This window comes from Rhodovarius crocodyli, from assembly GCF_004005855.1.
GTDB classification, from domain to species: domain Bacteria; phylum Pseudomonadota; class Alphaproteobacteria; order Acetobacterales; family Acetobacteraceae; genus Rhodovarius; species Rhodovarius crocodyli.
This window is the reverse complement of record NZ_SACL01000014.1, coordinates 1-56013: the sequence shown is the minus strand read 5'-3', so window position 1 is coordinate 56013 and position 56013 is coordinate 1. Positions and strand designations below refer to the sequence as shown.

Genomic DNA, 56013 nt, shown 5'->3' with positions numbered 1-56013 from the left:
GACGGGCCATGCTGGTTCACCAGCGAGGAGACGGGGTCGTTGAAGGGCGCGCTGTTGGACCAGTCGCGCACGCCGCGCACGGTCGAGTTGTCGAAGATCTGCGACCAGTTCTCCTTCATCTCGATCTGCACGTTGAGGCCGGCGGCACGCCACATCTCGACCAGCACCTGCGCGGTGGGGGTCTGGTTGGTGTAGTAGTTGTTCAGCAGGCGGTACGGGATCGGCTCACCGCGGTAATTCGCCTCGCGCAGCAGGCGGCGGGCTTCGGCCAGGTCGAAGGCGGGCACCGACCAGTCGCTGATGAACATGGTCTCGTAGTATTCCCACTGCAGGCCCTTCGGCACCACGGTGCGGCCGGCCCACAGCGCCTCCACGATCGCGTTGCGGTCGATGGAGTGCGTCATGGCGCGGCGGATGCGCGCGTCCTGCAGGATGGGGCTGTTCTTGTAGAAGCAGGTGATGCGGTGGTTCAGGATGGTGCCGCCCTGCACCTCGAAGGCGCGGTTGCGCTCTATGGCCGCGATCTGGTCGGGCGGCATGTCGCAGGCGAACTGGTACTGGCCGGAGAGCAGGCCGTTGATGCGGGACGACACCTCCGGCACCTCGACGAAGCGGATCTGCTTCAGCGGCGGGCGGCCGCCCCAGTATTCATCATGGGCCACCAGCGTCAGGGACACGTCGGGGCGGTATTCGGCCACCTTGTAGGCGCCGGTGGTGACGGGCGCGCGCGCCCAGTCCAGCCAGGTGGCGGCCTGCTCATAGCCGCGGCGGCTGATGATCTCGCTGCCCAGGCGGCTGATGTTGCCTTCCAGCGTCACGTCCGGGGTGCGGTTGTGGAAGCGCACCTTGTACTTGCTCACGGCCTCCACCCGCTCCAGCCCCGGCCAGATGCGCCGCGCGATGGCGGGGATGTCGGAGGGCATTTCCTTGTTGGAGCGCGTGCCCGGCATGGTGTCGCCGAACATGCGGTCCGGACCGAAGGTGAAGACCACATCCTCGGCGGTCATCTCGTCGCCGTTGTGGAACTTCACGCCCTCGCGCAGGTCGAGCTCGAGCACGCGGTCGCTGATGCGGCGCCAGGCGGTGGCTAGGCCCGGCACGGCCTGCAGCTGGCCGCGCCAGTCGCGGTCGATCAGCCCTTCCCACATGGAGGTCTTGAACACCCGCTCACCCACATTGGACTGCTCGCGCAGCACTTCGAGGGTGTTGGTGTTGGACACCTTCTGCACCGCGATGGTGATGGAAGGGCGGTTGTCGGCCTGGGCCAGCGCCGGGGCGGCGAGGACGAGCGACGGCGTGGCCAGCATGGTGCGGCGGGAGAGCATGGGGCGGCTCCTGTCTCAGTTGGCGGCGAGGGGAGAGATGGCATCGGCCGGCCGGGGCGCTTCGCGCTCCTGCAGGCCCTGGGGCGTGGCGCGGAAATGCGTCAGCGTCTTTTCGGCGTGGCGCATCCGGTGGGTCAGCGCCTTCTGCGCATAGTCGCGCACGAGGGCCGCGTATTCGGGCTTCTCGGCCAGGTTCTCGAACTGGTGCGGGTCGGTGGCGAGGTCGAAGAACAGCGGCGGCAGGGCCGCGAAATGCACGTATTTGTAGTGCTCGTCCTGCACCACGCACAGCGAGCACTCGTCCATCGAGAGCTTCAGCTTGCTCTCGGGGCGCGAGTAGAACACGTCGCGGAAGTCGTATTCGTAATACAGGTGCGGGCGGGCGTCGGGGCCGCCGCCGGGCTGCGTGAGGTAGGGCATCAGCGACGCGCCGTCGGCCGCGCGCGGCGCCTCGCCGCCCAGCGCCGCCAGAATGGTCGGCATGATGTCCACGCTTTCCGTGAACCCGTCCTCCATCTGGCCCGCGCGGGTGTTGGCGCCGGCGTCCTTGATGATGAGGGGGATGCGGAAGCTCTCGTCGAAGAAGCCCACCTTGCCCAGCAGCCAATGGTCACCCAGCTGCTCGCCATGGTCGGAGGTGAAGACGATCATCGTGTCGTCCCACGCCTTGTTCTCATCGAGCCAGCCGAACACCTCGCCCAGGCACTGGTCGATCTCGGTCATCAGCCCGGCATAGGTCGCGCGCATCTGGCGGATCGAGGCTTCGTCCAGGTTGGCGGCGGCACCGCCCGCACCCCGGAAGAAGGAGCCCTGGCCGATCTCCTCCAGGTAATGCTGCAGCAGCGGGTGGGCGGCTGCCTCCTGCTGCCAGGTCTCGCGCCGGATGGGGGCGGGCATCTGCTCGGCGCTGTACAGCGTGTTGTAGGGCGCGGGCGCGATGAAGGGCGGGTGCGGGCGGTAGTAGCCGAGGTGCAGGAACCAGGGCTTGTCGCCCTTGCCCTTCAGATAGGTCAGCGCGCGCTCGGTGAAGAAGGCGCTGTCGGACAGGCTGGCCGGGATGCGGCAGGGGCGGTCGGTGGCACCGGGCACCGCGTCCTCGCCTTCCGGCAGCCAGATGTCCTCGCGCCGGGGCGGCAGCGGATAGCCCTTCTGGGCCAGCCAGCCGAAATAGCCGTCCATGCTGGGCTCGAAGCTGCCGACCGGGCGGAAGCCGTCCATGATGTCGCCCAGCGTGGTGAAGCGCGGGTCGCGCTCACCGGTCGTGCGCGGGTCCGGCGTGGTGGTGGTATAGCCGATCAGCGCCGGGTCATAGCCGATGTTGCGCAGCGCCTTGCCCAGGTTGAAGTGGCGCGCATCCAGCGGCACGGTGTTCTGCACCGCCCGGTGGTTCATCTCGTATAGCCCGGTCAGCAGGCTGGCGCGGGCAGGGCCGCAGGGCACGGCGTTGGTGACGTGGTTGCTGAAGGTCAGCCCCTCGCGGCACAGGCGCTCGATATTGGGCAGCTTCAGGAAGTGCGCGCCCATGGCCGGCAGGAAATCCCACCGCCACTGGTCGACGACGATCAACAGAACATTCTTGCGGGCGGGCATCGAATCATTCCCAGGGCATCAGGTGCCGCGGGGCATACGCCCGCCATCGGACAGCGGCGTGACGGAACGGCTGCACTTCCGTGACAGATCGCACTGCCCTGGAATGACACCGGTTTCGCCCTGATGCTGCCCAGATGCGGGGAAAGGTTGCGAAGGGTTAAGGAAGCCCCGATGCAGCCGAACGCCCTCAGGGGCGTTGCGGCTGCGGGGGAACCCGATACCGCTCACCAAGGCCTGCCTTGACGGTTACGACCGCGGGGCAGACATTCCGAGGCAATACAACACAGTGGGGATGCCATGAACCGCCATCGCCTGACAGCTTTCGCCTTGCCGCTTCTGCTCGTCGCCGGATGCGCCACACCCCCGCCACCCGTCACGCGCGCCGACATGCCCGCCGGACAGCGTTTCGCCGGACGGCTGGAAACGGCCGAGGTCAATGCCTCGGAAGCTGTGCGCCGCGTGGCTGATTTCGAGCAGGTGGTGGCGCGCGAGGAAGCGGCCGTTACCTACGCGCTGGGCACCCGCCGCCCGGCCGCGACCAGCACGACCAGCGCCGCCGAGGCCGCCGCCCTGGTGCTGGCGCCCGCCTTCACCGCCATCGGCGACTACGGCCATGTGCTGGACCACGCCGCCACCGGCCAGCCGCTGAGCACGCGCCCGGGCCAGCCCGGCGCCGATCTGGCGAAGGCCGCGGAGCAGGGTCTGGCGGCCGTGCAGGCCGCGGCCGGCGTGACCGTCGCGCCCGAGATCCGCACCGCGGGCCTGGCCGGCATCGCGGCGTTGAGCGACATCGCGGAGACCCTGGCGATGCGTGGCTCCGAGCCGGGCCTGCAGGCGCTGACCCAGGAAGCCGCACCCCATCTGAACGCCGTGGTCGAGCTGCTGCGCCAGGTGCTGGGTGCCGGCCAGGGCCAGGCGGTGCGCGGTGCCGTCCGCGCCAACCGCAGCCAGCTGAACGCCGCCCATGACCGCCTGCTGGTCGCTGCCCGCACCAGCAACCGCGACCCCGTGGTGCGCTATGGCCTGTACCGCAGCATCGCGGCCCTGCGTGACAACGACCCCGTGCAGGGCAGCATCGGTGCCGTGGTGACGGTGCTGGAGACCATGCGCGACGCCCACACCGCCCTGGCGGCCGACCCGAACAGCGCCGATGCCGCCAACAAGGTCGCGGCCTTCGATCACGCCGTGCAGACGCTGGGCGAGATCGCGGGCGTGCAGCAGCAGGCGCAGGAATAGGCGCCTGAAGGCCGTGCGGGCCTAGACCCGCACGTAGTCCAGACCGCGCGCCAGCCAGCAACCCAGGCTGGCGCCGGTGACCCGCCCCGCGGCATCGCGGCGGAACACGATGCTCCAATCCCCCGGCGGCGTGTGGTCGAGCGCGCGCGGGCAGGGCAGGGCCCAGGCATCGGGGCCGATCGGGTCCAGCAGCTCCATCCGCCCCTGGCCCAGAAAGCCCGAGAAGCCGCCATAGGGCACGCCGGCGAATTCCTCGATGGTCAGCTCCGCCTCCAGCTCCGAGCAGCGGTAGCGCCCGGCCAGCCCGCCGCCGGCCGAAGGCTCGAAGGGCCGCAGCAGGCTCGACTGGTTCTCCTGCGGCCGATCCAGCCACAGGCCCTGCGGCGTCGGGCGCAGGCGGGTGCGGCCGCCCGGCGCATTGTCCGCCGTTCCGTCCTCCCGCAGTTCCAGCCGCTCCGCCCCATGGCCGTAGCGCAGGCGCAGATGGCCGGTGGGCAGCGTGTCGATGCGCACCGAAAGCCCGGTCTCGGGCTCCTGATAGGCACCTAGCCAGGGCGGCGGCGGCAGGGGCGCGCGGGGTGCCGTGCGCTCATCCCCCAGCGCTGCCGCCAGCAGGTCGCCCGCCGCGATATGCGCATCCGACAGGTGATTGAACATCACCACCACCGAGACCCGCTCGGACGGCATGTACAGCCGGTGGCTGCGCCAGCCGCGCAGGGCGCCGCCATGGGCGGTATAGGGCCGCCCCCGGTCCTCTGCCCGGGCCAGGCCGAAGCCGTAGGGGGCGGGCGCGCCGTTGGAGAAGCCGACCGGTGCCGACAGGCGGTTGTAGAGCCCGTCCGGGTCGTCGCGGGTCGCGTCGATGAAGCGTTCCCAGGCGATCATGTCGTCCAGGCTGGCGCCGAGCCCCGCATCGCCCGTCCAGACGATGTTGTTGCGCGCGGCGCGGAAGCCCGCGGCCTGGTTGCCCTCATAGCCCTCCGTGCCGTCCGGCATGGCGCGGGTATCGGCGGCCAGCACCGCGCTTTCCATGCCCGCGCGGTCGAAGATGTGCCGGCGCAGCAGCTCCGCGAAGCCGCGCCCCGTGCGCTCCTGCACGATGTCGGACAGCAGGCGGAAGTTCTGGTTCACGTAGGAATAACGGGTGCCGGGCGCGAAATGCAGGCTGCGGGTGCCCGCGATCACCCGCGCGGCCTCATGGTCGCCGAAGGGCGCCTCGACCGGGGAGCCGTGCAGCATGGCCACCGCCCAGTAGTCCCGCAGGCCCGACTGGTTATGGGCCAGGTGCAGGGCGCCGGGCGCCGGCTGTTCCAGCAGCGGCAGGCGGGCGGCCACGTCGCGGTCGAGCACGGTGGGGTCCGCGAATTCCGACAGCATCACCCCGCAGGTGAACTGCTTGGTGATGGAGCACATGCGGAACAGCGTGCGCGGGGTGAAGGGGATGCGCAGCTCCGCATTGGCGAAGCCCCAGGCGTGGCGCGCGATGACTTCCCCGCGCCGCAGCACGGCCACGGCGCCGCCGGGCCCCGGATAGGCGCGCGGCAGGGTGGCGAGGAGGGAATCGAGGCGGTCGGTCATGGGCCCAGCATCGCCCCGCCCCCCGCGCGGGTGAAGGGGCTACTCGATCCCGATCATGACATCGGAGGCCTTCACCACGGCGCTGGCCTTCATGCCGGGCTTCAGCCCCAGCTCCTGCGCCGCCTCGTTCGTGATGGCCGAGGTGACGATGACACCATTGCCCAGGTCGAGCCTGACATGGGCCGTGGTGGCGCCGAGCTTCACGTCGACGACCGTGCCGGGCAGCACGTTGCGGGCGGAGAGTTTCATTGCGGGGTTCCTGTATCGTCCATGGACTGCACCGCGACGCCGATATCGGCGGGCGGTGCCGCATAGGGCGCCGAGGTGACGAGCAGCCGGGCGCCTGCCGCAGCATATTCGCCCGCATTGGCCTCCGTCACCCCGCCCGCCACCGCGACCAGCGGCGGGAAGGGCAGGGCGGAGACGGCGTCCACCACCTCCCGCACCGCGGCGGGGGGCAGCTTGTCGAGCTGGAGCGAATCCACCCCCGCCCAGGCCAGGGCCAGCGCGTCCTCGATGCTCTCGGCCTCGGCCGCGATCTTGCGCTCGGGCTGGGCCAGGCGCAGGGCGCCCACCCAGTCCTCGGCAGGCTGGCCGGCCAGGAAGGCGCGGTGCTGCGGAAACACCAGCACGCTGTCCGACAGGCCGAGGCGATGCGGAACGCAGCCCCCGGCCATGATGGCCTTCAGCATCACGTCCTTGGCGCCCGGCAGGTGCTTGCGCGTGCAGGCCACCGCGATGCCGGGGCGCGCGGCGCGGGCGGCGTCCAGCAGGCGGCGTGCGCGGGTGGCGATGCCGCTCGTGATCTCCATCAGCGTCTGCGCCACCTTCAGGCCGCGATGCAGGGCGGCGGCCTGGCCCTCGGCCACCAGCAGGTCCGCGCCTGCCTCCAGCCTGTCGCCGCTGTCGGCCAGGCGGCGGGCCGTGCAGCCCGCCAGGATCATCAGCCGCTCGGCGTCCTCCGTGCAGCAGGCCGTGACGGTGCCGCGCACCCGGAACACGGCGCGGCCGGGCATGCTGCCGATGCCCAGGCCCAGGGTGGTGGCGTCGCCATAGGGCACGTCGTCGCGCAGCATGGCCAGCAGCCGGTCATCGGGAATCGGGAAGGGCATCAGGCGGCCTGGCGGATCTTGTGCGAGACATTCTTGGCCACCGTGTAGCAGGCGAGCCCCTCGGTGCCGCCCTCACGGCCATAGCCGCTGTCCTTCACGCCGCCGAAGGGGGTTTCCGCGAAGGAGGCCGTGAGGTGGTTGATCGAGAGGTTGCCGCATTCCAGTTCCTCCGACAGGCGCTCCACATTCGGGGCGGAGTCGGTGAAGGCATAGGCGGCCAGGCCGAAGGGCAGGGAATTGGCGCGGGCGATGCCTTCCCCGATGCCGCGCGTGCGGCTGATGAGCGCGAGCGGCCCGAAGGGCTCCTCGGTCATGGCCAGCGCGTCGTCGGGCACGTCCGCCAGCACGGTCAGCGGGAACTGGCAGCCCTGGTTCCCCACGCGCTCGCCGCCTGCCAGCAGCCGGGCGCCGCGCGCGACGGCATCAGCCACCAGCCGCTGCATCGCTTCCAGCCGGCGATGGTTGGCGACCGGGCCCATCTGGGTCTCAGGGTCCATCCCGCTGCCCAGGCGGATGCCGCGCGCCTTCTCGCCGAAGGCCTCGGCGAAGCGGTCATGCACCGCGTCATCGACGAAGAAGCGCGTGGGTGAGACGCAGACCTGCCCCGAATTGCGCGACTTCACCTGCGCTGAGAGATGCGCCGCCGCCACCGGGTCCGCATCCCCGCACACGATGACCGGCCCATGGCCGCCGAGTTCCATGATGCAGGGCTTCATATGCGCCCCGGCCAGGGACGCCAGCCGCTTGCCCACGGGCACGGAGCCCGTGAAGGTCACGAGCCGCACGGCATCCTGCGGGATCAGGTATTCCGAGATCATGGCGGGGTTGCCGAAGACCAGGCTCAGCACCCCCTTGGGCAGCCCGGCATCGAGGAAGGCCTGCACCAGGTGGAAGGCGCCGGCGGGGGTTTCCTCGCTGGCCTTGAGGATCAGCGCGCAGCCCGCCGCCAGGGCCCCCGCGACCTTGCGGGTGGGGGAGCTGACGGGGAAGTTCCAGGGCGCGAAACCGGCCACCAGGCCGATCGGCTCCCGCAGCACGATGTTGCGCATGCCGGGCTCGGCGGGGATGACGCGGCCATAGGCGCGGCGGCCTTCCTCGGCATCCCATTCGATGATCTCGGCGGCGCGGATGACTTCCAGCTTCGCCTGGGCCAGCGGCTTGCCCTGTTCCAGCGTGACGGCGGTGGCGATGCCGGGCGCGCGTTCGCGCAGCAGGGCGGCGGCACGGCGCAGGATGTCGGCGCGGGCAGCGGGGCTGGTGGCGCGCCAGATGCGTTGGCCTTCCGTCGCCGCTGCCAGCGCGTCGTCCAGATCCTCGCGTGTGGCATGCGGCACCGTGCCCAGCACGCTGTCGTCGAAGGGGTTCAGGACGGGCTCGCCCGGGCGGTCGCGCCAGGCGCCCGCGATGTGCAGGGCGATGCGGGGATAGGCGGACATGGCGGCTCCGGTGGTTCGTTGTATATTATCGAATATAACGAACGCGGCCATGTCAAGCTGGGCCGAACAGCAGCTCCATCTGCGTCAGGAACAGGGCCTGGATGGAGACCGGGTCGGTGGGGTCCAGGATGGCGTTGTTCAGCATGCCGAACCACAGCGGCGCCACCAGCAACTGCGGGTGGCGCGCCAGGGTGGGGTCGCGCAGCTCTCCGGCGGCCTGCGCGGCCTTGGCCACCTGGCGGATCCGGGCCAGCAGCGGGCGGAACGCCGCGCGGCGATACACCTCGACCAATGAGGGAAAATGCGCGCCTTCCGTCACCACCAGCCGGGCCAGCACGGCTCGGCCCGATGTCTCGAAATCCTGCACGCCCGGCAGCACCGCCCGGTGCAGGAAGCCGCGCCAGCTTTCCCCCGGCGCGCGTTCCTCCACCTCCAGCAGGGACCAGGCGCCGGCGATCACCTCCTCGATCACGCCCTCGAACAGCGCTTCCTTGGTGGGGAAATAGCGATAGGGCGTGCCCTTGGCCACGCCGGCACGCTCGGCCACGCCCGCCATGGCGGTGCCGGCGAAGCCCTTCTCCAGGAACTCCGCCAGCGCCGCGGCCACGATGGCCCGGCGCGTTCGGCTGGTCTTGTCCGGGCTGGGGCCGCGGGTGCGGGGCGTAGCGGGCAGGGCGGCCTCTCGGGGCTTGATCTGAAATGACCAATGGGTCATTTTAAGCCCGAAGATCAAGTGGGAAACGTCCGGTCACCGCCGGAGCAAAGGATTACCCGCTTGTCCGCTGTCACGCCCGTTGCCGCCGGTTGGCGCCCCTTTCTGTGGGTGGCGGCGGCCCTTGTCTCGGGGGTGATGGGCACGGCGCTGGCCAGCCCGCTTTTCCCGCTCTACCAGCGCCTCTGGGGGCTGGCGCCCAGCACCATCACACTGGTCTTCGTGGCCTATATGATGGGCGTTCTGGCGGCCTTCCTGTTCCTGGGGCGGCTGCCGGTGCATCTGGGGCCGGTGCGGCAGCTGCGCCTGGCGCTGCTGCTGATGCTGACGGGGCTGCTGCTGTCCATGCTGGCCGGGCATGTGGGGGTGCTGATCCTGGGGCGGGTATGCATCGGCGTGGCCTCGGGGCTGGTGACCACCGCCGCGACGCTGGGGCTGATGGAGCTGGAACCCCCGCGCTCGCGCCGGTTCGCCCCGCTGGTGGCCACGGCCGGCAGCGTGTTCGGCTTCGGGTGCGGGCCGCTGCTGGGCGGCATGATCGCGCAATGGGGCCGGACCCCGTTGGTCACGCCCTATCTGGCCATGCTGGCGGCGCTGGCGGTGGTGCTGGCGGGGCTGCACAGCTTCCGCGCGCGCGGCGGGACGAAGCCCGGCTTTCCGTCCCTGCGGCCACGCTTCGTGCTGCCGCAGCGCGCGGCCCGGCCCGCCTTTCTGGTGGGCGGCTTCGCCACCTTCGCGGCGTTCTCCCTGTTCAGCCTCTACGCCGCGCTGGCACCGAGCTTCGTGAATGAGCTGCTGCCCTGGCGCGGCCCCGCGGTCAGCGGCACGGCGATCGCGGCGATCCTGTTCTGTTCGGCCGGGGCGCAGATGGCGCTGCGGGGGCTGGGCGCGCGCGGTTGCGCGCTGCTCGGGCTGGCGCTGCTCGCGGCCGCCGCCGCGCTGCTCGCCGGCACGGTCCTCTTCGCCTCCGTCATCCTGTTCGCGGCCAGCGTGCTGGTGGCCGGCGCCGGCCACGGCCTGTGCTTCCTCGCCGGCATGACCATTACCGAGGCCTCGGCCCCGGCCGAGGAGCGCGCGGGCGTCCTCTCCTGCTTCTTCAGCATCGGCTATACCGGCACGGTGCTGCCGGTGCTGGGCGTGGGCCTGCTGGCGGACCGGCTGGGCCTGGCCGCGGCGGTGCTGGCCTTTTGCGGGCTGCTGGGGGGCGGGGCGCTGCTGCTGCTGGCCTGCGCGCACCGGCTGGTGGGCAGGCCGCGGCCCGCTACAGCTTCTTCTCCACCGGCAGCCAGCGCGTCAGCCGCGCCATCGCGCGCCGCTTGATCGACGCCTCGGGCTCACAGCGCAGCACGGCGGGCTGGCCGTAGGGCGCGCCGTTCCAGCACAGGCGGCCAGCATCCAGGCTGACGCGCCAGCTGCGGGTGGGGTCGCGCAGCCGCTCATGCTCCTCGGCCAGCTGGGCCGCCAGGATGGGCTCGTCCACGAAGGCGCCCATCTCGGTGTTCAGGGCCGCGGAGCGCGGGTCCATGTTGAAGGAGCCGACGAAGCCCGTCCGGCCGTCGATCATCACCGCCTTGCTGTGCAGGCTTGCACCGCGTGAGCCGAACACGCTCACCCCTTCCTCGCCGGTCGGCATCAGCTCATGCAGCTCGATCCCCGCGCGCAGCAGCCTGTCCCGATACTTGGCGTAGCCGCCATGCACCGCCACCACATCGGTGGCGGCCAGGGAGTTGGTGACGACCGACACCCGCACCCCGCGCCGTGCCAGCCCCTCCAGCAGCCGCGTGCCCACGCGGCCCGGCACGAAATAGGGCGAGATGATCAGCGCCTCGCGCTCCGCCCCGCGCAGCGCGTGCAGGATGGTGGGGGCCAGGCAGGCGGCGCCGGGGGCCTCGCCCTGCGCCTTCTCGGGCGGGTCGGCCACCACGCGCACGCGCCGCGTCGCGATGAAGCGCGACGTCTCCTCATCCGACAGCACGCCGGCCATGGCGGTGTGTTCGCCCAGCCGGTCGAAGAAGGGGCGGGCCTGCGGCGCGGCGCAGGCATCGTCCAGCCAGGCCGCCATGCGCTTCAGCGCGCGCGGGCGCAGCGACAGGTTGCTGACCTTGGACAGCGGGCGTGAGAGCTTGTGCTTCCAGTACCGTTCGAACACGGACTGGGTCTGCACCGCGGCCCGCCCCACCACCGCCAGGTCCAGGTCGCGGAAATTCACGTGCTCCGAGGCGTCGAAATACTCGTCGCCGATGTTACGCCCGCCCAGGATCGCGGCCTCGCCATCCATGATCCAGGCCTTGTTGTGCATGCGGCGGTCCAGGTGCCAGCCGCCGAACAGCATCTCCAGCAGCATCCCCGGCGGGCCCAGTAGGCGCCAGCGCGTGGCGTTGAACAGGCGCACCTCGATGTTGGGGTGGGTGTCGAAGGCGGCGAGCATGCGCTCCCGGCCCATGGCGTACATGTCGTCCAGCAGCATGCGCACGCGCACGCCGCGTTCGGCCGCGCGCAGCGCCTCGCGCGCCAGCAGCCCGCCCGTCAGGTCGCCGTGCCAGGCGTAGTATTGCAGGTCCAGCGTGCGGGTGGCGGCACGCGCGAGCGCCACGCGGGCCGCGAAGGCCGTCAGCCCCTCACGCATCAACGCCACGCCGTCCCGCAGCACGGGCAGGGGCACGGCGCGTTCGGGCGGGATCTCCAGCGCCTCCATGGTCAGGGCGTCAGGCATCGGCGCATCTCAGCCCGCCTCGGCCAGGGGCAGAGGCGCGGTGGCGGCCACGGCCCCCAGGTCCAGCCGCGCCTTCAGCGGCAGATGGTCCGAGGCGATGCGCGCCAGCGGCGTGTCGTGGGCCGCCGTGCCCAGGATGATGCCGCGCGGATGGCCGAAGATGCGGTCCAGCGTCAGCAGCGGCAGGCGGCTGGGGAAGGTGGCGGGGCCCGGCCGGCCCAGCGTGAAGAACGGGTCGAGCCCGCGCAGCGAGGATCGCGCGCCGTGCCGCCATTCGTTGAGGTCGCCCATCAGCAGGGTGGGCGTGTCGTCCTGCCCGGCCTCGGCCACGGCCTCCAGTATGGCGTCCACCTGCTTCGCGCGGTGCCGGCCCAGCAGGCCCAGATGCGCGCCCACCACGCGGATGACGCCCGCGGGCAGCTGCAGGTCGACCATCACCGCGCCGCGCGGCTCCCCGCCCGGCAGCACGATGCGGCGGATGCGCAGCGGCTTGGCGCCGCGCGCCAGCAGGGCGTTGCCGTGCCAGCCATGCCCCTTGGGCGCGACCGACAGCGAGATCATGGAAAGCCCGGTCCGGCGTTCCAGCGCCGCCATGTCCAGCAGCCCGTCCCGCCGGCCGAAACGCCGGTCGGCCTCCTGCAGGGCCAGGATGTCGGCGTCCAGCTCCTCGATCACGCGGCAGATGCGATCGGGGTCGAAGCGCTTGTCCGTGCCGATGCATTTGTGGACGTTGTAGGTGGCCACCGTCAGCATGCCCTCGGCCGAGAGCATGCCCGCGGGGCCGCCGAGGCGCCGCCGCAGGGCGGAGATGAGGCGAGGTGCGGCCGGAATGCGAAGGATCGCCGGCGGTCGGCTGTTCGGGGGAGACGTCATCCCGGTTCCGGTCCTGGTCAGTGGTCGGTCGGCGGGTGCCGGCCGCTTCAATATAGGCCCCGGGCACGGGCGTTCCAATGAAAGGCTTGGCAGGCATCATGGGCTCAACGCCCGGGCGCGGCTCCGGTTGAGGCGTAGAAGTCCAGCAACGCCCGGCCCAGCGCCTCCACATCGGCGGGCGCGCGCGCCGGGTGGCGGCGGACGGCGCGCGCGGCCTCCAGCGCCGCCTGTTCCAGGGTCGGCAGGTCATGGCGCGGCAGGCGCCCGTCGCGATAGAGCACCTCGCCGCCCACCATCGTCATCCGCACGTCGCGGCCCGTGGCGCGGCCGGTCAACGCGTGTTCCAGCGGCAGGTCCGGGTCATGGGCGGCGGGCGGGGCCAGGGCCACGATATCGGCCGGCAGGCCGGGGGCGATGCGCCCGCCGGGCAGGCCTGCCACCGCCGCTGCCGTCTCGGTGGCGGCCCGCAGCAGCTCGGCCGGCGGCAGATGCCCCAGCGTGGCCACCAGGCGCAGCTCTCCCCAAGGGTCGCGGTCGTCGTTCAGCTCGCAGTCATCCCCGCCGAGCGCGAGCCGCACACCCGACCGCGCCAGGGCTGAGACGGGCGGCGGGCCGTTGTGCAGGCGCAGGTTGCTGCCGGGGTTCAGCACCAGGGCCGTGCCCGTTCCGGCCATCACCGCCATGTCGTCCGGCGTGAGGTACACGCCATGGGCGGCACTGTTGCGCGGGCCCAGCGCGCCCAGCGCCAGCAGCCGGCGCATCACGCCCTCAGGGTAGATGGCGCGGCACGCCTGCTGTTGGGCGGGGCTTTCCAGCAGGTGGAAATGCAGGCCGGTGGCGCGGTCGCGCGCGGCGGCGGCCAGCTCCGCGAACAGGCGGTCGGACACCCAATGCGGCCCGGCCGGGCCGAACATGAAGCGCAGCCGCGTACCGGCCCAGCGCGCCGACAGCCCATCATGCACCCGCGCCGCCTCGGCCGCGGTGGCGATGAAGGGATGGCGCCGCACCGACTGCGCGAGCGGCCGCAGGGCAGGGGGCAGCCCCGCGATGAAGCCGTCGGTCGCCTCCTCGGGCAGGACCAGCGCGCCGCGATCGGCCACGCCCACGCAGATGGCGGCGCGCATGCCGCTCTCGGCATAGGCGCGGCTCACCTCCGCCAGTTCCTCCTCCTGCGGGCCGCCGTAGGACCAGTTGGCGTGCAGGCAGCCGGTGATGCCGTTGGCCAGCATGCGGGCGGCGGCGAGCAGCACCAGCGGATGGGCGGCGGGCCCCCCGCGCAGGCGGCGGCGGTTGGCCCAGGCCTCCAGCCTGTCATCCGGATAGCCGAGCTGCAGTTGGGACAGCCCGCGCCCGTGCTGATGCGCGCAGGTGAAGCCCGGCACGAGCACCGCGTCGCCCATGTCCAGCACCGGAACGCCAGTGGCCTCCATGCCCAGCGCCGCCACCACGCCGTCGCGCAGCAGCACGCGCGCATCGGGCTGGGGTGGGGTATCGGCGCCGGCCCAGAGCCAGGCGGCGCGCAGCAGCAGATCGGCCATGGGCGCAGCATCGGGCCGAAGGGTGGCCGCGTGAAGGGGCAGCCTGCCTGCCCGATGGGCAAAGCCAGGGGCCTGGCCGCGGTTTTGCCCAGTGAATCGGCTTCTGGCCGGGCCGGGCGCATGCTTCGATCAACCTGTCCCAGGATAGCCGGAAAGTCGGGCCGGGGGCGTCACTCGAGGTCTCCACCCCGATTCCGCCCGCCACCCGAACTGCGTCCGAGCATGAGCCCAGACCCTTCATCCCTCGCCGTTCTGGCCCAGCTTGTCCGCTGGGAAATGGAGACGCTGGCCTATCCGGCCGGTGAATGGGTGCGCCCGGTGGCCGGCGGGCATCAGGTGGCGATCATCGGCGCCGGGCAGTCCGGCATCGCGCTGGCGCTGGCCCTCCGGCGCGCCCGCATCGATGACGTGGTGCTGCTGGATGCCCTGCCCGAGGGCGCCTCCCAGGTCTGGACCGGCTTCGCGCGGATGCACACGCTGCGCACGCCGCGCCATGTGCTGGGGCCGGAGATGGGCATCCCCTCGCTCTCGGTCCGCGCCTGGTATGAGGCGCGCCACGGCGCCGAGGCCTGGGCCGCGCTGCGGCGCATCCCGCGCGTGCATTGGCAGGATTACCTGGACTGGCTGCGCGCCACGCTGGGGCTCTCCGTCCGCTGGAACACCCGGGTGAACGCCATCACCCCCGGCGAGCCCTTCACCCTGGCGACGAGCGGCGGCGAGATCCGAGCCCGGCATGTGGTCCTGGCCACCGGCATCGAGGGGCTGGGCGCCTGGACCATCCCGCCCGCGCTGCTTGCCATCCCCGGCAGCCATCGTGCCCATACGGCGGACCCCATCGATTTCGCGGCACTGGCCGGGCGGCGGGTGCTGGTGCTGGGGGCCGGCGCCTCGGCCTTCGACAATGCGGCCACCGCGCTGGAGGCGGGTGCCGCGAGCGTGACCATGCTGGTGCGCCGCAGCGCCCTGCCGCGCGTGAACCCCTATCGCTGGATGGAGTTCCCGGGCTTCCTCAACCAGTTCGCCGAGCTGCCGGACAGGCTGAAATGGGCCTTCATGCGGCGCATCTTCGGCATGAACCAGCCGCCGCCGCAGGACACATTCAGCCGCTGCGCCGTGCATCCGAACTTCCACCTGCACCTGGGCGCCCCCGTCGATGCCGCGCGCTTCGAGGACGGCGAGATCGCGCTCGACACCCCGCGCGGGGTGTTCGTGGGGGATTTCCTCATCATCGGCACGGGCTTCGCGCAGGACCTCTCGGCACGGCCGGAGCTTTCGGCCATCGCCCCCCACGCCGCGCTGTGGCGCGACCGCTTCACCCCGCCCCCTGGCGAGGAGGACGCGGTGCTCGGCGGCTTTCCCTATCTGGACCCCAGCTTCGCCTTCACGGGGGATGCGCCGTGGCTCGCGCGGCTGCGCGCCTGCACCTTCGGGGCCATGCTGTCCAATGCGGGGGCGGGGGGCATCTCGCCGCTCGGCCCCACCATCCGGCGCATCGCCGCCGGTATCGAGCGGGAGATCTTCCTCTCCCAGGCCGAGGGGCACCTCGCCGACCTTCACGCCTATGCCGAGCCGGAGCTGACCGATCTCCGCCTCGCCTCCGATCCAGGGAATGCCGAATGACACGCGACCCCGACCAGTATCTCGCCGGCCTGCGCGACGGGCGCGCGCTGTTCCTCGACGGCCAGCGCGTGGCCGATGTGACGACCGACCCGGCCTTCGCGGGGGCCGTCGCCACCGCGCGCGGCTTCTATGCGCAGCAGCGCGCCAACCCCGCGCTGATGACCTTCCGCAGCCCGGATAGCGGCGGGGATGTGAACCTTTCCTGGTCGCTGCCGAAAACCCTTGCGGAGTTCCAGGCGCGGCGCCACGCGATGGAGGCCTGGGCGGAACTGACCTGCGGCATGATCGGCCGCAGCCCCGACCATGTGGCCAGCACCTTCGTGGGCTTCATGATGGGGCTCGACGTCTATCAGGCGAATGACCCGAAGCGCGCGGGCGCGCTGGCGGATTACTTCCGTCATATCCGCGACCGCGACCTGTACCTGTCCTATGTCATCGTGAACCCGCAGGCGGACAAGTCGAAGTCTGCCTCCGGGCAGCCGGGGCGGGACCTGGTGGCGCGGGTGGTGGATGAGGACAGCCACGGCATCACCATCCGCGGCGCCAAGATGCTGGCCACCAGCGGGGCCATGGCCGATGAGATGATGGTCTCGGGCTTCGCGGCCCTGCAGCCGGGCGACGAGGCGCATGCCTTCACCGCCGCCGTGCCGATGAACGCCAAGGGCCTCAAGATGCTGTCCCGCCGCAGCTATGCGGCGGCGGCCACCAGCGAGTTCGACTACCCCCTCTCCTCGCGCTTCGACGAGAGCGACAGCGTGGTCGTGTTCGAGGATGTGAAGATCCCCTGGGACCGGGTGTTCGTGCTCAAGGACCTGCGCATGGCCCAGGCCCAATGGCACGAGACGCGCGCGCATGTGATGCAGAACCACCAGTGCATCGTGCGCCTCGCGGTGAAGCTGCGCTTCCTGCTTGGCCTCGCGCACAAGGTGGCCGAGGTGAACGGCCTGCTGAACTTCCCGCAGACGCGCGAGACCCTGGGCCTGCTGGCGGCCAAGGCCAGCAACATCGAGGCGTTGGTGCTGGCGATGGAGGCCAAGGGCGAGAACTACAAGGGTTACTGGGTGCCGGACCGCGCGCTGCTGGTCACGGCCCAGGTCGTCGCCCAGACCACCTACCCGGAATTCATCGAGGCCATCCGCGGCCTGTCGGGCGGGGGCTTGATCATGGTGCCTTCCTCCGCGCGGGATTTCGACGGGGGCGAGGTCGAGAGCCTGATCCTGGCCAGCCAGCGCAGCCCCGCCACCGACAGCGAGGGCCGGGTGAAGACCATGAAGCTGGTGTGGGACGCGATCGGCAGCGAATTCGCCAGCCGCCACCTGCAATATGAGATGTTCTATTCCGGGGCGAGCTTCGTCACACGCGGCAATTCCTATCGCTTCCACGACTGGGCCGGGCCCAAGGCGATGGTGGACGGGCTGATGGGCAGCTACGGCCTGCCGCGCGAAAAGGCCGCCGCCGAATGACGCCCTATGTCAGCGACGTGGTGGTGCAGGGCGCCGCCGACGGGCCTCTGAGGGGCTTGAGCTTCGCGGTGAAGGACCTGTTCGAGGTCGAGGGCACGCGCTCCGGCTGGGGCAGCCCGGACCGGCTGGCCGAGGCGCCGGTGGCGGCGGCCACGGCCTCCGTGCTGCTGCCGGCGCTGGCGGCGGGTGCCACGCTGCGCGGCAAGACCAAGACCGACGAGCTGGCCTGCGGCATGTTCGGCGAGAACCCGCATGACGGCGCGCCGCTGAACCCCGCCGCACCCGGCCGGGTGCCGGGCGGCTCCTCCTCGGGCTCCGCCTCGGCGGTGGGGCTGGGCGATGTGGATTTCGCCTTCGGCACCGATACCGGGGGATCGGTGCGGGTGCCTGCCAGCTTCTGCGGTCTGTTCGGGCTGCGGACGACGCATGGGCGGCTCTCGACTGCCGGGCTGATGCCGATGGCGCCGAGCTTCGACACGGTGGGCTGGCTGGCGCGGGATGCGCGCACGCTGCGCCGGGTGGGCGAATGCTATTTCGGCCCGATCACCCCCGTGCTGCCGCCGCGCATCCTGTTCGCCGAGGACGCCATGGCGCAGTGCGTGCCCGCTGTTGCCAGCGTGGCCCGCGCGGCCATCGAGGCGCTGCCGCGCCTGCACCGCTTCACCCTGTTCGAGGAAGGGGCGGCGCATTGGCTCGCCACCTTCCGGCCGTTGCAGTTGAACGAGCTGTGGGCGACCCATGGCGAATGGGCGACGCGGCCCGGGCGGAACCTGTCGCCTGCGGTCGCCCAGCGCATCGGCATCGCGCGGGAGGTGACGGCGGCCGAGATGGCGCACGCCGTGCCCGCGCGCGCCGCACTTCAGGCCCGCATGGCGGCGCTGTTGGCCGGCGGCGACATCATCGCCCTGCCCACCGCCCATGACCTGCCGCCGCTGCGCGACAGCCCGGTGGAGGCGCAGATCGCCTTTCGCGAACGCACGCTGGCACTGACCTGCATCGCCAGCCTCTGCCGCCTGCCGCAGATCAGCCTGCCGCTGGCATCGCTGGACGGCGTGCCGGTCGGCATTTCCCTTATCGCGGGGTCCGGCCAGGACGCCGCCCTGCTCGCAGCCGCGGAGGCCCTGACCGCATGAAGCCCATCCTGTCCATTGGTCTTTCGGATGCCGACCGTACCCGTGCCATCGCCGATGGCCTGGTCACGATCGAGGGCGTCGAGGCGCGGCCCGAGATCCTGCCCCTGCAGCCGCTGTTCAACATCCAGCTGACCACGCACCGCTTCGATTTGTGCGAGTTCCCGATCGCCACCTGGCTGCGGCATTTCGACCGGCCGCAGCAGGACTACATCGGGATTCCGGTGTTCCCCTCGCGGCATTTCCGCTTCTCCTGCGTGTTCGTGCACAAGGGCCGGGGCCTCGATCATCCGTCGAAGCTGGTGGGCAAGCGCATCGGCACGCCGGTGTGGGACATGGCGGCCGCCGTCTGGCTGCGCGGCATCTTTGACGAGCATTACGGCCTGCCGCGCCGCTCGCCCATCTACGTGAATGCCGGGCTGAACGAGAAGCGCGGCGGCGAGGACCACCCGCAGGAATACCCGGCGGGCCACATCATCGACCACGCCGGCCCGGACAGGCATCTGTCGGAGATGCTGGAGAAGGGGGAGATCGACGCGCTCTACACCGCCCGCGCGCCGGACAGCTTCTTCAGCGCGCCCGACAGGGTGGCTCGGCTGTTTCCGAACTCCATGGAAGCCGAGCTCGACTATTTCCGCCGCACCGGCATCCACCCGCCCATGCACCTGATCTGCGTGAAGCGCCGCTTCGTGGAGGAACACCCCTGGCTGCCGCGCGCGCTGTATGACGCCTTCGCCGAGAGCCAGCGTGTGGCCCAGCGCCGCCTGCACGACAGCGCCACCCTCTCGACCATGCTGCCCTGGCTGCATGAGCACATCGAGATGACGGAGCGCGCCCTGGGCCCCGATTTCTGGTCCAGCGGCTTCCGCGCCAACCGCGACACCTTCGCTCTGCTGATCCGCTACATGCGGGAGGAAGGGCTGCTGCAACGCGAGCTGGCGCCGGAGGACCTGTTCCCCGCCAGCCTGCTGGAGACCTGAGCCATGGTCTCCGTCGAGGACCGCGCCCGCCGCATCGAGGAGAGCAAGGCCAAGATCCGCGCGCCCTTCGCGCTGGATGAGAGCCTGTGCCTGTATTCCCCGCAGGACAATCTGGACAGCCTGCGGCACCCGCGCATCCGGGATTGGTTCGCCTTCACCCATGAACGCTGGCGGCCGGAACTGCCGCCGGCCAGGCGGCGCATCCTGCTGATGCTCCCTTGTACCAAGACCAAGCCCTATGTGCTCTCGACCGAGCATCAGCGCATCAACGCGGCCCTGCTGGGTACGGGCTTCGCGCCCACCGGCGCACCCGATCCGCGCCTGCCGGAGGAGGCGGTGTTCAACCTCTCCACCCTGGCCCATCCGTCGGGCGTGGTGGTGCACCGGGCCGTGATCTCGGAACCGCTGGGCTTCGTGCCCTATGAGCACCTGCTCGACTACGATGTCGGGCCATCTCCCGCCCATGCCTATGACGACCCCGGCCTGTTCGAGGGGCGGGGCAATGCCGTCTCTCCCTGGCGGGCCGACAGCACGGCCGAACGGGTGGGTGCCACGAAATGGCGCTGGGGCGCGAATGAGAAGCGCGCCTATGTGGAAATGCACAACGCGATGGCGCAGGCGGTGGCGGACACCCTGCGCCGTTTCCCTGGCCTGTTCGATGCGCGCATCGCCTGGGTCGCGCCGGGCCTGACCCATCGCAGCTTCGTCGTCGGCCGGGCGGAGCGCGCGGCCCATGGCGTCGTCGCCTATCGCCGGGCCGGCGAGGAGCGCCTGGCGCTGACGGGCGTGAACGACCTGCTGCCGCCCGAACTGGCCATCGATTGCCTGCCCAGCCGTGAAGCCTGCGACGCCGCCCTGCCGCGCCTGGCCGAACGCCTCGGCCTCAGCGTGAAGCAGGCCGTCGGTCCCTTCGGGCGCGGCGGCGGCGACGCCACGCCGCTTGCCTTGCCTGAACTGCTCGAAGGCCTGTTGGCCGAGATCCTGCCCCTGACCCACGCTGCCTGACGGAGAAAGACCCATGCGCCTGACCCGCCGAAGCCTGACCCGCCGAAGCCTGCCGGCCCTTGCCCTGCTGCCCGCCCCCTTTGCCCCGGCCCTGGCGCAGCGCCGCACCATCCGGCTGATGCTGGACTGGACGCCGCAGGGCTATCATTCGGCCTGGTTCCTGGCGGCCGAGCGCGGCTTTTTCGCGCGGGAGGGGCTGGATGTGCAGATCCAGCGCGGCTTCGGCTCGGGTGACGTCATCACCAAGGTGGCGGGCGGTGCCGCCGATATCGGCTTCGGAGACCCGGGGGCGGCGGTGAAGTTCAATGCCGACAACCCGAGCAAGGCGCTGGTCAACGTCTTCCAGTATTTCGACCGGACGCTTGCGGGCTGCGTCACGCTCGCGCGCACAGGCATCGAGAAGCCGGCGGATCTGGTCGGCAAGCGCATCGCGGCACCCCCGGGGGATTCGGGGCGCGTGCTGTTCCCGGCCTTCGCGCGGGCGAACGGCTTCGCCCCCGATGCCGTCACCTGGGTGAATGTGGCCCCGCCCCTGCGTGAGCCGATGCTGTATCGCGGTGAGGCCGATGCCATCACGGCCTTCATATCGGGCGCCTATTTCGGGCTGCGCAGCCTGGGCGCGAACACCGCCGACATCCGCATGTTCCGCTACAACGACCACGGCGTGGACATCTACGGCAACGGCCTGGTGCTGACGCAGGAACTGGCCGCGCGTGAGCCCGAGATGGTGCGCGCCTTCGTCCGCGCCACCGTCGCGGGCGTGAAGGAGGTCCTGCGCGACCCGGCGGCAGCCGTCGCCGCCGTGCGCGCCCGCGAACAGCTGGCCGATGTGCCGCTGGAGGATGAGCGCATGCGCTTCATCTTCCGCGAGGTGGTGCTGACCCCCGCCGTCGCGCGGCATGGCGTGGGCCATGTCGACCCCGCGCGCAGCGAGGCCATGGTCCGGCTGATGGCCCAGGCCTTCGATGTCGCGTCCCCGGCGCCCTGGCAGGCGCTGATGCGCACGGAGTTCCTGCCGCCCGCCGCCGATCGCATGCTGCCCGCCATGGTCGGCTGACCCCCGCCGGGTCTAGGGTGGGCTGCCATGTATGTCCGCTCCACGCCCACCCTGCTCGACCTGCTGATCGCCTGGCGGGGTTCCATCCTGCCCTATATCGCCGGGCGCGCGATGGTGGTGGCCGCCGTCTCCGTCCTGGCGGTGCTGGTGGCGCACCGGCTACCGGGGGATATCGGCGGGGGCGCCGTACCCTTCACGCTGATCGGCCTGTCGCTGTCCATCTTCATGAGCTTCCGCAACAGCGCCTGCTATGACCGCTGGTGGGAGGCGCGGAAGCTGTGGGGCCAGCTGCTGATCGAGACGCGCTCCTTCGCGCGGCAGACCGCGCATCTGCCGCCCGCCCCGCGTGAGGCCATGCTGACCGCGCTGTGCGGTTTCGTGAACGGGCTGAAGGCGCGGCTGCGCGGGGATGACGAACAGGCGACCGTCGCGGCCTGGCTGCCGGCCCCCGCCGCGCTGAATCCCACCGATGCCGCGCTGCGCGAGGTCGGGCGGCACCTGTCCGCCCTTGCGGCCGATGGCGCGATCAGCGAGGTCCGCCATTCCCTGCTGGAAGGCCGCCTGACCGCCATGAGCGGCGTGCAGGCGGGCTGCGAGCGCATCAAATCCACCCCGCTGCCCTTCGCCTACTCGCTGCTGCTGCACCGCACCGCCTGGCTGTTCTGCCTGCTGCTGCCCTTCGGCCTGGCGGGCTCCATCGGATGGTGGACGCCGGCGCTGTCGCTGATCGTCTGCTACACCTTCTTCGGGCTGGACGCGCTGGGCGACCAGCTGGAGGACCCCTTCGGCCGCGAGGTGAACGACCTGCCGCTGGATGCCATGACCAGGCTGCTGGAGCGTGAGTTGCTGGCCGCGGCGGGGCGCACCGATCTGCCGCCGGCGATCGAGGCGCGGGACCATCTGCTGATGTAGGCGTCAATAGGAGGGCGGCGTCACCACCCACAGCACCTTGCAGACCACGCTGCCCGGATTGGCGCAGCGGTGCGGCGTGGTGCTGGGAAAGGCGAAGCTGTCGCCCTCATGCAGCTCGAAGCGCCGCTCCCCGATCCACAGCGCCAGCGTTCCGGCCAGCACATAGCCCGCCTCGGCGCCGTCATGGCTATAGGCGCCGCTGTCCGCCCCGGGCTCGATGGTGCTGACCAGCAGCTCCAGCGGGCCGGAGAGGTTGGGGGAGGCCAGTTCCTCCTGGATGCCGAGGCCCGTGAAGCTCATCCGCCGGCGGCCCTCGGCGCGGACGATGAACTCCACCTCCTCGGGCGGGCGGTCGGGTTGGGGCTGGAAGAACCAGTTGATGTGCACGCCCAGTATGTCGCTGATCGCCTTCAGCGTGCCGATCTGCAGCTTGGAGCGGTCGCGCTCGATCTGGCTCAGATGGCCGATCGAGACACCGAGGCGCGCGGCCATCTCGGCCAGGGTCAGGCCCTTGATCTTGCGCAGCTCACGGATCTGCCCGCCCAGACGCAATTCCTCAGGCATGGCGTTCCAGCCAGCTCAACAGATCCTCACGGAAGGGCAGCATGGACTTGTAGCGCTCCATCTCGGGCGGCAGGGCGCGCACCGCGGCCAGCAGCCGCGCGCCCTCGCCGGGGATGGCCACGATACGCGACAGCGGCGTGACGTGCAGCCTGATGCCGAAGGCGATGGCGCCGGTGCGGGGCAGGCGCCGGAAGGTCTGCCGTTCGACGCGGATGAACAACTCCTCGCCGGCATTGTCGGCCGTGACCCTGGTGTGGAAGTCGTTCACGCCATGGCCGGTGGGCTGGAACAGGGTGGGGTCGTCCATGATGGACCAGTTCAGCCGCTGGGCGATGCGCCCGTCCTTCAGGGTGGACAGGAAACGGTCCACCGGGCGTTCCAGCCTGTCCTTGTAGAAGGGGACGGGGCCATGGATCGCGCCCAGCGGCCGGCCCATCTTGCTGGCCAGCGACCAGCGGCTGGGGAAGCACAGCACGCCCGAGACGAGCGTGAGCGTGCCGTCTCCCTCATCGCGCAGCAGGCAATAGTCCTCGGCGACCAGCCGCCCCGCGAGGTCGAGCGGCGGGCCAGAGGTCAGGTCGTGCGCCTCGTCCAGCAGGTGGTTGCGCAGGGTGTGGCCCTCACGCGTGAACCAGGCGGGGTGATGGGTGGCCAGATGCCCGGCCAGCACCTCCAGCAGCTCCGCCTGCATGGCCTCAGATCCCTCGGCAGCGCCCATCACCTGGCCAGGGCGCTCGGCCAGCAGGCGGCGGCGCTCTGCCATCTGGGCGGGGTAGGTGGTGTCGAACTCGATCCATCCGGGCTCCGGCACCGAGGTGAGGCCGAGCAGCATGCGGAATTCGCCCGTCTCATAGGGCAGGTGGATGGTCGGTTCGGGCAGGGTCATGGCCAACACATAGCGCAGCGCCGAATAATTTCGCGCGAAAATTTCACGATCGGATATTTTTGGCTTCTGGCTTCACGGGTTTGGCCCTAGCGTTCCATCGCCACGCAGAGGTCCCCGCCTTGCCCAGCCAGCGCCTGCCCTTGTTGTTCGCCCCCTTCCGGCTCCGCGATGCCGAGATCCGCAACCGCATCCTCTCGACCGGCCACCAGACCTTCCTGGCCGAGGCGGGCGCCCCCGGCCAGGACATGATCGCCTATCACGAGGCCCGGGCACGGGGCGGCGCGGGGCTCATCATCGTGGAATCGGCACGCTTCCACGCTTCCTCCTTCACCGACAGCCCCGAGCTGATCGTGACCGACGACAGCGCCATCCCCGGCTATCGGGCGCTGGCGCGGGCGGTGCATGCGCAAGGGGCGATGATCTTCGGCCAGCTCTCGCATTCGGGCCGCGTCAGCAAGCGCGTGCGCGGCGGGCTGCGGGACATCGCCTATGCGCCCTCCGCCGTGCCGGACAACCGCTTCCACACCATGCCGCGTGAAATGCCGACGGAGATGGTGGAGGAGCTGGTCGCGGCCTGCGGCACGGCGGCCGGGCGCCTGGTGGAGGCCGGGCTGGACGGGGTGGAGCTGGTGGCCAGCCACGCCCTGCTGTTCGCGCAGTTCCTGAACCCGCGCACCAACCTGCGTACCGACCGCTACGGCGGGTCGCCCGCGAACCGGCTGCGCTTCCTGCAGGAATGCCTCGGCGCCGCGCGGGCGGCCATCGGCGGCGCGGTGCTCGGCATGCGCATCTCGGCCGAGGAGCTGGAGCCCGACGGGCTGGTTCCGGCCGAGGTGATCGAGGCCTGCCGCACCCTCGCGGGGCTCGGCGCGCTGGACTATGTGAACGTCACCGTGGGGTCCATGGCGGGGCAGGGCGGTTCCATCCATGTGGTGCCGCCCATGGGTATTCCGCCCGCCTATGTGGCGCCGCAGGCGGGCGCGCTGCGGGCGGCGACCGGGCTGCCGGTGTTCGTCGCGGGGCGCATCAACCAGCCGCAGATCGCCGAGCAGGTGCTGGCCGCCGGCCAGGCGGACATGGTGGGTATGACGCGCGCCATGATCTCGGACCCCGAGATGCCCAACAAGGCGCGCGAGGGCCGTTTCGACGACATCCGCGCCTGCATCGCCTGCAACCAGGCCTGCATCGGGCATTTCCACGCGGGCTACGGCATTTCCTGCATCCAGAACCCGGTGACGGGGCGGGAGGCGCGGCTGCCGGCAACCCCCGCCGCCGCCCGCAGCGTGCTGGTGGCGGGCGGCGGCCCGGCCGGGATGAAGGCGGCCGTGACCGCCGCGCAGCGCGGCGCCCGGGTGGTGCTGTGCGAGGCGGGGCCGCGCCTGGGCGGCCAGGCCCTGCTGGCGCAGCTGCTGCCGGAGCGCGCCGAATTCGGCGGCCTCATCACCAATCTGGAGCGCGAGCTGGCGCTGTCGGGTGTCGAGATCCGCCTGAACACCCCGGTCGACCGCCCGCTGGTCGAGGCGCTTCGCCCCGATGCCGTGATCGTGGCCACCGGCGCCACCCCCTATGAACCCGCGATCGAGGGCCGCGAGGACGGCCATGTGGTGGGCGCCTGGGAGGTGCTGCGCGGCACCGCCAACACGGGCGCCGGCGTGCTGGTCGCCGACTGGCGGGCGGATTGGGTGGGCATGGGCGTCGCCGAGAAGCTGGTGCTGGAAGGCCATCGCGTGACGCTGGCGGTCAATGCCGCCCATGCGGGCTTCAACCTGCAGCTCTATCTGCGCAGCCAATGGGCGGGGCGGCTGCACCGGCTGGGGGTGGAGGTGATCCCGGACGCGCGGCTGTTCGGCGTGGACGGCACCACCGCGTATCTCGCGCATATCGTCTCAGGCGAGCCGATTCTGCGCGAGGGGGTGGACACGGTGGTGCTGGCCACCGGCCACGCCGCCGAGGCCGGGCTGGAGCAGGCGCTGGAAGGGCTGGGGGTGCCGGTGCTGCTGGCGGGGGACTGCCTTTCCCCGCGCAGCGCGGAGGAAGCAGTCTATGAGGGCATGCTGGCCGGTCGTCGGATCTGATATGCGTAGGCTTCAATTGATTTGAATTCAAATTATATGGATACCAAGCGGCATGCCTCCCGCACGCCTCCGCTTCGGTTTCCGCTTCGTCGTCCTGGCCCGCCAATGGCGGCGCGCGCTGGATGAGCGCTTCACCCGAGCCGCGCTGTCCGACGCCACCTGGACCACGCTGATCCACCTGCAGGAACTGGGCGACGGTGCCACCCAGAAGCAGCTGGCGGCGCAGGTCGGCATCGATGCGTCCTCCCTGGTGCGGCTGCTGGACATTCTGGAAGGGCAGGGGCTGATCGAGCGCCGGGCCGGTGAGGCCGACCGCCGCGCCCGCCACCTGTTCCTCACTGATGCCGGGCACGCGCGCGTGGCGGCGCTCCGCGGCCCGCTGCTGGAGGCCGAGCGCGAGATGCTGGCCGAATTCTCCGACGAGGAACTGGACGGCCTGCTCGACGCCTTCGACCGGATCGAGGCGGGCATCGAGCGGCTGAGGGCCCGGCCGTGACCCGGCTCGGCTTCGATCCCGCCCGGCTGGGCTTCGCGCTGCGCACGGCGCCGCTGGCCTGCCTGGCGCTCTACATCGCCTGGGCGATGGGGCTGGAGCACCCGCAATGGGCGGCGATGACGGTCTGGGCCACGGCCCAGCCTTCCCGCGGGCAGTTGCTGGAAAAGGGGCTGTTCCGCTCGCTCGGCACCGTGGTGGGGGCGCTGGCGGGGGTGCTGCTGGTCTGGGCCAGCGGCGGTCAGCCGGCCTGGCTGGCACCGGGCCTCGCGGCCTGGATCGCGCTCTGTGCCTTCTGGGGCAATGTGTTGCGGGGCTTCGTGTCCTACGGCTTCATCCTGGCGGGGTATTCGGCGGCAATGGTCTCGCTGCTGGACAGCGGGCATCCGGACCATGTGCTGCTGTTGGGGCTGGACCGGATGGCCACCGTGCTGGTCGGCGCGCTGACGGCACTCGCCGCGGGTTGGCTGATCACCCCCGCGCTGCCGGCACAGGGCCTGCCGGGGCGCGTGAACGCGCTGACGGCCCGCCTGCTGCGCGCCATGGCCGAACCCGGCACGGCGGACACCACCCCCCTGCTGCGGGAAATGGCCGCCATCGAGGAGGCGCTGGAGGCCCATGGCGCGGGTTCCCTGCGGCAGCGCCGCGCCGTGCGCGCCATCCGCCTGCTGCTGACGGCCGAGGTCTCGGCCATCCTGTGGCTGAAATCCCGCCGCGTGCCGGCGCCCGGCATCGCCGCCATGCTGCTGGCGGCGGCGGAGGCCGTGGAGGCCGGCCGCACCCCGGCGCTGGACGCTGAACGCGACGGGGACGTGCCGCTGTGCGAGGTGCTGGCCCGGCTGTCCGCCTGCCTCGCCCAGGGCGCCGTGACCCTGCCCGGCCACCCCCTGGTGCTGCATCGGGATTGGGTGGGCGCGCGCCAGGCCGCGATGCGGGCCCTGGCCGCCATGCTGGGCGTGGGGCTGCTCTGGGTGCTGAGCGGGTGGGAGGGCGGCGCATTCATGCTGCTGGGCACGGCGGTCATGACCTCCCTGTTCTCGACCATGGACAATCCGGCGCTGGTGATGCGCTTCGTGGCCCAGGGGCAGGTGCTGGGCGTGGCGGGGGCGCTGGCATGCCGCTGGCTGGCCTGGCCATGGGCCACCGATGCGCAGCAGCTGGTCCTGCTGATGATGCCGTTCATCATGCTGGGCGTGCCCATCCTGGCGCACCGCCGCACGGCGCCCATGGGCTTCGACTACTGCATGGTGATGCTGCTGATGTCGCAGCCGCATTTTCCGCTGGCGGGCAGCTTCCAGCACTCGCTGGCCATGGGGGCGGCCGTCGTCGCGGGCCCGGCCGTGGCGCTGTGCTTCTACCGGCTGGTCTATCCCACCGATGCCCGCAGCCGCATGCGCGTGCTGGTGGCGATGATGGTGCGGGAACTGCGCGACATGGCCGCCCCCGGCGCCACCCCCAGCCCGACGCTGTGGCGCGCGCGGCTGTATCACCGGTTGCTGCGCCTGGTCGGCTGGGCGGAGAAGACCGGTGCCTCCGGTGCCGCCGACGGGGGGCTGGCGGTGCTGGCGTTGGGCGGCGCCGTGCTGCGGCTGCAGGCCCTGCGGCGAGAGGCGCTGCCCGACGGCTGCACCCGTGCCGTGGCGGCCGCGCTGAAGCGCCTGCACCAGGACCCGGGCGACGCCGGCACGGTGCTGGCCATCGCGGCCACGCGGCTGGAACGGGCGGGCAGGGCGGAAGCCGAGGCGATGCGCTTCGCCGTGCGCGCGCTGGCGGCGCAGCGGGGGTTTTTCGCCTAGCCGTCGCCCCGCTCCAGCGCCGCCTCGATCTCGGCCACCGTCTCGGCCAGTGCGCCGAGGCACCGCGCCACCCCTTCCTGCTGGCCGATCACCCGGGCCATCCAGATGACGGACAGGCTGCCCAGCAGCCGGCCCTGATGGCGCACCGGCAGCGCGACCGAGCCCGTATGCGGCCAGCGCGGCCCGCCCTGGCGCAGCCCGTGCCCGCGCCGGCGCGCGCCCGCCACCCCGCGCAGCGCGGCCCGCGCCTCCACCTCGTCGCGCGCCGCCAAACCTACCAGCTCCCGCGCCTCGGCCTCCGGCAGGGCCGCCAGATAGGCCTGGCCGGCCGAGCTTTCCAGCAGCGGGATCTCGCGGCCGGCCATGTTGCGGTCGATGGAATAGGGCGCGATGCGGTGGGTGGTCTCGCGGATCACCAGATGCGTGCCCTCCAGCGTCATCAGGTCGCAGGGCCATAGCAGGCGGCGGGTCAGCGCCTGCATGGCGGGTGCCGCGACCGCGCCGATCCAGTGCTCGTCCTCGAAGCCGTCCGACAGGGCGCGCACCTTCAGCCGCGGCCGGAACCGGTCGTCCGAGGGGCTGCGCGTGACGTAGCCTTCCTCCAGCAGCGTCTGCATCAGGCGGTAGATGGTGGGGCGCGGGATGGCGGTGTCGCGCGCCAGCTCCAGCGCGGTGGCGGAGCCGCGCCGGTTCAGCGCCTCCAGCGCCATCAGGCCGCGCGCCAGGCCGCGCACGGGCTTGGGTGTCCGCATTTCTCTCCCCGCTCGTGTCCATCTGGTGGACATCTCGCAGCGAAGCTTTGCACCGCGCCCCGCTTCCTGGGAAGCATCGCCGCAAGAAAGGGAGGACGCGGCATGCAGGAGCATGATCTGCCGCCGGTAGATGTCGCCATCATCGGCTATGGCCCGGTGGGGGCCACGCTGGCCAACATGCTGGGCCGGCGCGGCCTGTCGGTGCTGGTGCTGGAACGCGAGGCCGCCGCCTATCACCTGCCGCGCGCCGTGCATTTCGACGATGAGGTGATGCGCGTCTTCCAGTCCATCGGCCTGGCGGAGGCGATCGAGCCCACCACCCATGTCTCGCCCGGCATGCGCTTCGTGGACGCGGAGGGCGCGCTGCTGCTGGACTGGCCGCGCCCCACCACGCGCGGCCCGCAGCACTGGCACGCCAGCTACCGCTTCCATCAGCCCGAGCTGGAGGACGTGCTGCGCCGGGGTGTCGCGCGCTTCCCCACCGTGACGCTGCGCGCCCGCACCGAGGTCTTCGCGCTGGACCAGGCACCGGGCCAGGTGCTGATCCGCGCCGAGGAACTGGCGACCGGCCGGCTGCTGCGCATCCCCGCGCGCTATGTGGTGGGCTGCGACGGCGCGCGTTCCACCGTGCGGCGCTTCATGGGCGCCGCGATGGAGGATCTGGGCTTCCATGAGCCGTGGCTGGTGGTGGACCTGATCCTGTCGCGTCCGCGCCCGGATCTGGGCGATGCCAGCGTGCAGCATTGCGACCCCGCCCGCGCCGCCACCTATGTGCGCGGCACCGGCGACCGCAGGCGGTGGGAAATCGCGCTGCTGCCCGGCGAGGACCCTGCCGCGATGTGCGCGCCGGAGCAGGTCTGGCGCCTGCTGTCGCGTTGGATCACCCCCGACGACGCGCGGATCGAACGCGCCGCGGCCTATGTGTTCCATTCCGCCATCGCCACGCGCTGGCGGGAGGGGCGGCTGCTGCTGGCCGGGGATTCGGCGCATCTGACCCCGCCTTTCCTGGGCCAGGGAATGTGCGCCGGCATCCGGGACGCGGCCAATCTCGGCTGGAAGCTGGCCGCCGTGCTGGGCGGGGCGGATGACGCCTTGCTGGACAGCTATCAGGCCGAACGCTCCCCGCATGTGCGCGCCTATATCGAGCGCGCGGTGCAGCTGGGCGGGCTGATCAACACCCGCGCGATGGACCGGGCACTGGCGTTGGAGGAAGGCGGGGGGCGCATTTCCAGCATCCGGCCGCGCCTGGGGCCAGGGTTGTCGGCGGGCTGGACCGAGGCCACCGGCACCATCGCCCCGCAGCCGCGCCTTTCCTGCGGCCGGTTGCTGGATGAGGTGACGGGCGACGGCTTTGCCCTGCTGGCCCGCCCAGGCACGGAAGGTGCCATCACCGACCCTGCCGTACAGCCTTTCCTGGACCAGCTCGGCGCCATGGCCGTGATGCTCCGCCCCGACCGCTACATCCTGGGCGCCGCGCGGGACGCGCGCGAGATGACCCAGCTTCTCTCAGCCATACCAAGCCGCCACTACGGAGACGCCGCATGAAACTGCTGTCCTATATCGCCGCCGACGGAACCCCGCGCTTCGGTGCCGTGAAGGGGGAGGGCGTCGTGACCCTCAACACCCTGGCGCCCACGCTGCGCGCCCTGCTGGCCGTGCCGGACGGGCTGGCCCAGGCTGCCGCGCTCGTCGCCTCGAAGCAGCCGGATGTGGCGCTCTCGGGCCTCACCTACGCCCCCGTCATCCCGGACCCGGACAAGATCATCTGCGTGGGCCTGAACTACCACGACCACGTGCAGGAGACGGGGCGCACCGTCACCGCCAACCCGGCGCTCTTCGCCCGCTTCGCCGGCAGCCAGATCGGGCATGGCCAGCCGCTGGTACGGCCGAATGCCTCCGATGAATTCGACTATGAGGCGGAGCTCGTCGTCATCATCGGCAAGGGCGGGCGGCACATCCCGGCCGAGGCGGCGCTTGCCCATGTGGCCGGCTATTCCTGCTACAACGAGGGCTCCATCCGCGACTATCAGCGCCACACCAGCCAGTTCCTCGCGGGCAAGACCTTTGCCGGCACCGGCGCCTTCGGCCCCTGGATGGTCACGGCGGACGAGATCCCGGACCCCACCACCCTGACCCTGGAAGGGCGGCTGAACGGGCAGGTGGTGCAGCACACCTCGGTCGGGCAGATGATCACGCCCATCCCGCAGCTGATCGCCTATATCTCGACCGTGCTGCCGCTGCTGCCGGGCGATGTGATCGTCAGCGGCACGCCGGGCGGGGTGGGCGCGAAGCGCAACCCGCCGCTCTGGATGAAGCCCGGCGACGTGGCCGAGATCGAGGTCTCCGGCATCGGCATCCTGCGCAACCCCGTGGTGCAGGAGGGGGCGGCATGACACCCCAGGCCCTCGGCTATATCGGGATCCAGTCCGACAGGCTGGATGACTGGAGCGGCTTCGCCACGAAGCTGCTCGGCATGCAGGCGCTGGACGGCGCTGCCTCCTCCCGCGCCTTCCGCATGGATGACCGCGCGCAGCGCCTGCTGGTCAGCCGCGACCGCGCGGAGGGGCTGGCCTTCCTGGGCTGGGAAATGGCCGATGCGGCGGCGATGGAGGCGCTTGCCGCGAAGTTCTCGGACCACGGCATCGCCGTCGCGCGCGGCAGCCGGGCGCTCGCCGCCGAACGCCAGGTGGCGGACCTGATCGTGTTCCATGACCCCGCGGGCACGCGGCTGGAGGCCTTCCACGGCGCCGTCCGCGCCGACACGCCCTTCGAGCCGGGCCGGCCCATCTCGGGCTTCCGGACCGGGGCGCTGGGCATGGGCCACGCGGTGCTGCATGTGGCCGATGCCACGGCGCTGCTGCCCTTCTATCGCGACGTGCTGGGCTTTCATGTCAGCGACTACGGGCTCACGCCCTATCCGCTGTACTTCTTCCATGTGAACGGGCGCCACCACAGCTTCGCCATGGTGGGATCGGGCCGCACGGGCATGCACCATTTCATGGTCGAGCTCGGCATGCTGGACGATGTGGGCCAGGGCTATGACCTGGCGCAGCTGGAGGAAGGGCGTGTCGCCTATACGCTCGGGCGCCACACCAACGACCACATGACCTCCTTCTACGCCAACACGCCCTCCGGCTTCTTCGTCGAATATGGCTGGGGTGGGCGGCTGGTGGACCCTGCCACCTGGCAGCCGCACGAGACCTTCGACGGGCCGAGCTTCTGGGGGCATGAGCGCCTGAGCATGCCGGAGGCCCAGCGCAAGGCCCTGCGGGACATGCGCCTGGCCGCCGCCGCGAAGGGGCTTCGCGCGCCGGTGGAATTCGGACCCGGCTGCGTCTGGTTCGAGGAAGCGCGCCGCCGCGCCTGAACGACAAGAAACACAAGGAAGACGTCCATGTTCAACCGCCGCATGCTGCTGGCTCTCGCCGGCACCGGGATCGCTTTGCCCGCCGTTGCCCAGCCCATCACCGTCACTTTGGTCGTGCCGTTCTCACCCGGCAGCGTCGTGGACATCATGGCCCGCGGCTTCGCGGACCCGTTCCGCCTGGCACTCGGCGCCGGCGCCAATGTGCCGGTGCTGAACCGCGAGGGGGCGGGCGGCGGCGTGGGGGTCGCGGCCGTGGGCCAGGCGCGGCCGGACGGCACGACCATCGCCTTCGCGCCGTCGGGCATGATCACCACCCTGCCGCATCTGGTGAACGGGCTGCCCTATCGTTTCGAGGGCTTCGAGGCGATCTGCCAGAACTTCGAGAACATCTTCGTGCTGGCCGTGGGCGCGCAGTCACCCTATCGCGACCTGGCGGGGATGCTGGCGGCCGCCCGCGCGCGCCCGGAGACCGTGACCTGGGGCGATGCCGGCGTCGGCACGGTGGGCAACCTGATCGGTCGCCAGCTGGAGCAATTGGCCGGGGTGAAGATGTCCCCCGTGCCTTACCGCAACCAGGGCCAGATGATGCTGGACGCGCAGTCCGGCGCGCTGGATGCGGCCATCACCACCTGGGCCACGGTGCGTGAGAGCGGGTTGCGCGTGCTGGGTGTCGCCGCCGATGCGCGCCAGCCGGCCATTCCGAATGGCCCCACCTTCGGCGAGCAGGGGCTGAACGTGACGCTGCGGGGCTTCGGTGGGCTGTATGCCCCACGCGGCCTGCCGCGAGAGGTGGCGCGGCGGCTGGAAGTGGCCTGCCTGGAGGCGGCGGCGAGCCCCGCCTATCGGGAGGCGATGGAACGCATCGGGCAGGTGGTGGCGCCGCTGGGGGCGGAAGCCTTCGCTGTCAGGCTGCGGGATGAGGAGCGGGATGCGAAGGGGATGATTGAGAGGCTTGGATTAAGGGCGCCTTGATCTTCTTTTTCTGAAGAAAAAGAAGCAAAAAGACTTTTCGAGTTTGCCGGAGGTGAGGGTTTCGCTTCACCTCCGGCGGCATATACAACTAAAAAGAATATATACTTATAAAAACAACCTCTCTCCCCGCATCCCCTCATACATCGACGCCACCTGTTCGCCATAACCGTTCCAGATGCGGGTCGGCACGCGCTCTCCGCTGCCGATCAGGCGTTCGCTGGCCTGGCTCCAGCGCGGGTGCGGCACTTCGGGGTTCACATTGGCCCAGAAGCCGTATTCCTGCGGCTGGATGGTGCCCCAGAACGTGTCGGGGCGCTGTTCCTGGAAGTTGATCCGCACGATCGACTTGCCGGATTTGAACCCGTACTTCCAAGGAAACAACACGCGGATGGGGGCGCCGTTCTGTGCCGGCAGCGGGTTGCCGTACATGCCGACCGCCATGAAGGACAGCTCGTTCCCGGCCTCCTGGATCGTGCAGGCCTCGGTATGCGGCCAGGGGTACCAGCTCTGCCGCAGCCCGGGCATCACGCTGGGGATGGAGGCGGTCTGGAAGGCGAGATACTTCGCGCTGGCCATGGGCTTCACCACGTCCAGCAGCGCTTTCAGCGCGAAGCCGGACCAGGGCACGGTCATCGCCCAGGCCTCGACGCAGCGCAGGCGCAGAACCCGCTCCTCGATCGGCATCATGCGGATCAGGTCGTCGATCTCGAACTCGCGCGGGTTCTCGACCAGGCCCTCGACCTTCAGGCGCCAGGGGCGGCGGGGCATGCGCTGGGCGTCGCGCGCGATGCCCTTATAGGTGCCGAATTCATAGAAATTGTTGTAGTTGGTCGCCTCGCGCTCGGCCGTGATGGCCCGGCCGCCGTCGAAGGCCGCGTTGCGCGTATGCTCGGGCAGGGGCGGGATGGCGCCGGTCTGGGCCAGGGCGGGGCCCGCCGCCAGCAGCGCGGGCGCGCCCATCAGCGCGCGCCGGTTCAGGACGAACTCGCGCGGGGTGACGGCGCTTTCGGGCAATGCCCAGCCCTTGCGGCGGATGATGTTCATGCGGAAGGCCCCTTTCCTGTGGCGAGCATATGGGGAGCGGCGGCCGGGGCGCCAGCACCCAGGCGCCGCGCATCGAGAGAACGCGCCAGCGCCCAGAGGATGAACGCGCCAGCCGGCACGACGATCACTTCCAGCAGCGGATTTCGCGCCACCGCGACCGAGCCCAGCCAGGACAGGAACAGGCCCAGGCTGAACACCGGCAGGCTGTGCCGGCCGATCATGCCCAGCGCCGCCGACAGCCGCGTGCCGGTCCAGGCCGCGGCGCGCGGCACCAGCGCCGCCACCAGATAGGCCAGGCTGAGGGCGTGCAGGGCCCGCAGCGGCGCCAATTGCTCCTTGCCCACCAGCCAGCCGGGCAGGGTGCCCGTCACCTTCAGCACGGTGCCCAGCGCCACGATGGCCAGGGCGCCCGCCACCAGCCGCCGGTCGGCGGTGACCGCCCGCCCGGTGAACAGCACGCGTCGCCCGAACCAGGCGCCGAGCAGGAACAGCGGCACCCACCCCGGCGGGCTGAAGGCGAAGCTGGTGCCCCCGAGCGCGGGCAGGTCCGCCGGCAGCAGCTGCGCCGCCACGTACAGGGCGGCGGGCATCAGCAGCGCCCGCGCCTCGAACCGTGCGACCAGCCACAGGAAGGGCAGCAGGGCCGCCATGCCGATCAGGAACATGGGCAGGATGCCCATGAAGGGCGGCTGATAGACCAGCAGCGTGCCGCCCAGCGCCGCCAGCACCGGGTGGCGCATCGCGTAATCCCAGCCCGGCGTGCCGAGCCAGGCGGCACCCGCGGTGACCATGGCGCCGAAACCCAGGAACACCACCAGATGCATGCGCCACAGCCGGGCGAAGCGCACCGCCATGTCCCGGCAGGCGGCGGCGAAGCCCTGGCGCGCCTGCTTGTAGAGGAACACTGAGCCCAGCCCGAAGCCCGAGAGAAAGACGAATTGCTCAGAGCTGTCCGAGACGCCCCAGGCCGCATGGATCAGCCAGCCCCCCACGAAGCCGCCGGCGATGTGAGAGGCGAAGATGGACAGCTGCAGCCAGCCGCGGATGGCATCCAGCCGGGCATCGCGGCCCGGCGGCTTCAGCGGGGGCGGCATGGGCGGGGGCGGCATGAGGGGGGCCGCGCTCATGCCCGCACCAGCCGGGCGGGCAGCAGGGCCGGGATCTCTCGCCGGTGCAGCCACACCAGGAAGCCCGCGACGAGGAAGGTGAAGCAGGCTTCCTTGAACAGCACCGCGCCGTCGCCGTAGGGGTCGATGCCGATCGGGCCCAGCGTGTGCAGGAAGATCGCCCCGCCCATCAGCCCCATCGTCATGAAGGCGCCGAACAGACGGCTGGGCTGGTTCAGCACCAGGGTCGCGGCCGCGATTTCCAGCAGCGCCACCGTCCAGCGGATCGCGGCCTCATGCGCGGGCAGGAACAACCAGTCGGCCAGGGGCTGGAACACGCCCTGCACCGAGCCCTCGGCGCCGTTCAGCTTGAACTGCTCGTAGTAGAAGAATTCCCAGGCGATCCAGCCGGCGGCGAGCCAGGAGACGGCACGGGCGAGGCGTGGATGCCCGAAGGGCAAGGTGGGATGCATGGCGAAACCCCCGGTTGATGCCGGTTCTTCGCCCGCCATCGCATGGAGGTTACGCGATCACCGTGGCCCGATGCGAATCATGCCTGACGCGGCGCCTCGGTTCTTCCTCCGACAGCGGCGGTGCCGGCTCGGCCAGCACGACGCGGTCGCGCCCCGCCCGTTTCGCGGCATAGAGCGCCAGGTCCGCCTCCCGCAGCATCTGGTCGATGCCCGCCCCGGCACGGGGCAGGGCGAGGCCGATGCTGACCGTCACGCTCAACGCCAGGCCGGGATGCAGCGGCACGCGCGTGGCGCCCACCGCCTGGCGCAGCCCTTCCATCAGGGCCTCCGCCGCCTCGGGGTCCGGGATCAGCAGGGCGAATTCCTCCCCGCCGAGCCTGGCGGCAAAGCAGGCAGCCTCCTTCAGCCGTTCGGCCAGGGCCACCAGCATGGCGTCGCCGCTGTCATGGCCATGGGTGTCGTTCACCGCCTTGAAATGGTCGATGTCGAGCAGCGCCAGCGCGGCGCCGGGCGCGCGCCGGGCTTCCTCCAGCAGGCGCCGGCGGTTGGGCAGGCCGGTCAGGGCGTCGGTCGTCGCCTGCTCGATCAGGGCGCGCTGGGCGTGCAGCAGCCTCTCGGCCGCGCGCAGCCGGGCCGTCAGCTCGATGACGGAGGGCGGCTTGAACACGAAGTCGTCCGCGCCCGCGTCCAGCGCCTCCGCGACATGGGCATCGTCGAGGCTGGAGGACATGGCGATGAGATAGAGCGGCGGCCGGCAGGGGCGGTTCAGCAGCCGGGCATGCCAGCACAGCTCCATCCCCGGCATGCCAGGAAGCTCGAAACTGGTCAGCAGCAGGTCGATGGAGGGGTCCGCGCGCAGCGTCTCCAGCGCGTGCAGGCCATGGCCCTCGACCACCACGGCATGCCCCGCGGTCTCCAGCATGGCCCGGACCAGGCGCTGGACCAGGCGCCCGGGCTCGACCAGCAGAATCTTCATGGGCTCCCTCGCTTCGCCGGCCTGAATGCGGCCGGATTAGCGGGGAGGGTGTTGACCAATCCTTACCCGGCGGCGGCGCGGATGCGGAACAGCGCCTCCTCATCGCCCAGCGCCGCCAGCACGGCGTCGATCGGCGGGGAGACCAGCGTGCCGGTCAGCGCGGCCCGCAGCGGCTGGGCCACCGCGCCGAGCTTCACGCCCTCGGCCTCGGCGAAGGCCTTGATGCGGGCTTCGAGGCCCGTGCGCGACCAGTCGCCGCCGGCCAGCGCGTCGGCCAGCCGGGTGAGGCGCGCGCGGCCTTCCTCGTTCAGCTGGCCCTGGGCCTTCGCGTCGGGCAGGGGCGCGCCATGGCCCAGCGCGAACTTCGCGCCCTCGGCCAGCTCCAGCACGGTCTTGGCGCGTTCCTGCATGGCGGGCATCAGCGCGGTGATCCGCGCCTCGGCCACCGCATCGGCGCCCAGGCGCGTGCAGACATCGGCGGCCAGCCGGGCGGGGTCCGCCTGGCGGATATAGACGCCGTTGATGTGCATCAGCTTGGCGTAGTCCATGCGGGACGCGCCGCGGCCCACATCGGACAGGTCGAAGATCTGCTCCGCGCGCTCCTTCGGCACGATCTCCTCGTCGCCATGGCCCCAGCCCAGGCGCAGCAGCGCGTTCAGCGCCGCCTCGGGCAGGATGCCCTGGTCGCGCCATTCCAGCACGCTGACGGCGCCGTGGCGCTTGGACAGCTTGGCGCCGTCCGCGCCATGGATCAGCGGGATATGGGCGAAGCGCGGGCGCTCCCAGCCCATGGCGTCGAACACCAGGCACTGGCGGAAGGTGTTGGTCAGGTGGTCGTCGCCGCGGATGACATGGGTGATCTCCATGTCATGGTCGTCCACCACCACCGCATGCAGATAGGTGGGCGTGCCGTCGGAGCGCAGGATGATCAGGTCATCCAGCTCCTCGTTCTTCACCTCGACGCGGCCCTGCACCAGGTCCTCGACGACCATCGTGCCCTCACGCGGGGCCTTGATGCGGATGGCGAAGGGCTTGCCCTCCTGCTCGGGGCCGGGGGTGCGGTCGCGCCAGAAGCCGTTGTAGCGGGGCGGGCGCTTCTCGGCCATCGCGGCCGCGCGCATGGTGTCCAGCTCCTCGGCCGTCTCATAGGCGCGATAGGCGGCACCCTTGGCCAGCAGCTCATGCGCGACCTCGGCGTGGCGGGCCTCGCGGGTGGATTGCAGCACCGGCTCACGGTCCGGCGACAGGCCGAGCCAGGCGAGGCTTTCCTTGATCTGTTCGACCGCCGCCTGGGTGGAGCGCGCCTTGTCCGTGTCCTCGATGCGCAGCAGGTACTCGCCCCCGTTCTTGTGGGCGTAGAGCGCGTTGAAATAGGCGGTGCGGGCGCCCCCCACATGCAGGAAGCCGGTGGGGGAGGGCGCGAAGCGGGTGCGGACGGTCATGGCGCCGGTATCGGTCGGCCGGGCCGGTTCGTCCAGGGGTTTGCAGGGGGGCAGAGTCGCAAAAACGGCCGCCCAGAAAATTGTGGACGACTCGTAAACGACTCGGGCGCAGAAACTCGCGACTCGGGACTTGTGACTTGACTCGGATTCGGGTGAAAACTGGTGGGTGGCGCACGCATGGGTTGCATCCCCCTCTGCCGTTCTGGGGCAGGCCGGTATTCCGGCCCGCGGTCGCGCGCGCCTGACTTCCACAATAATCGAGATTTTCCAGGTCGTTCTGGGTGCCCAGCACGGACGATGGCTGCTGTGGCTTCCGGTTGCAATGGGCGCTGGCGTGCTCGGCTATTTCGCGCTGGACCGTGAGCCGCCGCTCTGGCTCGGGCTGGGCGGCATGGCGCCCGTCGGCCTGGCCCTGTGGCTCGCGCCGCGACGCCCCGGCGCGGCCTGGCTGCTGGGCCTGCTGGGCGCGGCCTGGCTGGGCTTCGCCTTGGCGGGGCTGCACAGCGCCCGCATGCCGGGGGCGCTGGAATTGCCGCGCACCGCCGTGCGCGCCGAAGGCGTGGTCACGCTGGTCGAACCCTTGCCCGAGGGGCTGCGCGTCACCCTCTCGGGCGCCACCTGGCCCGGTCAGGCGGACCCCGCGGCGCGCCTGATCCGCGTGCGGCTGAAGGCCGATGACCCGCTGCGGCCGGAACCCGGCCAGCGCCTGGCCGTCCGCTCGATGCTGCGCGCCCCCTCCGCCCCCACCCATCCCGGCGCCTGGGATTTCCAGCGCGCGGCCTGGTTCACGGGGCTCGGCGCCTCGGGCTATGCGCTCGGCCGGGCGGAGGTCCTGCCCGGGCAGGGCAGCGCCCCCGCCCTGGCCGGCACTAGGCGCGCCATGGAGGCACGCATCGCCGCCGCCCTGCCGGGCGCCGCCGGCGCCGTCTCGGCCGCGCTGATCACGGGCGGGCAGTCGGCCATTCCGCCCCAGGCCATGGCCGCGATGCGGGACAGCGGGCTCGCGCATCTGCTCTCCGTCTCCGGCCTGCACATGACGATCGTGGTGGGGCTGGTCTATGCGGTGCTCCGGGGCGGGCTGGCCCTGTGGCCCTGGCTGGCGCTGCGCCTGGACGTGAAGCTGCCCGCGGCGCTGGGCGCCCTGGCGGCGGGCGGCTTCTATCTGGTGCTGTCGGGCAACCAGATCCCGATGCTGCGCAGCTTCGCCATGGCCGCCCTGGTCACGGCCGCGCTGCTGGCCGGCCGGCGGGCCATCACCCTGCGCGGGGTAGCGATCGCCGCGCTGGTGGTGCTGCTGCTGGACCCCTCCGCGATCCTCGGCCCTTCCTTCCAGATGAGCTTCGCGGCCGTGCTGGCGCTGGTCGCCGCCCATGAATGGTGGCGCCCGCGTGCCAAGGTGCCGGAGAACCCGCGCTGGTGGCGCCGCCCCGCGCTGATCCTGGCGGGCATGCTCATGACCTCGCTCATCGCCGGGCTGGCCACCATGCCGTTCGGCCTCGCGCATTTCGGGCGGCTGCAGCTCTACGGCGTCGCCGCCAACATGCTGGCCGTGCCCGTCACCAGCTTCCTCGTCATGCCGGCGGGTCTGGTTGCCGCGCTGGCCATGCCGCTGGGGCTGGAGGGCGTGCCGCTGGCCGTCATGGGCTGGGGCGTGGAGCTGATCCTGGCCATCGCGCGCGCCGTCGCCTCCTGGCCCGGCGCCACCATGGCCGCCGAGCCTCTGCCTGCCTGGGGCGCGGCGCTGGCAGCACTCGGCCTGTGCTGGCTGGCGCTGTGGCGTGGCCGGCTGCGCGCCCCGGGCCTGCCCATGCTGGCGCTGGGCCTGATGGCCGGCGCCCTGACGCCTTCGCCCCATGCGCTGGTCTCGGCCGATGGGCGGCTGGTCGCGCTGCGGGCCGGCGGGGATGTCTTCGTCCATCGCCACGGCAGCGCCTCCCGCTTCGTGCAGGATGCCTGGCTGCGCAGCTGGGCCGAGGACGCGGCGCGCCCGATGCCCGGCATCGGCGGCCCGCCGGGCCTGGCCTGCGACGAGGCGGGCTGCCGCCTGGCGGAACGCATCGCGCTGCTGCGCCCGGCTGCCCCCGCCCCGCGCGGGCGCCAGCGCGCCGCGGCACCCGAGGCCCCCTGCGGCCGCGCGGCGCTGATCATCTCGCCCGAGCCCGTGCGCGGTGACTGCGCGGGCAGCCGGGTGATCGACCGCTTTTCCGTCTGGCGCGACGGCGCCCATGCCGTGTGGCTCTCGGCCGATGGCGGTGTGCGCGTCGTCAGCGACCGCGCGCATCGTGGCGACAGGCCATGGGTTCCCCCGCGGCCCTCGCCGCGCTATCAGGCCGACTCCCTTCCGGTCGCGAGCATAGAATAGCGGCCGCTCCCCTATACTGGCGCTCATCCCATGCGCCCGAGGTTCCGCCCGTGCTTCCGCTCGTTGCCATTCTCGGCCGGCCCAATGTCGGCAAGTCCACCCTGTTCAACCGCCTCGCGCGGCGGCGTATCGCCATTGTGGACGATACGCCGGGCGTCACGCGTGACCGCCGAGAGGTCGAGACCGAGATTGGCGGCCGCAAGGTGCGCCTGATGGACACGGCGGGCCTGGAGGAAGCGCCCCCCGAGACCATCCCCGGCCGCATGCGCCAGAGCACGGACACCGCGCTCGACATGGCCGATGTCGTGCTGCTCGTGATCGACGCGCGCTTCGGCCTGACGCCGGTGGACAAGACCTTCGCCGACATCCTGCGCCGCGCCGGCAAGCCCGTGATCCTCGTCGCCAACAAGGCCGAGGGCCGCGCCGGCGCCGCCTCGGCCATGGAGGCCTATGAGCTGGGCCTGGGCGACCCGCTGCCGGTCTCGGCCGAGCATGGCGAGGGCTTCGGTGAGCTGCACGAGGCCGTGGCCGAGGCGCTGGGCCCCGACGAGAACGCGCGCGACGACGAGGATGAGGAGGAGGACACGGCCAACCGGCCGTTGCGCCTGGCCATCCTCGGCCGCCCCAATGCCGGCAAATCCACCCTGCTGAACACGCTGGTGGGTGAGGAGCGCATGATCACCGGCCCCGAGCCCGGCCTGACGCGCGACGCCATTCCGGTGGAATGGCATGACGGCGTGGGCCCGGTGCGGCTGGTCGATACCGCGGGCCTGCGCCGCAAGGCCCGCGTGAACGAGAAGCTGGAGCAGCTCTCGGTCTATTCCTCCATCGAGGCGCTGAAGCAGGCCGAAGCCATCATCCTGGTCCTCGACGCGCAGCTGGGCATGGAGGAGCAGGACATCCGCATCGCACGCCTGGCGGAGCGCGAGGGCCGCGCGCTGATCATCGCGCTGAACAAGTGGGATGCCATCGAGGACCGCCCGGCCGCGCGCAAGAGGCTGGACGATACGCTCACCGCCTCTCTCGCGCAGATGAAGGGCGTGACGGTCGTGCCCATCTCGGCGGCCAACGGGCGCGGCGTGGACAAGCTGATGCCGCAGGTCCGCAAGGTGGTGGAGCTGTGGAACCGCCGCGTGCCGACCGGCGCGCTGAACCGCTGGTTCGAGGATGCGCTGGAACGGCACCAGCCGCCGCTGGTCTCCGGCCGCCGCCTCAAGCTGCGCTATGCCACCATGCCCAAGGCGCGGCCGCCGACGATCATCGTCTTCGGCACGCGCGCGGAGCAGACCCCGCTCGACTACCAGCGCTATCTGGTGAACAGCTTCCGCGAGGCCTTCGGCATGCCGGGCGTTCCCATCCGCCTGAACTTCAGGGGGACTGAGAACCCGTTCGCCGAGGAGGATTAGCCTTCTCGCCGGCAGGCTGTTTCGCGCCGCGCCGCTGAAGCTCGGGCGGCAGGCCTTCCTCCAGCACGGTCTCGGTCTTTTCGCGGTCGTTCTTGGGGTGGCCCTTGGCATCGCTGCCGCTGGGCTTGGTCGGCTCATTCGCCATGGCATTCTCCTTGCGGGAAGAACGCCGGGGCGAGGCTCAGGTTACCGGCATCTGGATCGCGGCCAGGGTCGCGCGCAGCAGCACCAGCTCATCCAGCATGTCGGCCGAACTGGCGGCCTGGATGCGGGAGATGGGCTGGAAGCGCAGCAGCCGGTGCGGCCCCGCGGCCAGAACGGGCTCGATCTGCGGGAAGGGCGCCTCGGGCTGTTCCTTGACCACGCTGATCAGCACGAAGTTGAAGTGCCGGCCGATGGCGTTCAGCAGCACCGACATTTCCTGGAAGTGGCGTTCGGCCTCGCCGTCTTCCTCGATGACCTGCAGCAGCAGCTTGTTGCCCACGCCGCGCATCGCGTCCTGGAAGCGCTGGACGCAGCGGGCCATGTACTGCTGCCCGGCCTCGGTGGACATGTCCGCGCTGTGCAGGATGCAGGGGGCGCCGTGGCGCTTCTCCAGCTTGCGGTTGCGGCTCTGGTACCAGGCGGGGTTGGGGCGGTCGGCGGGGTTGATCGTCTCCCAGCCATCCGGGTCCAGCAGCGGCGCGAAATCCTCGCTCAGGATGTCGGTCACCATTTCGGGCGTCGCGGAGAGCCAGTCGAAAGGGCCGCTCCAGCGCCGCATGCCGAAGCGGCGCAGCATGGAGGAGGTGTAGCCGGTGCTGCCCAGGCTCAATACCTGGGGCGAATGGGCGCCGCCGTAATGCGGATGCAGCATCTGCGCGCGCACCGCGTCCATCGCGGTGGCGACGTGGCGCTGGTACCATTCATTGCTGCCGATGATCATCGGCATGAACTTCAGCAGGAATTCGTCGGGGCCCTGGACCAGGAAGTCCTGGAAGCGCTCGTTCTTCCAGTAGGCGATGCCCTCGGCGCCGCAATCGCGGCCCAGCAGCGCGCGGAAGCAGCCGTTGATCATCTCCGCGAAGAGATCCTCGTCGCTCATGCCCAGGCTGCTGATGGTGGGCGCCTGCGAGGCGCTGGGGCCGAGGCGCATGGCGATGCGGCTGACCGTCTCGGACAGCGCCTTGTCCAGCGGTACTTCACGCATGCGCGCGATCAGGCGCGGCAGCTCGGTACCATAGTCGCGGGGGGAGAGATCCTGCCCGGTCATGCCCCTTACGGCGCCCGTCAGCAGGGAAAGGGCGAGGGCAGGGCCCTCGGGCACGGGCGGGGCGCTGCGCGCCTCGTCCGGGCCATCGGCGCGCACAGGCGCCGGTTCCGGCGTTTCCGCCGGAACGGCGGCGGGAGCCATATCCTCTCCCGCCACCTGCTCGCTCACCGCGAGTAGAACTCGACCACGAGGTTCGGTTCCATCTGCACCGGGTAGGGCACGTCGGAGACCTTGGGGGCGCGCACGAAGCGGCCGCGCATCGCGCGGTGGTCCACCTCGATGTATTCCGGCACGTCGCGCTCGCCGCTCTGGGCCGCGTCCAGCACCATGGTCAGCTGCTTGGACTTTTCCTTCACCTCGATCTGGTCGCCGTCCTTGACGATGTAGGAGGCGATGTTCAGGCGCTTGCCGTTCACCAGCACATGGCCGTGGTTCACGAACTGGCGGGCGGCGAAGGGGGTGACCGCGAGCTTCATGCGGTACACGACGCAATCCAGGCGGCGCTCCAGCAGCTCGATCAGGTTCTCCGAGGTGTCGCCCTTACGGCGCACGGCCTCTTCGTAGTACTTGCGGAACTGCTTCTCACCGATGTTGCCGTAGTAGCCCTTGAGCTTCTGCTTGGCCATCAGCTGCACGCCGAAGTCGGTCGGCTTGTTCTTGCGGCGCTGGCCGTGCTGGCCGGGGCCGTACTCGCGCTTGTTCACCGGGGACTTGGCACGGCCCCACAGGTTCACGCCAAGGCGGCGGTTGATCTTGTACTTGGATTCTGCGCGCTTCGTCATGCGACACGTCATCCGCCCCTAGTCGGAGGCGGCCTTCTTCATCAGGCGGTATGGCAGGAGCCACCGCGGGTTGTCCCGGTAGTCCCGTACAGGTGGTATAGCACCACCGGAACGGGCGTGCCGCACACAGTTTCGCGCGAAGTGGCGAAGGTCTTGTGCGGCCGCTTTCCCAGGAATGGTGGGGCGTATAGGCGGGCAGGGCGGCTTTGTCAAAACCGGCTTGCCAAACGGCGGCGGCGGGTCCAGTGGCAGCGCATGGTATCGCGCGAAGACATCCTGATCCTGGGCCTTTCGGCCGGCGTTGTGGGCAGCCTGGTGGGCGGCCTGATGCTGGGTATAGGGCTGGGGCTGGTCGTGAACAACGTGCATGCCGGCTGGGTGCTGGTGCTGCCCGCGGCCCCGGTCGCCGGGCTGCTCGGATATGTGCTGGCCCGCAAGGTGGCGGCGAAGCTGTGAGCGCGCAGCGCCACCTCGGCCGCTGCCATTGCGGCGCCGTGCGGTTCGAGGCGGTGCTGGTCGACGGCTTCGATTCCATCCGCCGCTGCACCTGTTCCTATTGCCGCATGCGCGGGGCCGTGGTCGCCATGGCCGAGATGGGGGGCGTGACCATCCTGGAAGGCGAGGAGGCGCTGACCACCTATCGCTTCCACACCGGCACGGCGCAGCACTTCTTCTGTTCGCGCTGCGGCATCTACACCCATCACCAGCGCCGTTCCGACACCAGCCTCTATGCGGTGAATGTCGCCTGCCTTGAGGGGGTGAGCCCCTTCGACTTCGCCGAGGTTCCGGTGATGGACGGGGTGAACCACACCAACGACACCGGCCAGCCCACGCGCCGGGCCGGCACGCTGCGCTTCACGCCGGCCGACTAGTCAGCGCCATCAGCTCATCCAGCCCCTCGGCGCTGGCCAGCAGGGCGGCCTTCTCGGCACGGCTCAGCGCGGCACTACGCAGGCATTCGGCCTCGCCGGCCTTCAGCATGCCGGTCAGCAGCGGCACGTCCGGCGGCGCGCCCCGGCGGCGCGGGGGCGGCAGCATGGCGCGGTGTGCCTGCAGCAGGGCCGGGTCATCGGCCAGGCGGCGCACCGCATCCATCTCCGGCGGTTCCGGTGCCGCCCGCAGCTCGGCCGCGCGGCGCAGCAGGGCGGGCGGGGCCACATCCTCCTCGATGTCCAGCACCCTGAGGCCCGAGGCATCGCGCGCCGTCAGCCCCGCCAGCGGCACGGCCAGCAGCAGGCCGAGCGTGACCGGCGTGGTCCAGGCCGCGAGCCAGGGCGACACCAGCCAGGACGCCACCCCGAACACCGCCCCCGCCAGGGTGTGCGGCCAATAGAGCCGCCACAGGTCGCGCCAGGGCAGGTGCCCGTCATCGCGCCGCTGCGGCCGCCAGCCGCCGTCGCGCCCGGACAGGATGGAGAGCACGTCCATGCTCTGCGACAGCATGGTGACCGGCGCCAGAAGGGCGGCCACCACGCTTTCCAGCAGCATGCCGCCCGCCTGGCGCAGGCTGCGGATCGCCAGCAGCTTCGGCAGGAACAGCAGCGCCATGGTGCCGATGAACAGCCACATGGCGCGGATGGGGTCCACCACCGGCCATTCGGGAAACAGGGAGCGCCCGTTCGGGAAGTAGTTCAGCTGGCGGTAGCGTGCCTCCAGCGCGCTGGCCACGCCCACCAGCAGGAACAGCGCCCAGAGCGGCGCCGTGAGATAGGATCCGATGCCGGAGAGCAGATGCAGCCGGCTGATCGGGTGCAGCCCGCGCGCCGGCAGCACCGCCGCATGCTGCAGGTTGCCCTGGCACCAGCGCCGGTCGCGCACCGCCTGGTCGGGCAGGGATGGCGGGGTTTCCTCATAGCTGCCGCGCAGGCCCGGCACCATGTGCACGGCCCAGCCGGCGCGCCGCAGCAGGGCGGCTTCCACGAAGTCGTGGCTCATGATCATGCCGCCGAAGGGCGCGCGGCCCTTGAGGTGCGGCAGCCCCGCATGCCCGGCGAAGGCACGGGTGCGGATCATGGCGTTGTGGCCCCAGTAATTGCCCTCTGCTCCATGCCACCAGGCGATGCCCTGGGCGATCACGGGGCCATAGAGGCGGCCGGCGAACTGCTGCATGCGCGCGAGCAGGGAGCGCCCCTGCACGATCACCGGCAGGGTCTGGATCAGCCCGACATCCGGGTGGCGCTCCATGGCGGCGGCCAGCCGCACCAGCGCCTCGCCCTCCATCAGGCTGTCGGCATCCAGGATCAGGAATTGCGGATAGGCATCGCCGAAGCGCGTCACCCATTCGGCGATGTTGCCGGCCTTGCGCTCGGTGTTGGCGGTGCGGCGGCGATAGAAGATGCGCTGCTCATCGCCGGTCAGGCGGCGCAGCTCCAGAAAGGCCGCTTCCTCGGCCACCCAGGCGTCGGGGTCGGTGGTGTCGCTCAGGATGAAGATGTCGAAGTGCTCCATCGCGCCCAGGGCGGACAGGCTCTCGTGCATCGCCCGCAGCCCCGCCATCACGCGGTGCGGCGGCTCGTTGTACACGGGCATCAGCAGGGCCGTGCGGGTCGCGGGCACCGGCATGGGGCCGGCCATGACGCCCAGCCGGTCCACCCCGCCGCTGCGCATCGCCCAAAGCCCCGCCATGGCGCTGGTGAAGGACAGCGCGACCCAGGCGAACAGCACCACGAACAGCGCCAGCGTCGCGATCTGCAGCGCCGTCGGCCGGGCGATGTCAAGCACGAGCGCCATCTGCCAGGTCGCGAAGGCGGTCAGCGCCACCGCGCCGCCCAGCACGGCGAAACGCCGCCCGGCCATGCCGGGCGGCGAGGATGCGGGCGGGGCGGGGCGCGGCTGCGCGGCGGAGAGCGACTGCGCCGGCATGGCCAGCGGCGCGGGCTCCGGCAGCGCCATCCAGCGCGGCTTCAGGCCGTCCATCGATAGAGCCATGTCTCGCTGAGCGGCTGCTCGCCGGTCTTGAGCACGGCGCGCAGCTCCGACAGGCGGGCGCTGCCGGGGGCGAGTTCGAAATGCACCCGCCAGCCGCCGGTCTCGGGGTTGGGCTGCACGACGGGGTTGCGGATCTCGCCCTGGCTGGCGCTGACCTCCAGCTGCGGCAACTCCGCGTCCGGCACGCTGGCCGCGCGGCCGCCCTGTACGTCGAGCACGAACAGCCGGCCGCTGCGGCCAGCGGCGCCGGCGCGGAAGGCGGTGAAGCGGGCCAGGTCGCGGTTGCCCTGCCAGTCCGGCAGCCAGTGCAGGCGATAGACCAGATTATACTCCTGGCGGGCCTTCAGCGGTTCCTTGGGGCGCCAGTGGGCCACGATGTTGTCGTGAACCTCGCTGTCGGTCGGGATCTCGACCAGCTGCACGGCGCCCTCGCCCCAGTCGCCGATGGGTTCCACCCACAGGCTCGGGCGCTTCTCATAGGCGGCTTCCAGGTCGTTGTAGTTCACGAAATCCCGGGCGCGCTGCATCAGGCCGAAGCCGCGCGGGTTGGTCTCGGCGAAGGTGCTGACCTGGAGCTCACGCGGGTTGTGCAGGGGGCGCCACAGCTGTTCCCCGCGAGAGGAGGCGATCAGCAGCCCGTCGCTGTCATGCACGGCGGGGCGGTAGTCATCGATGCCGCCGCGATCATTGGGGGCGAACTGGTACATGCTGGTAAGCGGCGCGATGCCCACCGCGTCGATATCGGTGCGCGGATACAGGCTGGCCTGCACATCCATCAGCGTGTCCGCCCCGGGGCGGATGGTGAAGCGGAAGGCGGCGGCGGCACTCGGGCTGTCCAGCAGGGCATGCACCACGATGGAGCCCGCGCCCGCCGCCGGGCGTTCCAGCCAGAAGGACTTGAACAGCGGGAACTCCTCGCCGCGCGGGTCGGCGGTGCGGATGCCCAGGCCCCGTGCCGACAGCCCATAGCGCAGGTCCTTGCCGACCGCGCGGAAATAGGAGGCACCCAGGAAGGCGCAGACCTCGTCCATCACATCCGGGCGGTTGATGGGCGCGTGCAGGCGGAAGCCCGCATGGCCGAAATCGGCGGGCGGCGCCTCGCCCTCGGGCAGGGTGAAGTTGGAGGGGTCATAGGCGATGGGCCGCGCCTTGCCGCCGCTCACCTCGAACAGCTCCACCTTCTCCCGGTACAGGAAGCCGCGGTGGAACAGCTGGGCGCGGAAGCCGGGCGGGCCGTCGCGCCAGATGGAGCGTTCGGGCCGGAAGCGCAGCGCGCGATAGGCGTCGTAGTCGGTCTGCGCGAAGCGGCGGGGCAGGGTGGTGTCAGGTGCCTGGAACGCCTTGCGCGCCAGCTCACGCGCCTGGGCGCGGACGGTGTCCTCGCCGAAGGGCGTCTCGCCCTGGGGCATCTGCTGGGCCGACATGCGGCCCATGCCCGGCATGTTCAGAAAGGCAGCCGAGCCGGCGAGGACCGACAGCGCGTGACGGCGTTGCACCTAGCACCTCCGTTGCAGGAGCGGACGGGTTGCCCGCAGCCCTGTAACGAACCGTTCGAGGAAAGGTTACGCTGCGATGCGATGACAGATCCGTTTGTCTACGCCTTCCAATCATTCAGGAAGGTGAAGGCCTTCTCCAGCACATGCGGCGTGTGCCGGCCGCGCGGGTTGCGCATCGCCTCCTCGACATAGCCATGCAGCGCCGGGCGGAGATCGGGATGCGCGCAGCGCTCGATGATGACGGCCGATCGCTGCTTGGGCGACAGGCCGCGCAGGTCGGCCAGCCCCTGTTCCGTCACCAGCACCTGCACGTCGTGTTCGGTGTGGTCCACATGGGTGGCCATGGGCACGATGCGGGACGTGCCGTCCTTGGTGACGGAGGGCGTGACGAAGAAGGACAGGTAGCCGTTGCGCGCGAAATCGCCCGAGCCGCCGATGCCGTTCATGATCGCGCTGCCGCGGATATGGGTGGAGTTCACGTTGCCGTAGATGTCGGCCTCGATCATGCCGTTGATGGCGATGATGCCCAGCCGCCGCACCACCTCGGGGTGGTTCGAGATCTCCTGCGTGCGCAGCAGGATGCGTTCCCGGTAATAGTCCAGGTCGTCGAGCAGGATCTTCTGCCCCTCGCGGCTGAGCGAGAGCGCGGTGGCGGAGGCATGCACCATCTTGCCCGAGCGCAGCAGCTGCAGCATGCCGTCCTGGATCACCTCGGTGAAGGCGGTCAGCCCCTCGAAGGGGCCGGCGTCGAGCCCTGCCATCACGGCGTTGGAGACATTGCCCACCCCCGACTGGATGGGCAGCAGCGAGGGCGGCAGGCGGCCGCGCTTCACCTCATGGGCCAGGAATTCCAGGATATGGCCCGCGATCGCCTCCGAGGTCGCATCGGGGGCGGTGAAGTTGATGCCGCGATCGGGTTCGTCGGTGTGCACGATGGCGATGATCTTGGACGGGTCGCAGCGCAGGAAGCTGTCGCCGATGCGGTCCCGCGTCTCCAGGATCGGCACGGGCTTGCGGTGCGGCGGCAGGGCGGTGCCGTAATAGACGTCATGCATGCCGGCCAGCCGCGCATCCATGCCCGAGTTCACCTCGATGATGACCTTGTCCGCCAGGTCCAGCCAGGTCTTGTTGTTGCCGACCGAGGTGGAGGGCACCAGGCTGCCGTCGGCATTGATGGCCGTGACCTCCACCAGCGCCACGTCCAGCTTGCCCAGGAAGCCGAACCAGGCGTGCTGAGCGACATGGGACAGGTGGATGTCCATGTATTCCAGCCGGCCGGCGTTGATGTATTCGCGGCAGGTGGGGTCGGACTGATAGGGCAGGCGCATCTCGATGCCGTCGACCTTGGCCATGGCGCCGTCGAGCTCGGGCGAGGTGGAGGCGCCGGTCCAGATGCTGACCTTGAAGGGGTGGCCGGCCGCGTGCTCGGCCTCGATACGCGCGGCGAGCGCGGTGGGCACGGCCTTGGGATAGCCCGCGCCGGTAAAGCCGCTCATGCCGATGGTGGTGCCGGGGGCGATGAGGGCGGCGGCCTGGGCGGCCGTCATGATCCTGTCCTGCAGCCCGGGGGCGAGGATGCGCGGATGACTGGTCATGCGTGTGGGCTTTCCTGAACGCAGAAGGGGGCAGCCCTGTCGCCAGGACCACCCCCTCCCATCTGAACCCGCCTAGTGCGGGTCGTTACGTAAACGGTGCAGGAATTCGGCTGTGCGCGCAACCCGGGGGCCGCCGGCCTAGCCCCGCAGCGTGGCCCCGGTCGCCTTCGTCACGGCGGCCACCAGCTTCTGGCAGGCGGCCTCGATCTCGGCATCGGTCAGCGAACGCTCACGCGGCTGCAGCGTGGCCTGAAGGGCGAGGCTGACCTTGCCTTCGGGCAGCTTGTCGCCGGCGTAGCGGTCGAAGATGACGACGTCGGTGATCAGCGCCTTATCCGCCGCGCGGGCCGCGCGCAGCAGGTTCTCGGCCGGCACCTCGGCATCCACCAGGAAGGCGAAGTCACGCCGCAGCGGCTGGAAGGCCGGCAGGTCGGGCACCGACTTCTTGCGCTTCTTGGGCTCGGGCACCGCATCGAGGAACACCTCGGCCACCACGGCCGCACCGGCCAGGCCGAGCTTGGCGCGCAGGGCGGGATGCACCTCACCGAACTGGGCCAGCACGTTCTTGCCGGCGCGCAGCACGCCGGAACGGCCCGGGTGGTAATAGCCCGGCGCATCGGTGCTGACGGTCACACCCTGCATCGAGACACCCAGCGCCTCCAGCACGGCCTGGGCATCGCCCTTGGCGTCCAGCGCGTCCACCGGGCGGGCAGGGGCGGCCCAGCTCAGCGGGGTGGCGCCGATGCGCACGGCGACCGCGATGGTCTTCTGGCCTTCGGCGCCGGGGCTGACATAGCCGCCGCCCACTTCGCTCAATGCCACATCCGCGAAGCCGCGCGCGGCGTTGCGGGCGGCGGCCGTCAGCAGGCTGGCCGCCGGCGTCGGGCGCATCTGATCGAGATCGGACGCGATGGGGTTGGCCAGGGTCAGCGCCGGGTCACCGCCGCCGAACAGCTTGGCGGTCGGGCCGTCGATGAAGCCGTAGGTCACGTTGTCGAGGCAGCCGCGCGCGGCGAGCGTGCGGCGCGCCAGCTTCTCGCGCACCTGCTTGGCCGAGAGCGCGGGCGCGGCGACGGCCGCTACCACGGGCAGCGACACGGCCGGGATGGAATCGAGCCCGCCGAGGCGCAGCACTTCCTCCACCAGATCGGCCTCGGCCTCCACCGCCTCGCAGCCCTCGCGCGCCTTGGCCGCGCGCGCCGCGTCCAGCCCGGGGGCTTGGTCGAGCGTGATGGCGGCCGCGATGTCGTTGCGCCAGGACGGCACTGCCACCGTCACGCTGGTGGCGTTCTCGCCCAGCGTGGTGAAGCCGAGCCGGTTGAGCCGGGCCACCGCCTCATCGCGCGAGATCGCCTGCCCGCCGAGACCCGCCAGGCGCTCAAAGCGCAGGGTCGCGCTGCGGCGCCAGGACGGCTCGGTGCCGGCCTCGGAGATCTCGGACGCCTCGCCGCCGCAGAGTTCCAGGATCATCTGGGTGGCGAGTTCGAGGGCGGTGCGCGGCAGGGCCGGGTCCACGCCGCGCTCGAAGCGGGCGCGTGCCTCGGTGAAGATGTTGTGCCGACGGCCCGACAGCGCGATGCGCACGGGGTCGAACACCGCGCACTCGATGAAGCATTCGGTCGTGGTCTCGTCGCAGCCCGTGGGCTCGCCGCCCACGATGCCGCCCAGGGCTTCGGCGCCTTGCGCGTCGGCGATGATCCCGTCCTCGGGCGTCAGCGCATAGGTCTTGCCGTTCAGCGCCTCCAGGCTCTCGCCCTCACGCGCCATGCGCATGGTCAGCGTGCTGCCCTTCACCTTCGCCACGTCGAACACGTGCAGCGGGCGGCCCATGCCGAAGGTGAAGACGTTGGTCACGTCCACCAGCGCGTTGATCGGGCGCTGGCCGATGGAGACCAGCCAATCCTGCAGCCATTGCGGCGAGGGGCCGTTCTTCAGTCCCCGCACGGCGCGGCCCAGCACCCATTCGCAGGCGCGCGGGTCCTCGACCTGCCAGGCGAGCGGGGAGGGATAGGCGGGCTTGATGGCGGGCACGGTGATGGGCTTGAGCTTGCCGAGGCCGGCAGCGGCCAGATCGCGCGCGATGCCGTGCACCGACAGCGCGTCGCCGCGATTCGGCGTCACCTTGATCTCGATGATCGGGTCGTCGAGCTTGGCGTATTCGACATAGGGCGTGCCGATCGGCGCGTCCTCGGGCAGTTCGACGATGCCGTCGTGGTTCTCGCCCAGCGCCATCTCGCGCATGGACAGCATCATCGCCTCGCTCTTCACGCCGCGGATCTCGCCGGCCTTCAGCGTGATGCCGGTGCCGGGCACGAAGGCGCCGGGCAGGGCGGCCACGCCGATGAGGCCAGTGCGCGCGTTGGGCGCGCCGCACACGACCGAACGCTCCGTGCCGTCACCGATATCCACGCGCAGCTGGCGCAGGCGGTCGGCGTTGGGGTGCTGCACCGCCTCGATCACGCGGGCGATCACGAAGGAACGCAGCGGGGCGGCGCGGTCCTCGATGCCCTCGACCTCGATGCCGATGCGCGTCAGCGTCTCGGCGATGGTCGCGGTGTCGGCGGTGGTTTCCAGATGGGCGTGCAGCCAGGAAAGCGGGAACTTCATCTCACACGCCCTCGTGCAGGGAGGCAGGGGAAAGCGGGCTCGAGCCGTAATGGCGCAGCCAGCGCACATCGCCTTCATAGAAGGGGCGCAGATCGGGGATGCCGTGCTTCAGCATGGTGATGCGCTCGATCCCCATGCCGAAGGCGAAGCCCTGCCACTCACGCGGGTCCAGGCCGCAATTGGCCAGCACGCGGGGGTGGACCATGCCGCTGCCCAGGATTTCCAGCCAATCGCCGCCGCCGCCGAGCTCCCCGGTCTTGCGCGACCAGCCGATGTCCACCTCCATCGAGGGTTCGGTGAAGGGGAAATAGGAGGAGCGGAAGCGCACCGGCAGGTCGGCGATGCCGAAGAAGCTGCGCAGGAAATCGGTCAGGCAGCCCTTGAGGTGGCCGAGCGTGATGCCGCGGTCGATCACCAGCCCCTCGACCTGGTGGAACATCGGGCTGTGGGTGGCATCATGGTCGGCGCGATAGGTGCGGCCCGGGGCGATGATGCGGATCGGCGGTTCCTGGCCGATCATGGTGCGGATCTGCAGCGGGCTCGTCTGCGTGCGCAGCACCAGCGGGCGGCCGTCGGGGCCGGTGCCGGGCATGTAGAAGGTGTCTTGATCCTGCCGCGCGGGGTGGTGATCGGGGATGTTCAGGGCCGCGAAATTATACCAGTCGCCCTCGATGTCCGGGCCTTCGACCACGGAAAAACCCATCGCGCCGAAGATGGCCGTCAGCTCGTCGATCGTGCGGTTGATGGGGTGGATGGCGCCCTGCACGGCGGGGCGGGCGGGCAGGGACATGTCCTGCTTCTCGGCCGCGAGGCGGGCGTTCAGCGCCGCTTCCTCCAGCACCGCCTTGCGGGCTTCGAGGGCGGCCTCGACACGCGCGCGCACCGCGTTCACGGCGGCACCGCGGGCCTTGCGTTCCTCGGGCGGGATGGCGCCCAGCGTCTTCAGCAGGCCGGTGACGGCACCGCTCTTGCCCAGGGCCGCGACGCGCACGGCGTCCAGCGCGCGCAGGTCGGGGCTGGCTGCGATCTCCGCCTCCGTGGAGGCGGCGAGTTGGTCGAGATCGTCGGACATCAGCGGAGCCTTTTCGGCGTGGCCATCTGGGGCACAAGACAAAAAAAGCCGCCCCCCGTTGCCGGTGGGCGGCCCATCAGACCCCTGGACAGGGGTTCGATTAATTAGGCGCGGGCCGCCTTGGCTTTTTCCACCAAGGCCGCAAACGCCGCCGGCTCGTCATAGGCGAGCGCGGCCATCACCTTGCGGTCCATCTCCACGCCGGCGGCCTTCACCGCGGCAATGAAGGTGGAGTAGGTCATGCCGTGCTCACGCACGGCCGCGTTGATGCGCTGGATCCACAGGCCGCGGAACTCACGCTTCTTAACGCGACGGTCGCGATAGGCGTACTGAAGCGCCTTCTCGACGCGCTCGAGAGCGGGACGGTAATTCGTGGAAGAACGGCCCACATAGCCCTTGGCGAGCTTCAGGACCTTCTTGTGACGGGCGTGGGCGGTAACGCCGCGCTTGACACGTGCCATGGTTCAAACCCCTCCGATTACCGGCTCAGCCCGTAGGGCAGCCACTGCTTGACCGTCTTCGCGTCCATCTCGGTCAGCGTCTGGCTGCCCCGGTTCTGGCGCTTGGCCTTCTGGGAGCGGTTGCGCAGCATGTGGCGCTTCTTGCCCGGGCCGGCGAGAACCTTGCCGGTGCCGGTGATCTGGAAGCGCTTCTTAACGCTCGACTTCGTCTTCATCTTGGACATTGGGCCCTCCTCGTGGCGGATGCGCCCCCTGAAGGCCCCGAGAGGCCGACCGCACGATTGCGGCGGGGACGAGCGTCACCGGCCGGGCTGTCCAGGGCCTCGGCGCGGTGGCGGGCGTATAGCGGGGTGAGGGGAGGGCGTAAAGGGGCCGTCATGAAACCAGCCACGCGCCCGCCGCATGGACACAGAATAGGCCCGGTGCGACGCTGCCGGAAGCCAGCCAAGGGAGAAGGCGCGTGATCGAGCTGTGGACCTGGGATACGCCCAACGGGCGCAAGATTTCCGTGGCCCTGGAGGAAATGGGCCTGCCCTATACGGTGCATGCCGTGAACATCGGCAAGGGCGAGCAGTTCAACCCGGAGTTCCTGTCCTTCTCCCCCAACAACCGGATCCCGGCCATCCGTGACCCGGAGGGGCCGGACGGCAAGCCCATCACGGTGTTCGAGAGCGGGGCCATCCTCCTCTATCTGGCCGAGAAGACCGGCAAGTTCCTGCCGCGCGACCTGCGGGCACGGATTCCCGTGCTGGAATGGCTGATGTGGCAGATGGGCGGATTCGGCCCCATGCCCGGCCAGGTGCATCATTTCCTGATGCAGCCCGAGGGGCCGGCGCGCGACTATGGCGTGAAGCGCTATGGCGACGAGACCAAGCGCCTGTACGGCGTGCTGGACCGCCGCCTGGCCGGCCGCGACTTCGTGGCGACCGACGGTGCGCCCAGCGTGGCGGATTTCGCGATTCTCGGCTGGGCCTGGCGCCATGAGCGCCACCTGGTGCCCTTCGACGACCTGCCGAATGTGGCCGCCTGGTACGAGCGCATGATGGCGCGGCCTGCGGTTCAGCGCGGCTTTGCCGTCAAGTTGAACTGAGGGGTTTGACGACACGCGATGGGGCGGCTACATCCCGCCCCACGGAACGCATACGCCGTGTCAACTTCGTTCTCATCCCTGCGGAGGGGTGGCCGAGTGGCCGAAGGCGGCGGTTTGCTAAACCGTTATAGGGGGATAACCCCTATCGTGGGTTCGAATCCCATCCCCTCCGCCATTTTTCTAGCTAAATCAACGACTTGCTAAGCGCCCTTGGGCCGGATTTTTGGCGTTTTCGCTGTGGATAACTAGCCAGTGTGCCGGGGTCAGTGTGCCGGGGTAATTTGGAACACTGTTCCGATCTGGAGTTTTCGGGCGCCTTAGGGGCGAGTTCGGACTCGCCGTTCTCGGCAGTGTGCCGGGGTGATTCACCCCTTGCCGATATCCAGAACCGGCGACCATGCCGGACATGCGGCACCCCGCTACGGAGAGCTTTCAATGTTCGTTCTATCTGTCGCGCGCCATTCCGATGGTCCGCTCGTGGGCGTGGCCCACATGGCTCTGGTCGAGGAGGTGCGCATCCAGCGCGAGGCTCGCTTCCGCTTCGAGATACCAGCTGATGAAGCAGAAGGGGTGGAGAGGCTATTGGGCCTCAGCAGGCTCTTCGCCATCGGTGACGTGCCCCCCTGAGACTCCTCCAAAAATAACTGGAGTCCGCCCGACCCAAGGACGGACGAATGAAGCGATCACGGTTCACGGAAGAGCAGATCATCGGGATCCTGCGCGAGCAGGAGGCCGG

50 protein-coding genes and 1 tRNA gene (1 of these 51 only partly in view) are annotated in these 56013 nt (G+C 70.8%); 23 read left to right on the top strand and 28 right to left on the bottom strand.

The genetic code is table 11. The annotated features are described in order from the left end of the window. Both EOD42_RS24030 and pehA read right to left on the bottom strand, forming a co-directional pair. A protein-coding gene (locus EOD42_RS24030) for an ABC transporter substrate-binding protein (RefSeq protein WP_127790142.1) crosses the window boundary here: on the bottom strand, window positions 1–1325 show its 5' portion. 253 nt of this gene lie to the left of the window's left edge; only the first 1325 of its 1578 coding nucleotides appear in the window; the start codon lies at window positions 1323–1325; its stop codon lies off the left edge, out of view. 15 nt (window positions 1326–1340) lie between these two features. Further along, a complete protein-coding gene (pehA, locus tag EOD42_RS24025; protein WP_127790141.1) occupies window positions 1341–2915 on the bottom strand; it encodes a phosphoric/sulfuric ester hydrolase PehA in 1575 nt (524 codons plus the stop codon). Window positions 2916–3212: 297 nt separating this feature from the next. On the opposite strand from pehA, the gene EOD42_RS24020 reads away from it, so the two are divergent. After that, window positions 3213–4151 (top strand): hypothetical protein, encoded by a 939-nt coding sequence (locus tag EOD42_RS24020; protein ID WP_127790140.1) that lies wholly within the window; start codon window positions 3213–3215, stop codon window positions 4149–4151. Window positions 4152–4172: 21 nt separating this feature from the next. On the opposite strand, the gene EOD42_RS24015 is transcribed toward EOD42_RS24020, so the two are convergent. The 5 genes from EOD42_RS24015 to EOD42_RS23995 are packed head-to-tail and all read right to left on the bottom strand — an operon-like array spanning window position 4173 to window position 8992. Next, window positions 4173–5729 (bottom strand): D-aminopeptidase, encoded by a 1557-nt coding sequence (locus EOD42_RS24015; RefSeq protein ID WP_127790139.1) that lies wholly within the window; start codon window positions 5727–5729, stop codon window positions 4173–4175. Window positions 5730–5768: 39 nt separating this feature from the next. Further along, window positions 5769–5978 (bottom strand): TOBE domain-containing protein, encoded by a 210-nt coding sequence (locus tag EOD42_RS24010; RefSeq protein ID WP_127790138.1) that lies wholly within the window; start codon window positions 5976–5978, stop codon window positions 5769–5771. Next, a complete protein-coding gene (modD, locus tag EOD42_RS24005) occupies window positions 5975–6841 on the bottom strand; it encodes a ModD protein (RefSeq protein ID WP_127790137.1) in 867 nt (288 codons plus the stop codon). The genes EOD42_RS24010 and modD overlap by 4 nt, the downstream gene beginning before the upstream one ends. Then, window positions 6841–8277 (bottom strand): NAD-dependent succinate-semialdehyde dehydrogenase, encoded by a 1437-nt coding sequence (locus EOD42_RS24000; protein ID WP_127790136.1) that lies wholly within the window; start codon window positions 8275–8277, stop codon window positions 6841–6843. Before EOD42_RS24000 ends, modD begins: the two co-directional genes overlap by 1 nt. Window positions 8278–8329: 52 nt before the next feature. Continuing rightward, the gene (locus tag EOD42_RS23995) at window positions 8330–8992 is read right to left on the bottom strand and encodes a TetR/AcrR family transcriptional regulator (protein ID WP_127790135.1); all 663 of its coding nucleotides are present in this window, start codon (window positions 8990–8992) and stop codon (window positions 8330–8332) included. A 60-nt stretch (window positions 8993–9052) separates the two neighbouring features. Between EOD42_RS23995 and EOD42_RS23990 the strand changes: the two genes are divergently transcribed. Next, window positions 9053–10309, top strand: coding sequence for an MFS transporter (locus EOD42_RS23990; RefSeq protein WP_164868101.1), 1257 nt, complete (start codon window positions 9053–9055; stop codon window positions 10307–10309). Here EOD42_RS23990 and EOD42_RS23985 read toward each other — a convergent pair. The 3 genes from EOD42_RS23985 to EOD42_RS23975 all read right to left on the bottom strand — a co-directional run bounded on the left by EOD42_RS23985 (window position 10251) and on the right by EOD42_RS23975 (window position 14113). After that, window positions 10251–11702 (bottom strand): phospholipase D family protein, encoded by a 1452-nt coding sequence (locus EOD42_RS23985; RefSeq protein ID WP_127790133.1) that lies wholly within the window; start codon window positions 11700–11702, stop codon window positions 10251–10253. The two genes, EOD42_RS23990 and EOD42_RS23985, sit on opposite strands and share 59 nt — an antisense overlap. Window positions 11703–11711: 9 nt before the next feature. Next, window positions 11712–12575, bottom strand: coding sequence for an endonuclease/exonuclease/phosphatase family protein (locus tag EOD42_RS23980; protein ID WP_240655276.1), 864 nt, complete (start codon window positions 12573–12575; stop codon window positions 11712–11714). Between the two features lie 104 nt (window positions 12576–12679). Beyond that, window positions 12680–14113: an amidohydrolase family protein gene (locus EOD42_RS23975; protein WP_127790132.1), complete on the bottom strand. Its 1434-nt coding sequence runs from the start codon at window positions 14111–14113 to the stop codon at window positions 12680–12682. A gap of 222 nt (window positions 14114–14335) precedes the next feature. On the opposite strand from EOD42_RS23975, the gene EOD42_RS23970 reads away from it, so the two are divergent. The 7 genes from EOD42_RS23970 to EOD42_RS23940 are packed head-to-tail and all read left to right on the top strand — an operon-like array spanning window position 14336 to window position 22280. Beyond that, window positions 14336–15733: an NAD(P)-binding domain-containing protein gene (locus EOD42_RS23970; protein ID WP_127790131.1), complete on the top strand. Its 1398-nt coding sequence runs from the start codon at window positions 14336–14338 to the stop codon at window positions 15731–15733. Beyond that, a complete protein-coding gene (locus tag EOD42_RS23965) occupies window positions 15730–17196 on the top strand; it encodes a 4-hydroxyphenylacetate 3-hydroxylase family protein (protein WP_127790130.1) in 1467 nt (488 codons plus the stop codon). Before EOD42_RS23970 ends, EOD42_RS23965 begins: the two co-directional genes overlap by 4 nt. Then, window positions 17193–18329, top strand: a complete 1137-nt coding sequence (locus EOD42_RS23960) for an amidase (protein ID WP_127790129.1) — start codon at window positions 17193–17195, stop codon at window positions 18327–18329. The genes EOD42_RS23965 and EOD42_RS23960 overlap by 4 nt, the downstream gene beginning before the upstream one ends. Further along, window positions 18326–19306 (top strand): substrate-binding domain-containing protein, encoded by a 981-nt coding sequence (locus EOD42_RS23955; protein WP_127790128.1) that lies wholly within the window; start codon window positions 18326–18328, stop codon window positions 19304–19306. The genes EOD42_RS23960 and EOD42_RS23955 overlap by 4 nt, the downstream gene beginning before the upstream one ends. A 3-nt stretch (window positions 19307–19309) precedes the next feature. Then, complete coding sequence (locus tag EOD42_RS23950; protein WP_127790127.1) at window positions 19310–20311, top strand: hypothetical protein; 1002 nt, start codon at window positions 19310–19312, stop codon at window positions 20309–20311. A gap of 13 nt (window positions 20312–20324) precedes the next feature. Next, window positions 20325–21368 (top strand): ABC transporter substrate-binding protein, encoded by a 1044-nt coding sequence (locus EOD42_RS23945; protein ID WP_127790126.1) that lies wholly within the window; start codon window positions 20325–20327, stop codon window positions 21366–21368. Between the two features lie 27 nt (window positions 21369–21395). Then, a complete protein-coding gene (locus EOD42_RS23940; protein WP_127790125.1) occupies window positions 21396–22280 on the top strand; it encodes a bestrophin family protein in 885 nt (294 codons plus the stop codon). A 3-nt stretch (window positions 22281–22283) separates the two neighbouring features. Here the strand turns inward: EOD42_RS23940 and EOD42_RS23935 are convergent, their stop codons facing one another. Then, entirely contained in the window at window positions 22284–22844 is a 561-nt protein-coding gene (locus EOD42_RS23935; RefSeq protein ID WP_127790124.1) for a helix-turn-helix domain-containing protein, read from the bottom strand. Then, the gene (locus tag EOD42_RS23930; RefSeq protein ID WP_240655275.1) at window positions 22837–23730 is read right to left on the bottom strand and encodes a heme-dependent oxidative N-demethylase family protein; all 894 of its coding nucleotides are present in this window, start codon (window positions 23728–23730) and stop codon (window positions 22837–22839) included. Before EOD42_RS23930 ends, EOD42_RS23935 begins: the two co-directional genes overlap by 8 nt. A 119-nt stretch (window positions 23731–23849) precedes the next feature. On the opposite strand from EOD42_RS23930, the gene EOD42_RS23925 reads away from it, so the two are divergent. Genes EOD42_RS23925 through EOD42_RS23915 form a run of 3 tightly spaced genes read left to right on the top strand, consistent with a single transcriptional unit; the run spans window position 23850 to window position 28094 of the window. After that, window positions 23850–25805, top strand: a complete 1956-nt coding sequence (locus tag EOD42_RS23925; protein ID WP_127790123.1) for an oxidoreductase — start codon at window positions 23850–23852, stop codon at window positions 25803–25805. A 52-nt stretch (window positions 25806–25857) separates the two neighbouring features. Continuing rightward, complete coding sequence (locus tag EOD42_RS23920; RefSeq protein ID WP_127790122.1) at window positions 25858–26301, top strand: MarR family winged helix-turn-helix transcriptional regulator; 444 nt, start codon at window positions 25858–25860, stop codon at window positions 26299–26301. Beyond that, on the top strand, window positions 26298–28094 hold the full coding sequence (locus EOD42_RS23915) for an FUSC family protein (RefSeq protein ID WP_206020448.1): 1797 nt from the start codon (window positions 26298–26300) through the stop codon (window positions 28092–28094). The genes EOD42_RS23920 and EOD42_RS23915 overlap by 4 nt, the downstream gene beginning before the upstream one ends. On the opposite strand, the gene EOD42_RS23910 is transcribed toward EOD42_RS23915, so the two are convergent. Beyond that, the gene (locus EOD42_RS23910) at window positions 28091–28846 is read right to left on the bottom strand and encodes a helix-turn-helix domain-containing protein (protein WP_164868100.1); all 756 of its coding nucleotides are present in this window, start codon (window positions 28844–28846) and stop codon (window positions 28091–28093) included. The genes EOD42_RS23915 and EOD42_RS23910 overlap by 4 nt on opposite strands. Window positions 28847–28948: 102 nt before the next feature. Here EOD42_RS23910 and mhpA point away from each other — a divergent pair, with 102 nt between their 5' ends. The 4 genes from mhpA to EOD42_RS23890 are packed head-to-tail and all read left to right on the top strand — an operon-like array spanning window position 28949 to window position 33185. Beyond that, window positions 28949–30391 (top strand): bifunctional 3-(3-hydroxy-phenyl)propionate/3-hydroxycinnamic acid hydroxylase MhpA, encoded by a 1443-nt coding sequence (gene mhpA / locus EOD42_RS23905; protein ID WP_127790120.1) that lies wholly within the window; start codon window positions 28949–28951, stop codon window positions 30389–30391. Beyond that, complete coding sequence (locus tag EOD42_RS23900) at window positions 30388–31239, top strand: fumarylacetoacetate hydrolase family protein (RefSeq protein WP_127790119.1); 852 nt, start codon at window positions 30388–30390, stop codon at window positions 31237–31239. Before mhpA ends, EOD42_RS23900 begins: the two co-directional genes overlap by 4 nt. Further along, a complete protein-coding gene (locus EOD42_RS23895) occupies window positions 31236–32213 on the top strand; it encodes a VOC family protein (protein ID WP_127790118.1) in 978 nt (325 codons plus the stop codon). The genes EOD42_RS23900 and EOD42_RS23895 overlap by 4 nt, the downstream gene beginning before the upstream one ends. A gap of 27 nt (window positions 32214–32240) precedes the next feature. Next, window positions 32241–33185, top strand: a complete 945-nt coding sequence (locus EOD42_RS23890) for a Bug family tripartite tricarboxylate transporter substrate binding protein (protein ID WP_127790117.1) — start codon at window positions 32241–32243, stop codon at window positions 33183–33185. A gap of 105 nt (window positions 33186–33290) precedes the next feature. On the opposite strand, the gene msrP is transcribed toward EOD42_RS23890, so the two are convergent. From msrP to gltX, 5 genes are all read right to left on the bottom strand, one after another. After that, window positions 33291–34229, bottom strand: a complete 939-nt coding sequence (gene msrP, locus EOD42_RS23885) for a protein-methionine-sulfoxide reductase catalytic subunit MsrP (protein WP_127790116.1) — start codon at window positions 34227–34229, stop codon at window positions 33291–33293. Beyond that, complete coding sequence (gene opgC, locus EOD42_RS23880; RefSeq protein WP_127790115.1) at window positions 34226–35356, bottom strand: OpgC domain-containing protein; 1131 nt, start codon at window positions 35354–35356, stop codon at window positions 34226–34228. The genes msrP and opgC overlap by 4 nt, the downstream gene beginning before the upstream one ends. After that, on the bottom strand, window positions 35353–35808 hold the full coding sequence (locus EOD42_RS23875; protein ID WP_127790114.1) for a hypothetical protein: 456 nt from the start codon (window positions 35806–35808) through the stop codon (window positions 35353–35355). The genes opgC and EOD42_RS23875 overlap by 4 nt, the downstream gene beginning before the upstream one ends. A 49-nt stretch (window positions 35809–35857) precedes the next feature. Continuing rightward, window positions 35858–36784, bottom strand: coding sequence for a GGDEF domain-containing protein (locus tag EOD42_RS23870; protein WP_127790113.1), 927 nt, complete (start codon window positions 36782–36784; stop codon window positions 35858–35860). A 62-nt stretch (window positions 36785–36846) separates the two neighbouring features. Next, the gene (gene gltX, locus EOD42_RS23865; protein WP_127790112.1) at window positions 36847–38226 is read right to left on the bottom strand and encodes a glutamate--tRNA ligase; all 1380 of its coding nucleotides are present in this window, start codon (window positions 38224–38226) and stop codon (window positions 36847–36849) included. Window positions 38227–38560: 334 nt separating this feature from the next. Between gltX and EOD42_RS23860 the strand changes: the two genes are divergently transcribed. Together EOD42_RS23860 and der are read left to right on the top strand one after the other, a co-directional pair. After that, entirely contained in the window at window positions 38561–40588 is a 2028-nt protein-coding gene (locus EOD42_RS23860) for a ComEC/Rec2 family competence protein (RefSeq protein WP_240655274.1), read from the top strand. A gap of 50 nt (window positions 40589–40638) precedes the next feature. Continuing rightward, complete coding sequence (gene der, locus EOD42_RS23855; RefSeq protein WP_240655273.1) at window positions 40639–41994, top strand: ribosome biogenesis GTPase Der; 1356 nt, start codon at window positions 40639–40641, stop codon at window positions 41992–41994. Here the strand turns inward: der and EOD42_RS23850 are convergent. From EOD42_RS23850 to rpsD, 3 genes are read right to left on the bottom strand one after another with little or no spacing between them, the layout of a single operon-like run. Further along, window positions 41957–42139 carry a hypothetical protein gene (locus EOD42_RS23850; protein WP_127790109.1) on the bottom strand — a complete coding sequence of 61 codons (183 nt, stop codon included), beginning with the start codon at window positions 42137–42139 and terminating at the stop codon, window positions 41957–41959. The two genes, der and EOD42_RS23850, sit on opposite strands and share 38 nt — an antisense overlap. A 36-nt stretch (window positions 42140–42175) precedes the next feature. Beyond that, complete coding sequence (locus EOD42_RS23845; protein WP_127790108.1) at window positions 42176–43387, bottom strand: DUF1796 family putative cysteine peptidase; 1212 nt, start codon at window positions 43385–43387, stop codon at window positions 42176–42178. 23 nt (window positions 43388–43410) lie between these two features. Then, window positions 43411–44028: a 30S ribosomal protein S4 gene (gene rpsD / locus EOD42_RS23840; protein WP_127790107.1), complete on the bottom strand. Its 618-nt coding sequence runs from the start codon at window positions 44026–44028 to the stop codon at window positions 43411–43413. Between the two features lie 255 nt (window positions 44029–44283). On the opposite strand from rpsD, the gene EOD42_RS23835 reads away from it, so the two are divergent. Continuing rightward, window positions 44284–44484 carry a hypothetical protein gene (locus EOD42_RS23835; RefSeq protein WP_127790106.1) on the top strand — a complete coding sequence of 67 codons (201 nt, stop codon included), beginning with the start codon at window positions 44284–44286 and terminating at the stop codon, window positions 44482–44484. Beyond that, window positions 44481–44900 carry a GFA family protein gene (locus EOD42_RS23830; protein ID WP_127790105.1) on the top strand — a complete coding sequence of 140 codons (420 nt, stop codon included), beginning with the start codon at window positions 44481–44483 and terminating at the stop codon, window positions 44898–44900. Before EOD42_RS23835 ends, EOD42_RS23830 begins: the two co-directional genes overlap by 4 nt. Here the strand turns inward: EOD42_RS23830 and mdoH are convergent. From mdoH to rpmI, 7 genes are all read right to left on the bottom strand, one after another. After that, the gene (mdoH, locus tag EOD42_RS23825; RefSeq protein ID WP_127790104.1) at window positions 44884–46944 is read right to left on the bottom strand and encodes a glucans biosynthesis glucosyltransferase MdoH; all 2061 of its coding nucleotides are present in this window, start codon (window positions 46942–46944) and stop codon (window positions 44884–44886) included. The genes EOD42_RS23830 and mdoH overlap by 17 nt on opposite strands. Beyond that, window positions 46932–48398, bottom strand: coding sequence for a glucan biosynthesis protein (locus tag EOD42_RS23820; RefSeq protein WP_127790159.1), 1467 nt, complete (start codon window positions 48396–48398; stop codon window positions 46932–46934). The genes mdoH and EOD42_RS23820 overlap by 13 nt, the downstream gene beginning before the upstream one ends. A 152-nt stretch (window positions 48399–48550) precedes the next feature. Then, window positions 48551–50047 (bottom strand): acetyl-CoA hydrolase/transferase family protein, encoded by a 1497-nt coding sequence (locus tag EOD42_RS23815; RefSeq protein ID WP_127790103.1) that lies wholly within the window; start codon window positions 50045–50047, stop codon window positions 48551–48553. Between the two features lie 138 nt (window positions 50048–50185). Continuing rightward, window positions 50186–52654, bottom strand: coding sequence for a phenylalanine--tRNA ligase subunit beta (gene pheT, locus EOD42_RS23810; protein WP_127790102.1), 2469 nt, complete (start codon window positions 52652–52654; stop codon window positions 50186–50188). Window position 52655: 1 nt separating this feature from the next. Next, on the bottom strand, window positions 52656–53726 hold the full coding sequence (pheS, locus tag EOD42_RS23805) for a phenylalanine--tRNA ligase subunit alpha (protein ID WP_127790101.1): 1071 nt from the start codon (window positions 53724–53726) through the stop codon (window positions 52656–52658). Window positions 53727–53830: 104 nt separating this feature from the next. Beyond that, complete coding sequence (gene rplT / locus EOD42_RS23800; protein ID WP_127790100.1) at window positions 53831–54187, bottom strand: 50S ribosomal protein L20; 357 nt, start codon at window positions 54185–54187, stop codon at window positions 53831–53833. Between the two features lie 17 nt (window positions 54188–54204). Next, a complete protein-coding gene (gene rpmI, locus EOD42_RS23795; RefSeq protein WP_127790099.1) occupies window positions 54205–54411 on the bottom strand; it encodes a 50S ribosomal protein L35 in 207 nt (68 codons plus the stop codon). A 236-nt stretch (window positions 54412–54647) separates the two neighbouring features. Between rpmI and EOD42_RS23790 the strand changes: the two genes are divergently transcribed. The 3 genes from EOD42_RS23790 to EOD42_RS23780 all read left to right on the top strand — a co-directional run bounded on the left by EOD42_RS23790 (window position 54648) and on the right by EOD42_RS23780 (window position 55904). Then, a complete protein-coding gene (locus EOD42_RS23790) occupies window positions 54648–55277 on the top strand; it encodes a glutathione S-transferase family protein (protein WP_127790098.1) in 630 nt (209 codons plus the stop codon). Between the two features lie 82 nt (window positions 55278–55359). Next, window positions 55360–55452 (top strand) — tRNA-Ser (locus tag EOD42_RS23785). Window positions 55453–55712: 260 nt separating this feature from the next. Continuing rightward, a complete protein-coding gene (locus EOD42_RS23780) occupies window positions 55713–55904 on the top strand; it encodes a hypothetical protein (RefSeq protein ID WP_127790097.1) in 192 nt (63 codons plus the stop codon). Window positions 55905–56013 lie beyond the last annotated feature (109 nt).

Bases quoted from the DNA above. Each gene is read 5' to 3' on its own strand.
- EOD42_RS23945 (WP_127790126.1), top strand. From the start codon at position 20,325: ATGCGCCTGACCCGCCGAAGCCTGACCCGCCGAAGCCTGCCGGCCCTT.
- modD (WP_127790137.1), bottom strand. From the start codon at position 6,841: ATGCCCTTCCCGATTCCCGATGACCGGCTGCTGGCCATGCTGCGCGAC.
- EOD42_RS23820 (WP_127790159.1), bottom strand. From the start codon at position 48,398: ATGCCGGGCATGGGCCGCATGTCGGCCCAGCAGATGCCCCAGGGCGAG.
- EOD42_RS23980 (WP_240655276.1), bottom strand. From the start codon at position 12,575: ATGACGTCTCCCCCGAACAGCCGACCGCCGGCGATCCTTCGCATTCCG.
- EOD42_RS23815 (WP_127790103.1), bottom strand. From the start codon at position 50,047: ATGACCAGTCATCCGCGCATCCTCGCCCCCGGGCTGCAGGACAGGATC.
- msrP (WP_127790116.1), bottom strand. From the start codon at position 34,229: ATGAACATCATCCGCCGCAAGGGCTGGGCATTGCCCGAAAGCGCCGTC.
- EOD42_RS23870 (WP_127790113.1), bottom strand. From the start codon at position 36,784: ATGAAGATTCTGCTGGTCGAGCCCGGGCGCCTGGTCCAGCGCCTGGTC.
- EOD42_RS23985 (WP_127790133.1), bottom strand. From the start codon at position 11,702: ATGCCTGACGCCCTGACCATGGAGGCGCTGGAGATCCCGCCCGAACGC.
- EOD42_RS24010 (WP_127790138.1), bottom strand. From the start codon at position 5,978: ATGAAACTCTCCGCCCGCAACGTGCTGCCCGGCACGGTCGTCGACGTG.
- EOD42_RS24020 (WP_127790140.1), top strand. From the start codon at position 3,213: ATGAACCGCCATCGCCTGACAGCTTTCGCCTTGCCGCTTCTGCTCGTC.
- EOD42_RS23875 (WP_127790114.1), bottom strand. From the start codon at position 35,808: ATGCATCCCACCTTGCCCTTCGGGCATCCACGCCTCGCCCGTGCCGTC.
- mdoH (WP_127790104.1), bottom strand. From the start codon at position 46,944: ATGGACGGCCTGAAGCCGCGCTGGATGGCGCTGCCGGAGCCCGCGCCG.
- EOD42_RS23920 (WP_127790122.1), top strand. From the start codon at position 25,858: ATGCCTCCCGCACGCCTCCGCTTCGGTTTCCGCTTCGTCGTCCTGGCC.
- EOD42_RS23890 (WP_127790117.1), top strand. From the start codon at position 32,241: ATGTTCAACCGCCGCATGCTGCTGGCTCTCGCCGGCACCGGGATCGCT.
- EOD42_RS23780 (WP_127790097.1), top strand. From the start codon at position 55,713: ATGTTCGTTCTATCTGTCGCGCGCCATTCCGATGGTCCGCTCGTGGGC.
- EOD42_RS23845 (WP_127790108.1), bottom strand. From the start codon at position 43,387: ATGGCTCCCGCCGCCGTTCCGGCGGAAACGCCGGAACCGGCGCCTGTG.
- EOD42_RS23960 (WP_127790129.1), top strand. From the start codon at position 17,193: ATGACGCCCTATGTCAGCGACGTGGTGGTGCAGGGCGCCGCCGACGGG.
- EOD42_RS23935 (WP_127790124.1), bottom strand. From the start codon at position 22,844: ATGCCTGAGGAATTGCGTCTGGGCGGGCAGATCCGTGAGCTGCGCAAG.
- opgC (WP_127790115.1), bottom strand. From the start codon at position 35,356: ATGAGCGCGGCCCCCCTCATGCCGCCCCCGCCCATGCCGCCCCCGCTG.
- gltX (WP_127790112.1), bottom strand. From the start codon at position 38,226: ATGACCGTCCGCACCCGCTTCGCGCCCTCCCCCACCGGCTTCCTGCAT.
- rpsD (WP_127790107.1), bottom strand. From the start codon at position 44,028: ATGACGAAGCGCGCAGAATCCAAGTACAAGATCAACCGCCGCCTTGGC.
- mhpA (WP_127790120.1), top strand. From the start codon at position 28,949: ATGCAGGAGCATGATCTGCCGCCGGTAGATGTCGCCATCATCGGCTAT.
- EOD42_RS24015 (WP_127790139.1), bottom strand. From the start codon at position 5,729: ATGACCGACCGCCTCGATTCCCTCCTCGCCACCCTGCCGCGCGCCTAT.
- EOD42_RS23955 (WP_127790128.1), top strand. From the start codon at position 18,326: ATGAAGCCCATCCTGTCCATTGGTCTTTCGGATGCCGACCGTACCCGT.
- rplT (WP_127790100.1), bottom strand. From the start codon at position 54,187: ATGGCACGTGTCAAGCGCGGCGTTACCGCCCACGCCCGTCACAAGAAG.
- pheS (WP_127790101.1), bottom strand. From the start codon at position 53,726: ATGTCCGACGATCTCGACCAACTCGCCGCCTCCACGGAGGCGGAGATC.
- pheT (WP_127790102.1), bottom strand. From the start codon at position 52,654: ATGAAGTTCCCGCTTTCCTGGCTGCACGCCCATCTGGAAACCACCGCC.
- EOD42_RS23930 (WP_240655275.1), bottom strand. From the start codon at position 23,730: ATGACCCTGCCCGAACCGACCATCCACCTGCCCTATGAGACGGGCGAA.
- EOD42_RS23995 (WP_127790135.1), bottom strand. From the start codon at position 8,992: ATGACCCATTGGTCATTTCAGATCAAGCCCCGAGAGGCCGCCCTGCCC.
- EOD42_RS23950 (WP_127790127.1), top strand. From the start codon at position 19,310: ATGGTCTCCGTCGAGGACCGCGCCCGCCGCATCGAGGAGAGCAAGGCC.
- EOD42_RS23850 (WP_127790109.1), bottom strand. From the start codon at position 42,139: ATGGCGAATGAGCCGACCAAGCCCAGCGGCAGCGATGCCAAGGGCCAC.
- EOD42_RS23900 (WP_127790119.1), top strand. From the start codon at position 30,388: ATGAAACTGCTGTCCTATATCGCCGCCGACGGAACCCCGCGCTTCGGT.
- EOD42_RS23895 (WP_127790118.1), top strand. From the start codon at position 31,236: ATGACACCCCAGGCCCTCGGCTATATCGGGATCCAGTCCGACAGGCTG.
- EOD42_RS24000 (WP_127790136.1), bottom strand. From the start codon at position 8,277: ATGTCCGCCTATCCCCGCATCGCCCTGCACATCGCGGGCGCCTGGCGC.
- EOD42_RS23975 (WP_127790132.1), bottom strand. From the start codon at position 14,113: ATGGCCGATCTGCTGCTGCGCGCCGCCTGGCTCTGGGCCGGCGCCGAT.
- EOD42_RS23940 (WP_127790125.1), top strand. From the start codon at position 21,396: ATGTATGTCCGCTCCACGCCCACCCTGCTCGACCTGCTGATCGCCTGG.
- EOD42_RS23970 (WP_127790131.1), top strand. From the start codon at position 14,336: ATGAGCCCAGACCCTTCATCCCTCGCCGTTCTGGCCCAGCTTGTCCGC.
- rpmI (WP_127790099.1), bottom strand. From the start codon at position 54,411: ATGTCCAAGATGAAGACGAAGTCGAGCGTTAAGAAGCGCTTCCAGATC.
- EOD42_RS23965 (WP_127790130.1), top strand. From the start codon at position 15,730: ATGACACGCGACCCCGACCAGTATCTCGCCGGCCTGCGCGACGGGCGC.
- EOD42_RS23835 (WP_127790106.1), top strand. From the start codon at position 44,284: ATGGTATCGCGCGAAGACATCCTGATCCTGGGCCTTTCGGCCGGCGTT.
- EOD42_RS23910 (WP_164868100.1), bottom strand. From the start codon at position 28,846: ATGCGGACACCCAAGCCCGTGCGCGGCCTGGCGCGCGGCCTGATGGCG.
- pehA (WP_127790141.1), bottom strand. From the start codon at position 2,915: ATGCCCGCCCGCAAGAATGTTCTGTTGATCGTCGTCGACCAGTGGCGG.